Source organism: Actinopolyspora lacussalsi subsp. righensis (assembly GCF_900116555.1).
In the GTDB taxonomy this organism is placed as follows: Bacteria; Actinomycetota; Actinomycetes; order Mycobacteriales; family Pseudonocardiaceae; genus Actinopolyspora; species Actinopolyspora lacussalsi.
Genome location: NZ_FPAT01000012.1, coordinates 1 through 57671, shown reverse-complemented (window position 1 = coordinate 57671; position 57671 = coordinate 1). Strand labels below are relative to the sequence as shown.

Genomic DNA, 57671 nt, shown 5'->3' with positions numbered 1-57671 from the left:
GGCCCCGGAAGTCCGGCTTCGGTTGTCACGGCCCGCGGCCGAATTCCTCACCACCGGCTCCGTCGCCGGTTACCCGAACCGAGCGCCCGTCATTCCTTCCCGGACATGTGTGTTCGCCGACCCCTTCGGACCGGTGTTTCGGGAGTTCGTTGCTCGCCATCGCTGTGTGCCGTGAAGAGTCCTAACACGAATGGCCTAACGGTGCCATGCGACTCGTGCTTCGCGGCCCCGGTGTCCGCCGGTTCGACAGTGGTGACTCCTACGCCGGTCGACTCCTCGCCCTCAGCTGTTCGGCGGCCGCTTGTCCACAACAGACCCGCTTTTCCCCAGGAAGCGAGGTTCGGGATTGGCGCCGAGCCCGGATCGGAGCAGTGTGATCGGTGCGGACGACGACGCGGTGCGGGTGCTTTCCCGGCCGCCGGACGGAACTGAGGTGGGAACGATGCGGCTGTCCACCGAGCGAGGCTCCACCGCGGAGTCGCACACGCCCTGCTCCGAGCGGGTGGACGAGAATCTCGTGAACCGGGTACGGGCACGTCTGGTCTCCGAGGGGAGCGACCTCACCGCCCACGCCATAGCCGCCGCCGTACGTGAGGAGAGCGGAGCTCCGCTCGGTGACGGCGAGGTTCTCCGCACGATCCGCCGGCTGCACCGCGAGTTCCTGGGAGCCGGACCACTGGAGTCGTTACTGCGGCGTTCCGATGTCACCGACGTTCTGGTGAGCGGTCCCGACGATGTGTGGGTGGACCGGGGCGCCGGCTTGGAACGTGCCGGGGTGAGCTTCACGAGCGAGGAGGAGGTGCGCAGGCTCGCCCAGCGACTGGCCCTGGCCGCGGGCCGCAGACTGGACGACGCCCAACCCTGGGTCGACGGGTGGTTGCCCGAGAGCACGGCGGGCACCACGGTGCGGTTGCACGCGGTACTCGCCCCCGTGGCCGCGGACGGAACGTGCGTCTCGCTGCGGATTCTGCGGCCGGCGGTGCACGACCTGGCGAGTCTGTGGCGGCTCTCGGCGTTCGACTCCGACACCTGGTCGTTGCTGCGCTCGATAGTGGCCGCACGCCCGGCTTTTCTGGTCACGGGAAGTACCGGCTCCGGTAAGACGACACTGCTCGGCGCGCTGCTGGGGGAGGTGCCCGACACCGAGCGCATCGTGTGCGTGGAGGAGGCGCGGGAACTCAACCCGGTGCACCCTCACGTGGTCCGGCTGGTGGCGCGGCCTCCCAACATCGAGGGCAGCGGACAGATACGGATGAACGAACTCGTGCGGCAGGCGTTGCGCATGCGACCGGACCGGATAGTGGTCGGAGAAGCGCGCGGTGCCGAGATCCGGGAGCTGCTCGACTGTCTCAACACCGGTCACGAGGGCGGTGCCGGAACGGTGCACGCCAACTCGCCCGCGGAGGTCCCGGCACGGTTGGAGGCTCTCGGAGCGCAGGGCGGTATGGGGCGTCGCGCGCTGCACAGCCAACTCGCCGCCGCGATCCGGGTGGTGCTGCACATGCGCCGTACCGCCCGCAGGGGTAGGCACCTCGCGGGGGTAGGGGTGCTGCACCGGGTCGGTTCGGAAGCCCGGGTGCGGCCGGCGTGGGAAATCGAGTCCGGTTGGGGAGCGGGGCGTCGACAGCTGCTGGACATGCTCGCGGCGGGAGCGGAGCGGGCCGAATGCTGACGACGCCACATGCCCAGGGGACACCGGCGGTTCCGCTGTCCGTGGTGCTCGCGTCGGCGGCGCTGCTGCTCGGTTGGCCCGATCGAGTGGCCGCGAACAGACTGGCGCTGCTGCGTGGTCCGGCCGGTTCCGCTCCGCGTTCGTGGCCTCGGCCGGTCGTACCCGTTCTCGGCCTCGGCTGCGTTGTGCTGCTCGTGTCGTTCGCGGACGTCACGGTGACCCTCGTCGTCGTGCTGCTGGTCTCGATCGGCGAGCGACACCGCAGGTGGCGTGCGCGTTCCGCACGCAGACTGCGGGTGCTGGAAGCGCTGGTAGCGGGACTGCGGGTGCTGGTGGGTGAACTGGAGGTGGGAACGCATCCCGGTGCCGCCGCCGAGAGTGCCGCCGCCGACAGCACAACCGAGGTGAGCGGGTTCTTCGCCGACCTCGCGACCACGGTGCGCCTGGGAGGTCTCCCCGAGCGGGAGTTCGGAACCGGATCGCTGCCCACCGAGGTACATCGGGATGCCGCCCGGATAGCGCGTCGCTGGCGACTCGCCGAGCGATACGGCATCCCGCTGGCGCGGTTGCTCGAAACCGCGCGGACGGATCTGGAGCACCGGCTCCGGGCCGAGCGGGACGTCGGAGCCAAGCTGGCCGGGGCACGTGCCACCGCCGCGGTGTTGATCGCTCTACCCGTGCTCGGACTCGCGCTCGGGCAGGCCAGCGGGGCCGATGCCCTGGGCGTGCTCACGACGGACCCGCTCGGACACGTCCTGCTGCTGTCGGGAACCGGTTTGCTGTGCGTCGGTGTGCTGTGGGTGCAACGACTGACCGGTAGCGGAGTGCGTCAGTGACCACGGCCTCCTCGGTGCTCGACCCGCCGGTACTGCCGATGGTGACCGCGGCTCTGCTGCTGTTGGGCGACCGGGCCGCCGCTCGGAGGTTGCGTGGTGTGCTGCCCGCGCGCCGCGCGGGCAGCACACGCGACGTGTCCCACGCGTCGGGTGCCGGACGCGTGAAAGTCGTTCATGTGCTGCGTACCTCGGTGTCGCGGCAGATGTTCCTCCCGGCCGCACTCGGCTCGACCGTAGGGCTCGGCACGGTCGTCGTGCTGCTGGGGTCGCACGGTCCCTCCGCGGCCCTGACCTTGGCACTCGGCGCTGGTGCGGTATCGGCTCGGGGCTGCCACCTCGCACTGGTTCGTGGGAGGAGGCCGTCACCGACTCCGCCGACTCGAGTGGCAGCGGGCTGTGAACTGTTGGCCGCGGGACTGCGGGCGGGGCTGCCGCCGACAGCCCTGCTGCACGAGATGGCAACCGAGTTCGACACCTCAGCGGCCGACGGACTCCGCGAGGTTTCGCGAGCGCTCGCGCTCGGGGCCGATCCGGACACCGCCTGGGAATCCGCCGTGACGCGGCCGGAGACCGCCGAACTCGCGAGGGCGGCCCGTCGCAGCGCGGGCAGCGGCAGCGGCCTGGCGCGAGTAGCCGAGCAGATCGCCGTCCGGCAGCGAGCAGTCGCGCGGGAGAGGGCGATGGCCGATGCGGAGCGAGTGGCGGTCCGGGTGACGGCACCGCTGGGGCTGTGTTTTCTGCCGTCGTTCTTCTGCCTCGGTGTGCTGCCGATCGTGCTGGGGATGGTCCAACGGCTCCAGGGCCACTGGTGAGCGGGCGCGTCGCCCGGCGGCAGGACGAACCGGGAGCCCGGGGCGGAACCCGCTCGAACGCACCGCTCGGTTCAGGCGGACCGAGCACTCGGAGGACTCGCCCCCTGGTTACCGAAAACCACCGATGTTCGACGAACGGAGTGAGAACATGACACGAATTCGACGGACGTACCAGTATCTCCACGGGGGGTCACTCCGGAGGATTCCGGACGGACTCCTCCGGTGTCTCCGGCTCGTGCTGCGCGGGGAGTCCGGCATGAGCACGGCCGAGTACGCGATCGGCACGTTGACGGCGGCCGCTTTCGCCTCGGTGCTGTACATGCTGGTGACCAGTGATTTCGTTACCGAAGCGCTGACCTCGCTGCTGCGGCAGGCGCTGTCGGGGCAGTCGCGTTGACCGGCGGTGCTTCGGGCGGGGCGGTGCGTGCGGGAGGCGACACCGACCCCGAACCCGATCCCGATTCCGGAAGCGTGACCGTGGAGGCCGCGCTGGGAATCTGTTCGGTGGTGGCCGTTTTCCTGCTGGTGCTGGGTGCGATCACGGCCGTTTTCCTCCAGCTCCGCTGCACCGATGCCGCTGTCGAGGCGGCCAGGTTGCGTGCCCGCGGGGACGTTGTCCGCGCGGAACGAGCCGTGGAACGCGTGGCCCCGGACAACGCGTGGCACCACACCACCGTCACGAACGGATACGTGATGGTCACCGTCGGCGTCCGGCCGCTCGGGGAGATCCTGCCACTCCGGTTGCGCGCTCGTGCGCACGCGGCGCTCGAACCCGGCGTCGCGGGGGCGGACATCCCGGAAACCGGGCAGCGCGACGTCCCCGGCGGCACTCCGGGGGCTCCCGGATGAGTTCGGCGGGACGTGCTGGGACCGGCGGTGACTCGGCTGACCGGGGCAGCGCCACGGTCCCGGCCGCGGTGCTGACCCTGGCGGTACTCGCGGCGTGCTGGATCGGGGTCCAGTTCGGTGCGGCGCTCGTCGCGGGTCATCGGGTGCGTGGCGCGGCCGACCTGGCGGCCCTGGCAGCGGCGGCACACAGCCACGAAGGGCGGCACGATGCCTGTTCCCGCGCGGGGGAGGTCGCACGGCGGATGAACGTCACGCTGACCGAATGCCTGATGGACGGTGGGCGGGTACGGGTTCGCACCGAACTGGAGGCCCCGGTGGCACCACCGGGGACCGGGCGCGTGACCGGGCGGGCGATGGCCGGGCCGGTCGACGATCGGCGGGGCTGATCGAAGCCCCGTGCGTCCTCGTTCGCGGTACTGGCTCCGGCGGCTGGTTCCTGCTGCGAGCTCCGGCGTGAGTTCTCGCTCCGCGAGTACGTCGTCGAACCGGACGGAGAGCCGGCAGAACCGGCCGAGCCGAATACGAAGTCCACAGTGGAATTCAAACGTGTCGTTCGGATGTGGTTCGTCCGGCTTCGCCCGGAAAGTCCACTCCGTGGAAGACCGCTCGTCACGCGACGAGTGGTAGCGGTGGGACCACTCGTTACCGCTGTGAGTTCGGCCGCTCTGTTATCCGGATCACGCTCGTCGCCCTGCGGTGACCGGTCGTCGACGCGGGGGTGTACGAAACGCCTTCGCTTGCCGTTATTTGGAGGTACCAGCGCGGAACAAGGAGGCGTAAGAAATGGATTTGGCGGCGGAAGGTTGGCGCAATGCCTTCCGGATCGAGCTGCGGGTGCAGGTCCTCGAACTGGCTTCGCACGGCTGGCCGGTGTTTCCGGGGACCTACCCGTCGGCCGACGGATGGGTCGGCCGCGAGAGTTCGACCGATGAGACCGGGCAGGGGCCGCTTCCGGTGCGCCGCGACTGGCGGGAGCTGCTGAGCGCCGACGCCGACGACGTCGCCGGCTGGTGGACGACACATCCCTACAGCGTGCTGTTGGCCACAGGGGAGGGGATCGAGGCGATCGAGGTGAACGCGGACCTCGGACGTCGGGCCGCGATCGCGCTGCGCGCGCTGGCAACCCCCACGCCGATCGCGGCCACCCCTCACGGCCGGTGGTACTTCTTCACCGAGGCCGGTCAGCGGTTGTCCGAGGAGCTGGCAGCGGCGGACGGCGTGCGACTGCACGCGGCGGGTAGTTGGCTGCCGCTGCCGCCCTCGACCTTCCCGAACGGAGTACTGCACTGGCGGGTCAAGCCGCGGCTCTGCGGTTGGCGGCTCCCCGAACCGGCACACGTCCAGGACGCGCTGATCACCGGACTGCACCGGCTCCACGGTGATCGGGTGCTCACCGCCACGGGCTGACAGGGCCGCCACGGGCTGACAGGCCTCGTCGCCTCGGTTCACCGGGGTGCGGTGGCGGAAACTCCCTCGGTACCAGCCCCGGAACCCGGTAGTTTCACAACAGAATCCGGCGGTACCGGCGCTCAAGCCGGTGCGGCATCGGTCCGTTCGGCCAGCAGCACGTCCAGTACCGCCACTGCCCCCGCCTTGTCCAGCGGTTCGTTGCCGTTGCCGCACTTCGGTGACTGAACGCAGGACGGGCAGCCGGCCGAGCAGTCGCAGGCCACGATCGCCTCCCGCGTGGCGGCCAACCACGGGAACAGCGCTGCGAAACCGCGATCGGCGAACCCGGCACCCCCCGGGTGTCCGTCGTGGACGAACACCGTCGGCTCCCCGGTGTTCGGATGCAGCGCGGTGGACACCCCGCCGATGTCCCACCGGTCACAGGTCGCGAACAGCGGTAGCAGGCCGATCGCCGCGTGCTCGGCAGCATGCAGCGCGCCGGGGATGCGCGCCGGATCCAGCCCGGCGCCCCCCGGCGCGCTGCCCACCAGCAGTTCCTCGTCGAGGCTGTACCACACCGCTCGTGTGGCCAGCGTTCGTTCGGGGAGGTCGAGTGGCAGCTGATCCAGCACTTCTCCGCTGGGGAGCCTGCGCAGATACCCGGTCACCCTGGAGGTGACCTCCACCTCGCCGAGGTTGATCGACAGTCCGTTCGACGTCCGCAGCTGCCGCAGGGTGCGAAGCACCGCGATGTCGGTTTCCTCGCGCGGTGAGGTGTTCCACTCCGGATCCTCGGCGTGGACCAGTGCGATTCCCTCGTCGAGGTCCAGTTCGTCCACCACGAACGATTCGCCCTGGTGCAGGTAGACGGCTCCCGGGTGGACGAGGCCGTGGGTCGATTCCGGATCCACCGTTCCCAGCAGCCTGCCGGAGTCGCTCTCCACCACGGCTGTCTGTTGCCCACCGGAGCCGCGCAGTTCCACCGAGTGGTGCGGTGGTTGCCGTGCCGTCCAGTACCACCCGTTCCGGCGAGCGCGGAGTTCGCCGGCCTCGGTCAGTCGCGTCACGTTCTCCCGCGCCGTCTCGCCGCCGAACTCCTCCAGCGCCCGTTCGTCCAGCGGTAGTTCGGCCGCGGCGCAGGCGAGGTGCGGTCGCAGCAGGTGGGGATTGCCCGGATCCAGCACCGTGGCCTCCACCGGGCGATCGAAAACCGCCTCCGGGTTGTGGGCGAGGTAGGTGTCCAGCGGGTCGTCCCTGGCCACGAAAACGACCAGCGCTCCGTCACCCTCGCGACCGGCGCGGCCCGCCTGCTGCCACAGCGAGGCCAGGGTTCCCGGGTAGCCCGCGATGACCACCGCGTCCAGCCCGGAGATGTCTACCCCGAGCTCCAGGGCGTTGGTGGTCGCCAGCGCACGTAACTCGCCCGAGTGAAGTTCGTGCTCCAGTTCCCTGCGTTGTTCCGGCAGGTAGCCGCCGCGGTAGGCGGCCACCCTGCTCGCCAGCTCCGGTGCCACTTCCCGCAGGGAGCGCCGCGCCCCCAGCGCCGCGAGTTCGGCCCCCGCGCGGGAGCGTACGAACGCCAGGCAACGGGCCGACTCGATCACCAGGTCGCTCATGATCCGTGCGGTCTCCGCCCCGGCGGAGCGTCGGACCGGTGCCCCGTTCTCCCCGGTTACCTCCTCCAGCAGCGGTGGTTCCCACAGCACCACGGTGCGCCCGCCGCGCGGGGAGCCGTCCTCGGTGACCGCGTGACAGGTCCGGCCGGTCAGGGTGCCGCCCAGTTCGGCGGGTTCGGCGACGGTGGCGGAGGCGAGCACGAAGACGGGGGCGGCTCCGTAGTGCTCCGCGACACGGCGCAGCCTGCGCAGCAGCAGCGCGATGTGGGAGCCGAAAACGCCCCGATAGGTGTGGCATTCGTCGACCACGATGTAGCTCAGGTTCCGGAAGAACCGGGACCAGCGCGAGTGTCGGGGCAGTATTCCGTGGTGCAGCATGTCCGGATTGGTGAACACCCATCTGGCGTGTGCCCGTACCCAGTCCCGCTCCGTGTTGGGGGTGTCACCGTCGTAGGTGGCGGGCCGTCCCCCCGGCAGGTCGAGCCCCGCGACCGAACGCAGCTGGTCGGTTCCGAGTGCCTTGGTGGGCGAGATGTACAGGGCGGTGGCACGGCTGTCGAGCTCCAACCGGGTCAGCACCGGAAGCTGGTAGGCCAGCGACTTGCCCGAGGCCGTGCCCGTGGCGACCACGACGTTCTCCCCGCCGTGCGCGAGTTCCGCCGCTCGCAGTTGATGGAGCCAGGGTCGCTCCGTCCCTCGGGCACGCAGCGCGGCCACCAGCCGGTCCGGTGCCCAGTCCGGCCATTCGCCGTGCCGGGCGGGGCGTTCGGCGAGGTGTTCGACGTGGCGTACCGGGGACCGCTCGGGGGGTGTGCCCGCCAGCACCCTGTCGAGCAGCCGGTTCCCGCCGTCCGCCCCGTACGCACGGTCGCGTCCCGTTGAACTCACGTTCCGAGCCTCGCACAACCGACCGTCGGTGGTGCGCGCAGTGCTGACTCGCCCGTGCCGATCTCCATCGCTTCAGTCGCCGCACCGTCCCCCTGAACGGGTGATCATCCGGATGCCTTGATCGATCCATGGTGGAAGAATGCGCAGTCCGGAACGAGTGGAAGATCACAAAGTGAATCGAAGCACTTTGCATGGAAAGGGTCGCGGATACCGCGTACGGGGCGGAGCAGCACCGCTCGCCTCGGTGTGACACCGGTGTCCGAAGCCGGATCCGAAGCTCTCCGGCACGTGACCCGAGCACAACCGAGGAGGACGAATGTCCCTGCTCAACGTTGCCCGGTCCGGGTGGGCCGCGAGCACCGGACCGCGGTCCGCGCCACCGGGCGGTGAATTCGCGGGCACGTCGGCGGAACCGCGAGCCGTGCCGCACGGTGGGCACGTCCTGGCCCAGGAGCCGTCGTCCCTGCTGCGGCTCGACACCGCCGATTACACGATCGTCGGAATCGTACTGGTCATCGCACTGGCCGCTCTCGTGTTCGGCTACGTGCTCATCCGTGAGGTGCTGGCGGCGGCCGAGGGGCCCGAGCGGATGCGCGAGATCGCCCGAGCCGTCCAGGAAGGTGCCTCGGCCTATCTCAACCGCCAGTTCCGCACCCTGGCGTTCTTCGCGGTGATCGTGTTCCTGCTGCTGTTCGCGCTCCCGGCCGAGACACCGGCGCAGCGGATCGGCAGATCGGTGTTCTTCCTGTTCGGCGCGGCGTTCTCCGCCGCCATCGGTTATCTCGGCATGTGGTTGTCCACGCGGGCCAACCTGCGTGTCGCCGCTGCCGCCAACGACCCGACCGCGGGCAGAACCAAGGCGATGCGGATCGCTTTCCGCACCGGCGGGGTGGTCGGCATGACCACCATCGGACTGGGGTTGTTCGGCGCCGCGCTGGTGGTGCTGGTCTACGCGGGACAGGCGCCACGCGTTCTGGAGGGCTTCGGATTCGGTGCCGCGCTGCTGGCGATGTTCATGCGTGTGGGTGGTGGAATCTTCACCAAGGCGGCCGACGTCGGTGCCGACCTGGTCGGCAAGGTGGAACAGAACATCCCGGAGGACGACCCGCGCAACGCCGCCACGATCGCGGACAACGTGGGTGACAACGTCGGCGACTGTGCCGGAATGGCCGCCGATCTGTTCGAGTCCTACGCGGTCACCCTGGTGGCCTCACTGATCCTGGGAACCGCCGCGTTCGGCACCAAGGGACTGCTCTTCCCACTGATCGTGCCCGCCATCGGGGTGATCACCGCCGTGCTCGGTGTCTACATCACCAGGGCGCGAAGCGGCGAGGGCGCGCTGGTCGCCATCAACCGCTCCTTCTACATCTCGGCGGCGATATCCGCCGTGGCCTGCGCGATCGCCGCGCTGCTCTACCTGCCCGGTTCGTACGCCGAGCTGACCGGAGTTCCGCCCCGGATCCTCGACCTCGGCGGCAACCCCGCGGTGGTCGCGCTCGTCTCCGTGATCATCGGCATCGCGCTCGCCGTCGTCATCCTCAAACTGACCGGCTACTTCACCGCCACCGAGCGCAGGCCGGTACGCGACGTCGGCAGGTCCTCCACCACCGGTCCGGCCACGGTGATACTCACCGGTTTCTCGGTCGGTTTCGAGTCGGCCGTCTACACCGCGCTGGTCATCGCGGCGGCGGTGTTCGGGGCCTTCCTGCTGTCCGGCTCCATATCGGTGGCGCTGTTCGCGGTCGCGCTGGCGGGCTGCGGACTGCTGACCACCGTCGGCGTGATCGTCGCGATGGACACCTTCGGTCCCGTGGCCGACAACGCGCAGGGGATCGCGGAGATGTCCGGCGAGTTCGAGGGCGAGGGGGCGGCCGTGCTCACCGAGCTGGACGCGGTCGGCAACACCACCAAGGCCATCACGAAGGGCATCGCGATCGCCACCGCCGTACTGGCGGCCACCGCGCTGTTCGGCTCGTACCGCGACGCGATAGGCAGCGCACTGGCCGCCATCGGTGCTCAGCTCACTGTCGGCGAGTTCCTGGTGTACGCCCCGAACGTGCTCGTCGGGGTCATCATCGGTGCCGCCGTGGTGTTCCTGTTCGCCGGACTGGCCATCAACGCGGTCTCCCGGGCGGCGGGAGCGGTTGTGCACGAGGTGCGCAGGCAGTTCTCCGCCAAGCCTGGAATCATGGATGGCTCGGAGCGTCCCGAGTACGGCCGGGTGGTCGACATCTGCACCAGGGACTCGCTGCGGGAGTTGGCCACGCCGGGGCTGTTGGCTGTACTCGCTCCCATAGCGGTCGGCTTCGGACTCGGGGTCGGGCCGCTGGCCGGTTACCTGGCCGGTGCGATCGCGGTGGGAACCCTGATGGCGATCTTCCTGGCGAACTCGGGCGGTGCCTGGGACAACTCCAAGAAACTGGTCGAGGACGGCTACCACGGCGGCAAGGGCTCGCTCGCCCACGAGGCCACCGTCATCGGCGACACGGTCGGCGACCCGTTCAAGGACACCGCCGGTCCCGCCATCAACCCGCTGCTGAAGGTGATGAACCTGGTTTCGGTGCTGGTGGCGCCCGCCGTGGTAACCGTGACGGTCGGGGTCGACGCCTCGCTCGGGCTGCGGATCACCATCGCGGTGGCCTGCTTCCTCGTGATAGCCGCGGCGGTGATCTCCTCCAAGCGGAGGAGTACCGCCATCGCCGAGAGCTCCGGGGACGAGGTCGTCAACGGCGCCAAGTGATTTCGGAACCGTGACCACCTCGTCTTCCGTGGTTACTTCAGTGGCGGAACCTCGCGCACGGCTCTCGCCGCGGGGAGGCCCGACATCGGGTAGCGACCTACACAACGTCGGGCCTTCCTCGCGAGAGCCGCACGCGAGAACCCGCGGCGGTGCCGACCGCCGGGATGGTCGGAGTGCGGCTTGCGGGCGTGGTGGGAGTTCGCCCTGCGTTGTTCCGGCGCGGCGATTTCGCGAGAAATCGACGTTCTCCGGAGGGGAACCGCCCCACGTACACAGGGCTCCTCGACCAGCGGCGCGGCGATTTCGTGAGAAATCGCGGCGCCCGGAAGCCGTGTGGCTGTTCCTCGGCCCGGTTCCGGTGATCGTGTGCTCTGGCGCCCGGAGCGCGCGGGACTCTACGATCACCGGAGTGGGCCAGCTTTCGTTCTTCTCGGCCGAGGCACGGCCCGCTCGTATCGCCGATCTGGCCGGCCTGCTCTGCGGCCACGGCCAGGTGACCGGTTTCGGGCGCGGCACCGCAGCGTGCCTCTCCGTCGTGCTCGCCGAGTCCTGGCGGGCCCGCGCACTGCACGAGATGTTCCGGGCGCGGGGAGTACCCGTGGAAGTGTCCCGCACCGAGTGCGGTGAATCACTGTTGCGGACCTCGTTCCGGGCCGATCTGACCCAGCTGGCCGCGAGTTGGTTACACGGCGCGGTAAAGTCGGTGCCGAACGGATTCAACCCGGATGGTTCGGCGCTGCGCGTCTGGACGCTCATCGCGGGCGCCCCCACCACTGGGGGGTATCTACTCGGGCTGGATCCGAGCGTGCCGGAGACTCACGGGCCGCTTGTTTCGTCACTCGGTCGTGCGGGCCTACCAGCCAGGACGGTCGGTTCGCCGGGTGCGGAGCCCGCGTTGCGGATCGTGGGCCGGCGTCGCCTGACTCGGTTGGCCGAGCTCGTCGGACCCGCGCCGAACGGCGCTCCTGGGGGAGCATGGCCGCTGTCGCCGTGAGTCGTTCGACACACCTCCTCGTGGGCGTCATGGCGGAACACTGCCGAGGTAGGGGACGTTCGGCCTGGTGAAGCGCGCGGAACCGGGGCGGCGTGTGTCACGCTGTGCGTTCCCCGGGACGGCGAACAGGACCGGACACGGTGCACACTGACGGATCGGACACCTCCAGACGAGAGCAGGTAGGCGTGGCTGGCTCGACACGGACGAAGAAGGACGGCGCCAAGGGGCGCGCTTCTAAGGCATCCACCGGGAGCTCCGGCGGTCGGCGGTTGGTGATCGTCGAGTCCCCGGCCAAGGCGCGCAAGATCGCTTCCTTCCTCGGCTCGGACTACCAGGTCGAGTCGTCGCGCGGCCACATCCGGGACCTCCCGCGCGGTGCCGCCGACGTTCCGGCCGACTACAAGGGGCAGTCCTGGGCACGCTTCGGCGTGAACGTGGACAATGACTTCGAACCGCTGTACCTGGTGACCGACGACAAGCAGGACACGGTCGAGGAACTCCGCGAGGCGCTGTCCGACGCCGAGGAGCTCTATCTCGCCACCGATGGCGATCGGGAGGGCGAGGCGATCGCCTGGCACCTGCAGGAGACGTTGCAGCCCTCCGTCCCGGTGTACCGGATGGTGTTCCACGAGATCACCGAGTCCGCCATTCGGGCCGCCGCGGCCAATCCCCGCGAGCTCGACAACGACCTGGTGGACGCGCAGGAGACCCGCCGTATTCTGGACCGGCTCTACGGCTACGAGGTCAGCCCCGTGCTGTGGAAGAAGGTCATGCCGAAGCTCTCGGCGGGCCGGGTGCAGTCGGTGGCGACCCGCATCGTCGTGCAGCGGGAACGGGAGCGCATCCGGTTCGTGCCCGCCTCCTACTGGGACATCGCCGCCACGCTGCACACCGCCGACGACGAGCAGCCCGGCCGGCAGGGCGGTTTCGGTGCCCGGCTGGTCAACGTCGACGGCTCCAGGCTGGCTACCGGACGCGACTTCGGCCCGGACGGCGAGCTCACCGGCGACGCCCTGGTGCTGGACGAACCGCGTGCCCGTGCGCTCGCCGAGGGGTTGGCCGACACCGAGCTGACCGTCTCCGCCGTCGAGGAGAAGCCCTACACGCGCAAGCCCTACGCGCCGTTCATGACCTCCACGCTGCAACAGGAGGCGGGGCGCAAGCTCAGGTTCTCGGCCGACCGCACCATGCGGACCGCGCAGCGGCTCTACGAGAACGGCTACATCACCTACATGCGTACGGACTCCACGACGCTGTCGGACACCGCGATCGCGGCGGCGCGGCAGCAGGCCGGGGAGCTGTACGGCAACGACTACCTGTCCGCGCAGGCCAGGCAGTACACCCGCAAGGTCAAGAACGCGCAGGAGGCCCACGAGGCCATCCGTCCGGCCGGGGAGAACTTCCGCACCCCGCGCCAGGTCTCCTCGGAACTGGACACCGACGGCTCCAAGCTCTACGAGCTGATCTGGCAGCGCACCATCGCCTCCCAGATGGCCGACGCCAAGGGGACGACCATGTCGGTGCGGGTCACCGGCACCGCCACGAGCGGGGAGGAGTGCACCTTCGCCGCCTCCGGCCGCACGATCACCTTCGCCGGGTTCCTCAAGGCCTACGTCGAGTCGGTGGACTCCGAGGCCGGTGGAGTGGCCGACGACGCGGAGTCGAGACTGCCTCGCCTCGTCGAGGGGCAGCGGGTCTCGGCGGGCGAACTCGACCCGGACGGGCACACCACCAGCCCGCCCGCCCGCTACACCGAGGCCAGCCTGGTCAAGGCCCTGGAGGAGCTGGGGATCGGGCGCCCCTCCACCTACGCCTCCATCATCAGCACCATCCAGGAGCGCGGCTACGTCTGGCGCAAGGGCTCGGCGCTGGTTCCCTCCTGGATCGCGTTCGCCGTGGTGGGGCTGCTGGAGCAGCACTTCTCCAGGCTGGTGGACTACGACTTCACCGCCGCGCTGGAGGACGAGCTCGACCGGATAGCCGAGGGCGCCCAGCAGCGCACCAAGTGGCTCAACGGGTTCTACTTCGGCGGTGACATCGGTCCGCAGGACTCCATCGGCCGTGCGGGCGGGTTGAAGAAGCTCGTCGGCTCCGGTGTGGAGGAGATCGACGCCCGGCAGGTCAACTCCATCCCGATGTTCACCGACGACGAGGGGCGCACGGTCTACGTCCGGGTCGGCCGCTACGGACCCTACCTCGAACGCAGCGCTTCCACGTCGAGCGAGGGCAACGGCGAGTCGCAGCGCGCGAACCTGCCGGACGCGTTGCCGCCGGACGAGCTGACTCCCCAGGTGGCCGAGAAGCTGTTCGCCACCCCGATGGAGGGCAACACCCTCGGTACCGATCCGGAGACCGGCCACGAGGTCGTCGCCAAGGACGGGCGGTTCGGGCCCTACGTCACCGAGATCCTGCCGGAGGGCACCAAGACCAAGCCGCGCACGGCCAGCCTGTTCAAGTCGATGTCGCTGGACACGGTGACGTTGCAGGACGCGCTGCGGTTGCTCTCGTTGCCCCGGACGGTGGGGACCGACCCCGACACGGGGGAGGAGATCACCGCGCAGAACGGCCGTTACGGGCCTTACCTGAAGCGGGGCAGTGACTCGCGCTCGTTGGACAACGAGGAGCAGATCTTCGCGATCACGCTGGAGGAGGCCCGCGCCATCTACGCGCAACCGAAGCAGCGTGGTCGCAGGGCGGCGGCGCCTCCGCTGCGCGAGCTCGGCGAGGAACCGGACACCGGCCGGAACCTGGTGGTCAAGGACGGGCGGTTCGGCCCGTACGTCACCGACGGCGAGACGAACGCCTCGCTGCGCAAGGGCGACAGCGTCGAAGAGCTGACCAAGGAACGCGCCGTCGAGCTGGTCGCCGAACGACGCGCCAAGGCTCCCGCCAAGAAGGGCGGCAAGAAGTCCGGTGGCTCCGGCTCCAACGGCAGCAAGAGCGGTTCCAAGTCCGGTGGCGGCAACGGTTCCTCGGGATCCGGCACCTCGGGCAGCGGCACCAAGAGCGGGACCAGCGGCTCGGGCGGCAAGAGTACCGCCAAGAAGTCCGCGGGCGGCAAGTCGACTGGCTCCGGCGCCAAGAGCTCGGCGAGCAAGAGCTCCACGGGCACCAAGAGCTCGACGAGCAAGAGTTCGGGCACCAAGAGTTCGGGCACCAAGAGCAACGGTTCCAAGACCGGGACTTCCGCGTCCGCGAGTTCGAAGGGACAGCGAGCCGCGGACCGTTCCAACACGTGATCGGGTTTCGAGGTACCGGCGATGGCAAGCGAGACAACGGCCCCGGCAGCCGGGGCCGTCGCCGAGCGGGGGCCCGAGGGCATCTGGGCCGAGGTAGTCGGCCAGCCCGAAGCCGTGCGCACCCTGCGCGAGGCCGCTCGGGCGGCGCGTGACCGGTTGGCGGGGCGCGACACCGCCACGGGAGCCATGACCCACGCCTGGCTGTTCACCGGTCCACCGGGTTCGGGACATCCCGTCATGGCCCGCGCGTTCGCGGGAGCGTTGCAGTGCACCGACCCGGAAACGGCCGGCTGCGGCGAGTGCGTCGCCTGCGAGACGGCACTCGCGGGCACTCACGCCGATGTCACCACGGTGGTGCCGGAAGGTCTCTCGATCTCGGTCGCCGAGATGCGTTCGCTGGTGCAGGCCGCGGCCCGACGACCCAACACCGGTCTCTGGCGGGTCGTGCTCATCGAGGACGCCGACCGGCTCACGGAGGGCGCGGCGAACGCGCTGCTCAAAGCGGTCGAGGAACCCCCCGCGCGCACTGTTTTCCTGCTGTGCTCGCCCTCGGACCATCCCGCCGACGTGCCGGTGACCATCCGTTCCCGGTGCCGTGGCGTGCAGTTGCGCACCCCGCTCACGGAGGCGATCGCCGAGGTGCTGCACCACCGGGAGGGTGTCGAGCGGTCCATGGCCGACTGGGCGGCCTCGGTGTGCGGCGGGCACGTCGATCGTGCTCGTCGGCTGGCCACCGACCAGCAAGCCAGGGAACGCCGCGAGGCCGTGTTGCGCATCCCGCTCGGGCTGCGCGGGCTGTCCGAGGTCTTCAGCGAGGCGAGCGGGTTGGTCCGCGCCGCCGAGACCGAGGCCGGCGAGGCCAACCAGTCGCGCGACGAGGCCGAGAAGGAGGAGCTGCGTACCGCGATGGGTGCCGGGGGCACCGGCAAGGGGACCTCCTCGGCCACCAGGGGCGCCAACGCGGCGCTGAAGGAGCTGGAGAAGAAGCAGAAGGCCCGCGCCACCCGCTCACAGCGGGACGCGCTGGACCTGGCGCTGGTCGATCTCGCCGGGTTCTACCGGGACGTGCTGGCCCTCGGCTTCGGGGCCGAGGTGCCGCTGAACCACCCCGATTTCGCGAGCCAGGCACGTCGGGCGGCCGCGGAGTGGACCTCCGAGACCGCCCTGCGCCGGTTGGAAGCGGTGCTGCGCTGCCGAACCGCGCTGGACCGCAACGTCAAACCGATCATCGCCGTGGAGGCGTTGGCCGCCGAACTCCACCGGTGATCCCGGACTCACCCCCGGCGGCGTGGCAGTGCCGCCACCAGCACCGCGCCCAGCAGCAACAGGGCCGTTCCGGTCCAGAACAGCGGCACCGCGTGGTAGGCCCCCGAGGTCTTCGCCAGCGGCGGGGAGTCGCCCCCGGGCGCCGGTGGGGTGGTGGTCGGTGGCTGGGTCGAGGTCGAGCAGTCGACACCGCCCTTCGGCGCGTTCGCCCTGGCGAACTGCTCGCCGAACGAGATCTGGGCGAGTGCGCTGGAGAAGCCGAGCAGCTCGTTCGGCAGGATCTTCAGGTCCAGCAGCCGTGCCCCCGCGCGTACCGCGGTCCCGTCCCGCTGCTCGGTCAGTTCGCCGAGACTGAGCCGCAGCACGCCGATGTCCAGCACCCCGGACTCGTCCGAGTGCCCGACCAGCGGAACGTCGGAGTCGAGGCCCGAGGTGGGCAGCGGGATGCCGATCGGAAGTTCGAACTCGGGGTTGGCCGCGTCCAACGTGAACAGTTCCTCGCCCCCGCGGCTGACCCGCAGTACCGGCGCACTGTAGTCCACCGTGGAGGTCTTCGGATCGCCGGTGGCCGTGGCGGTGAGGGTCGGCTGGCTGACGATGTCGATGCGCAGTTCCTGCGAGGTCCCCGCGAACAGCCGGATGCTGGCGACGTCGAACCGCGAGGTGGAGCGGACCGCCTTGTTGTCCTGCCCCGCCACGTCCACCAGTCGCACGTTGGAGCGGGCGTGCATGATCTCGGGAACCCGCAGCACCGAACCGGACGCGTCGGAGCTTCCCGCACCTCCCAGCAGGCCCCCCAGCCGTTCGAGCGGTCCGGCCAGTTGGTTCAATCCGTCGCGCAGTGCCCCGGCCTCGTCGGCGGCGAGCTCACTCGTACCGCTGGAGACCTTCTCGGCGAGTTCGTCCTCCCGGCTCTGCAGCGAAGGCAGCACGTTCAGCGCCGAGATACTCGCCAACGTGGTCTCGGCGTCGGCGATCGGTTCCACGCAGGGACCGAGCTTCTCGTCCCAGCGGGCGTGCACGTTGCCTTTCAGCAGGCCGAGGTCGAGCAACTTGTCCAGTGGGGTGGACGGTGGTTCCAGACCTCTGGTCCTGGGCTCGGCGTGATCGGGTATCGCGGTCTGCGCCAGCGAGCCGGGTAGCGCGGGTGCGTTGCCTCCCACGGCGAATCCGAACGGTGCGGACTCGGCGATCGCGTGCTCCTGGGCGAGGTACGCCTTCGAGTTGGCCTTGGCCGTTGCCAGACCCATCCCGGTTTCCACCAGTGCTTGCCTGGGCAACTGCTCGTCGAACTCGGGAGCGTCCAGGATCGACTCGCCCGGAACCGCGTTCGGCAGCACCCGCAGCAGACCGATGCCGGTGCCCGCCTCGGCCACCACCGGCCCGGGAACCGGCTTCTCCGGCTCGCTCCTGCCGGGAGGTTGTCCCGGGATCTCGGGGGAGGGAGTGGGGGTTTCCGGGGGTGTGCTCTGCGCGGTCGCGGCGGGAAGGCTCAGACACGCGACGGCGAACGAGACGGCGGAACAGATCGCGATCCGGTGGACAGGGGGTATGCGCATCCAGCACCTTCCGGTATTCCCGTGATCGTCATCACTCCATTTCTCAACGAGCCGGGGGCCTGCGGGTGACGTTCACGTACCCGCTACACTTGTACTCGGTTTCGCCGCCTTAGCTCAGTAGGTCAGAGCGACGCACTCGTAATGCGTAGGTCAGGGGTTCGACTCCCCTAGGCGGCTCCACCGGTGACCGGCCGTTTTCCGCGATGCGGGAGACGGCCGGTTCTCGTTTCGGCTCGATTTGCTCCGCCGCTTCGCCTCCTCGCCCCCGCTCGGCGATTTCGCGAGAAATCGACACCCACCGCAGCGGCTGACCCGAACACCCCGTGCTCTCCCGAACACCCCGTGCTCTCCCGAACACCCCGTGATGTCCCGAACGCCCCGTGATGTCGGTGCCGACAGATAGCTTCGGCCCATGATCGAGCAACACGAGAGCCGTACCGTCGAGGTCCCGTTCGAGGTTCTGGAGTGGGACGAGTCCGTCTACGACGAACCGGCGGAGGGACCCAGACTGTCCAGGGTCTCGATCCGGAAGCGGTACCAGGGCGTGCTCGACGGCACGGGTACCGGCGTGGTGCTCACCGCCGGAGGGGCCTCCGGCGGTGGCTACGTGATCTCCGAACGCTTCGAGGGCTCGCTCGACGGTCGGCACGGCACCTTCGTGCTGCAGCACGGCGGGCTCGCGGACGGGATGGAGCAGCGCACCTACGGCACCATCGTCCCCACATCCGGTACCGGAGAACTCACCGGCATAGCGAGTCGCTCCGTCGAGTTCGAGCACGGACTGCTCCGGTTGGAGTACACGCTCTGAAACGAGCACTCGCCGCCGACGTGCCCGACAGGACCTCCCGTCGTCGAGCCGATCGAAGAGCGGCAGCGGGCGCACCGGCCCGAGTGCGGACCCACCGGGGTGTCGGCACCGACATCCCGACACCTCGGCGAATAGGGTTCGCCCATGGCGGACGAGTTCGGGACGACCGTTTCGAGGATGGCGGCCGGTGCGCTGTTCGTCGCTCCCGGCGGAGAGGTGCTGCTCGTCCGCAAGACCTACGGCAACCGGTGGGACATCCCCGGTGGATACGTGGAGCCGGGTGAGTCACCGGCGCGAGCATGTGTCAGGGAACTGGACGAGGAACTGGGGATTCGGCGGTATCCGAGTCGGATACTGGTCGTGGACTGGGCACCCACCGACAGCGAGCCCGACAAGCTGCTCTGGGTCTTCGACTGCGGGGAGCTGGCCGAGGACGAACAGCGCATCCGGCTCGACTTCGACGAGCTGGACCACTGGGAGTGGGTGCCGGTGGTTGAGTTCGACGAGTACCTGATCCCGAGGCTGGCCCGCAGGCTGCGTGGGGCCCTCACGGCACGTGAGCTGGGTGGGACCGTCTACCTCGAACACGGCGAGCCGGTGTTCGGATGATCGCCGCACACCTGTGTACGCCCGCCGCCGTACGCGTCTCCGCCGCGTGATTCGGCCGTGTCTCCACCGGAACCGCGGCATTGACTTCGGGTGTGCTCGAAGATCTAGGTTCGCAGCGTTACCGGATCGATCGAGCGGGTGGAACCCGAACGGTTCGGAGTCATGGGTAGGTACCCTCACGGGGAGGAAGCGATGCGGATCTCGACGGTCGAACATCACGTGAGTGACCTCGCTTCGGCGGTGGAGTTCTACCGCGATCTCCTGGGGCTGTACGGGTGTGGGTGCCGGACGGGATGCGGCACAGCGGACCGCTGCCGCTCGCGGTGTGGTTGGCGGATGTCGGGGTCCCCGGGAAGTTTCGACCGAGTGACACCTGCACGGTGGTCATTGGCTGATCGGCTGCGGTTCCGAGAGGCTTTCGTGAGCGGGAGTGCCGCGGGTGCGCCACCGCCGGTGTCTCGGTTCCCGCTCGGTTGGCGGGGCGGATCACCCGGAAAACATGAGGTTTTTCCGCGCTACGCCGCACGGGTGGATGTGAAAAATATTCTGACCGGGATGTCGGAAGGGACGATGCTCCGCTCTCGATGCGCTAGGTGCTTCTCCGGTCGAATTCGGGCGCTGGGAAATCTTCGTTTTTCGTTGCCGGTTCGTTCGGGTGCGTGCCGCCGGTTTCCGGGGGTGCGCGGTTGCGTTTTCGCTGTACAGGTAATATGACACCTTTCGGTTTGACGGTTTCGATCGAAACGTCTTCCTGGTGGCTCGAACGGGGGTGGAATTGTCGCGATCCTGTGCGGGTGTGACTCGTGCTTTCTGCTGGCTCGTATTCATTCCGGGTGGCGAATACGTCATCTGTTCGTGTGGTAAAGCGACTGAGTGATGCCTTTTTCGGGAAACTCCGTTGCTCTCGCTTCGGGTGGGTAATGTGCGACGGTCCGCTCACGTGGGGTGGCCCGGCGGGGTGTGGGGGAGATGTCGCCGGGGTGGAGGCGTGCCGTCATCATCGTGGCGATCCGGGCGTGGACTGTAAGTCCATTGTGGACCTATTGTATGTTTTCCCCGTGTCCGTGCGAACTTCGCCATCCGGGGGTGCTCCGTGTCCGTGACGCGCCTGACCGCGCGGCTGGCGTCTCGTGGATGATGTGACGGGTCGGTGACTGCCGGTGAACGGTGTCGATGCCGCCCTGCGGGGGACTGAATGCGTAGCGTTATTCGGCCACTCTGGGCGTCACTCCGTCAGCCGATTGCAGTAACGCTGTTGAGCTATTTCGATCACAGTGACGCCGTGAAGGGATCGTGTGATGAGCAGTACCGAGGTCAGCACGGGGATTGTCGGGGGAGGTGTGCTCTCCGCCGAATCAGATCCCGATGACGTCGCCCGACGCATCGCGGACCTCTCCGAACAGGTGCACCGGGCGCTGCTGTTACGACGCCTGTTGGCGGTGTGGGCACTTCCCGCCAACGTGGCGCTGGTTGCGTTGATCGTGAGCTGGTTCGCGTCGGACTGGGGTCCGGGATGGAAGTTGTCGCCACTCGTTTCGGTGATTCCGGTGATCTCCGTGGTGGGGTCGGCCTTCCTGCTCTACCGGCAGTACTTCAAAGTACGCGATATGGCGATCGAACTGCGCGAACTGAACCAGGCTCGACGTGAGCAGTCGCTCGACGACGTCGGCTCCGGCGGTGACCTGCTCGCGGCGCACAAGCGTTATCGGGCCTACCTGCCCGACGCGATTCGTGCTTATCGCAGGCAGGCCCGGCGTTTTCGTCGTGTGCACAACACCTTGCAAGTCGTGATCATTTCCGGCGCGATCGTGACTTCGGTGATCGCGGCGATCTCGGTCACGATGGCCGACGTCCGTTGGGCCGTGGTGGGGGCGAGCCTGCTGGTCGCGTTGACCGCCGCACTGTCCGGGTTTGCCAAGTACCGCGAACGAGGGGTCAACCTGCAGCGGACCGCGGACGCGCTGGAACGTGAATACCATTCGGTAGAGCTCCGGGTGGGCAAGTATCGCCGGTTCGACAGCGAGCAGGCGGCTTACGCGGAATTCGCCCACGAGGCGGAGATGTTGCTGGACGAGCACGCCAAACGCCAGCAGCAGGTCGGCCCCGCGATGCTGCCGGACGCGCTCGTGTAGGTGCCGGGTCGCGGACCGAAGCACGATCCGTGACCCGGCGTCATGCTCGATGCGGTGTTGGTTCCGGCCCGAGAACTCGGGATGTTCTCATGCGGTGCGCGATAAAAATGTATAGCTCGATCGTGTTAGTGGTGGGGTATTTTCGAGCTTGTGTAGCAATTTTCGTTACTCGCTGTATAAGAAAATCGCTACTAGGGTTCGCTGAATCGTGTTGAGGGTGATTTCCGTAGTCTTTGCCCGGCGTGGGGGACAGTTACCTGTGCAGAGAGGAACCAAGGCGATGAAACGCACTCTTACCACGGTGACCGCCCTGGTGGCGGGAAGCGTCGGCGCCATCGGCTTCGCGGGTACCGCCGCCGCGGACGGCCCGGAGCTGCCCGCCGAGCTGCCGGTGGACAACAACGTGGCCAAGACCACCTACCACACCGCCGCGACGCTGCATTCCGCGCAGCAGGCCATCGGCGATGTCGTGCCCTCCCAGGGCACCACGGCCGGCCGCGATGCCGCCGGGGCCGCCGACGGTGACCCGCTCAAGGAAGCCGTGCAGAACGGTCACATCTCCGGTGAGCTGCTCAACGGGGAGCAGCTGAACGGCGCTCCGGGCGAGATGCTGCAGAACCCGTCACAGCAGGCCCAGCAGGCCCAGCAGCAGCCCTCGACTCGTCCCGCTCCGACTTCCGGCAGCAACCTCGCCGGGCTGCCCGTCGGTGACGTGGTCAGCGGTATCGCTCGCTGAACGGTCCCCCGCCGCGACGACGGCACGACAGGGACTCACGACAGGGACTACGGCACACAGGAAGGTCCCCGCCGAGCGATGGCGGGGACCTTCCTGCTGTCTCATCGGCTCGGAGCGTTCCTTCGGTGCTTCCCGCACCGGCCGCCCGGCCGCGTGGTCCGGCCACCCGTGGCTGCTGCCACAGCGGTACTCCCGGGGAGTTCCCCGGAGTGGTGCGGGTGCCCGCTCGATATCGGGTCAACCGCTCACGACCGGGTGATGAGTCCGAAGACTCAGTGGCCCTCTTCCTTGGCCCGCTCGTACGACTTCTTGATCTCCGCCTCGGCTTCGTCCCGGCCTACCCAGGTGGCGCCCTCGACGCTCTTGGCGGGTTCCAGGTCCTTGTAGACCTCGAAGAAGTGCTGGATCTCCAGCCGGTGGAACTCCGGCACGTGATGGATGTCGCGCATGTGCTCCTGCCGCGGATCGTCGGCGGGCACACAGATGATCTTGTCGTCGCCGCCCTTCTCGTCGCGCATCCGGAACATTCCGATGGCGCGAGCGCTGATCAGGCAACCGGGGAAGGTCGGCTCCTGGATGAGCACGAGCGCGTCCAGCGGATCCCCGTCCTCGCCGAGGGTCTCCTCGATGAACCCGTAGTCGGCCGGATACTGGGTGGCGGTGAACAGCGTCCGGTCGAGACGGATACGACCCGTCTTGTGGTCCACTTCGTACTTGTTGCGCTCCCCTTTGGGGATCTCGATCGTGACGTCGAAGTCCACGCGTTCCTCATTCGTCCTAGTGATGTTTCGGACGGCGATGGTGCCGTTCCCGGCCGTTGCTCGGGGAGTCCCCGATCGCCCGCCCTGGGGCGGACCATCCGGCGTGGAATCGGATCGGAGCGGATCGTGTCCGAACCGTTACCACCACCGGTGGAGTGATGACTACAGCCTAGGAACCGGCTTTGAAAACCGCTCGCGGGGTCGGATAACCCCAGCTCGCAGCGGGTGCCCGCTCCGGCCGGAGTGCCCGACGCCGTGATCGCCGCCCGGCCGTTCCGGCCTGGCCGGCGCGCACGGCGACAGCCCTCGGCGGTTCTCGGTCAGCGGTCCGCACCGTTTCCGGTGTGGCCTCATCCACCACTCCCACGGACGCAACTAGTGTGGGACAAGTCAGCCGTTCCAGCCGCACACAGTGTGCGAGATCGCATTCGCGAGCCGGTGAGAGTCGCTAGGAGGAGCACTTGCCCGAACCCCAGGAATCACGGGCTGGGACGGGCGGTCGTGACGACGCGGCATCGTCCGCCGAATCCACCGGCGACTTCCCCGCGGACTCCTCCGACGGCTTTCCGGAGGCCGAGACGTCCGACACCGTCCCGGATCCGGACGACTCGTTCGAATGGCCCGCGGAGGATCCCGAGCAGCACTCCACCCAGTCGCAGAGTGCCCGGCCCTCGGATGCGCAGCCACCGGAAGCCCAGCCACCGGAAGCCCAGTCGGAGGATCCCCAACAGCAGGATTCCCGGCCCGCGAGCACCGAGCGGACATCGGAGACCTCCGACTCGGAACCGGAGTGGCCGGAGCAGGACCCCGCCGCGGTCGAACGCACCCAGCGTTTCAGCGCGATCCGTCCCACTGAGCAGGAGCCGGACCAGCCCGGGCAGGATTCCGACCAACAGGGGCGGCATCCCGAGCGGCGCGGGCAGGAATCGGACCAGCGTGACCGGGAGGCCGGAGGGGACCCGAAGCAGGTCCCGAACCCCGGCCCCGCTCCCGCCGCCGATCCCCCGACCATCCGGATGCCGCGGATTCCCGCCGCGGACCCCGGGTGGCCGCGCGCCGAACCGGATCCGGCGGAACACCGCGAGCGGTTGGAGCAGCGAACCGAGCGATTCACCGCACAGCAGAGACATCACCGGTCGGGGAACGCCGCTGGTGAACAGCCGGGGGCTCCCACCGGTAGTCGGCCTCCCGGTCCGGCTCGTCCTGCCGCTCCCGCCGATTTCGATATGCCGATCGGCTCGGAAACGGCTTCCGCATGGCCTCCTCGGCAGGATTCCGACCGTGCCCGGGGGCAAGCGACCCCGGGTGCCCCAGGCGCGTCTCCGCAATCCGCGCAGGGTGGGGAGTTTCCCCGGGACGGGGAGTACGACGAGTCCGGAACCGTCGAGCAAGAGCTGCTGCCCCGGCGGGACGAGCAGGCCGACCAGCAGGTCGGTCCGCGCCGGGGAGGGACCGCTCCTCCCGGCGATGCCTCCCGATCTGCCGAGACTTCCCAGCCTGCCGAGCCCCCACCGCGTACCGAGGCAGCTCACCCCGCTGACACCGCCGAACCGGCCGCCCGGGGTTCCGAGGAGAACCCCACCACCGGCACCGCGGCACTCCTCGACCACGACGATCACGACAGCGACCACTACGACGGTGACCACTACGACGGTGACCACTACGACGGTGATCACGGCGACGGCGATCACGGTGATTACGGCGACCCCGACGGCGACAGCTCCGAATCCGGCGAGGCCGTTCCCGCGGCTTCCGGTGAACAGCCGTCCCGCGGGCGCCGCAGGACGCTCGTGCTCTCGGCGGTGGCCCTGCTCGGCGTGATCGCGCTCGCCGCCGTGCTGGTGTTCCGCGGTTCCGGTTGGTTCGGCGACGTGTTGAACCCCCGTGCCGATCCACCCGCCCCGGTCTCGCTGCGCCCCGATGTCAAGGGGTTGAGCGGCTCGGCCCCCCTACCGACCGAACAGGGCGTCGAAGCCAAGCTGGAAGAGATCGCCTCGAACCCGGTGCTCGGGGACTTCGGAGCCGTGGTCCGTGACGCCAGGTCCGGCAGGACCCTCTGGGAGCGGAACCCGGACCGGGGGCTGGTTCCCGCTTCCACCGACAAGCTGCTCACCGCGTCGGCGGCCTTGCTGGCTGTCGATCACGATTTCCGGTTCCGCACGAAGGTCGTGCGCGGCAGCGAACCCGGCAGCATAGTGCTGGTCGGGGGCGGTGATCCGACACTGTCCGCGCTGCCCGAGGGGGAGAGTTCGGTCTATCCCGGTGCGGCCGGGCTGGACGAACTGGTGGAGCGAATCCGGTCGAGCACTTCCGGCGACATCGAGTCGGTCAAGGTCGACGTCAGCCGCTACAGCGGACCGGGCTTGGCCGACAGTTGGGATCCGGCGGATGTGGACAGGGGATACGTCGCCCCGATCCAGCCGGTGATGCTCGACGGTGGGCGTCAGGACCCCAAGAGCAAGGTCAGTTCACGCAGCGATGAACCGGCGCTGGACGCGGCCCGTGAGCTCGCCTCCAGACTGGGAGCTCCCACCGGCTCTGTCAGCAGTACCACCGTCGACTCGGGGGCCTCCACCCTCGCGCGGGTCGAGTCGCCGCCGCTGCGGGATCTGGTGCGCAAAACACTGCGGGATTCGGACAACGTGCTCGCCGAGGCCCTCGCGCGGCAGGTCGCGATCACCACCGGCAACGAACCGTCGTTCTCCGGATCCGTCCGGGCGGTCCGCACCGTGCTGAGCGAGAACGGTTTCGATCTGGCCGGTGTCGACATCGTCGACGGCAGCGGGCTTTCCGCCTCCGACGAGCTGCCCGCCCGGATCCTGGGCGCGATAATGCGCACCGCGAGCGCTCCCGTCGAGAGCCCCTCGGGTCGTTCCGCCAGACTGCGGCCGTTGCTGACTTCCGTTCCCGTGGCCGGCGGAACCGGCGGTCTGGCCGAGCGCTACGACGGCGACGCCTCCGAGGGAAGCGGGTGGGTCCGTGCCAAGACCGGAACACTCACGGGGACCAACGCCCTGGCGGGGACCGTCGTCACTCGGGACGGCAGGCTGTTGGCGTTCGCGTTCCTGTCCAACGGGCGGAATCCCGTCTCCGTACGCCCGGTGATCGACGAATTGGCGGCCGCGTTGCGTAGCTGCGGCTGTCGTTGAGCGGGCCGCCCGGAGCCCGCTGTCCCGTCACGCCTTGCCGGTGCCCGGTTCCGCTTCCGGCGCTCGCTCGTCACGGCTGGAAGTCGTGACTGCTGGAAGTGGTGACTGCTGGAAGTGGTGGGGGCGCGAACCGGAGATTCGCCGTGTGATGTTCGCACGGGTACTGTCGGAAACGTGACTGTTCGTGCGTCCGCGCTGTCAGCGCCGCTACGTCGGGATTCGGCCAGGCACGCCCGACCGAGTCAGCACCGCCGGGACGGGTACGTCTCCGGCCACGGCAGCGGCGACGCCGTCGACTGGAACACCGCTGTCGCAACCGCGAGCAGGCTGCTCGGCCCCGGTCCGGAGATCTCGCGTTCCGAGGCCGACGGCGTCGTCGCCGCGCTCCGCGAGTTCAGCGTCAGCGCGGAGACGCACGTCCGGGAACTGACCGGTCTGGGCGCCGATCTTCCGGTGGCCCCGGGCGACGTGGTGGACCGACCGGGTTGGTTGCGGGGTGCCACTCGTGGGCTGGCCGAATTGACCCACACCGCGCTGGCGGGAGCCGGGGACGAGGACCGGGACGAGGTCAATCCGGTGCTGGCCGCCGTCAACAGCCGTGGTGCCGGGATGCAGGCCGGTCTCGTGCTCGCCTACCTGGGCACCAAGGTTCTCGGCCAGTACGATCCGTTCGCTCCCGTGGAGTCGGGGTCGGGCGATCCGGGCAGGCTGCTGCTGGTCGCCCCCAACATCGTCGCCGCGCAGCGCGCACTCGGTGTTCCCGAGGACGACTTCCGGATGTGGGTCTGTCTGCACGAGTCCACCCACCGGCTCCAGTTCAACGCCGTTCCCTGGTTGCGCGAGCACTTCTCCCGCAGTATCGGCGAACTGTTCACCGAGACGGAGGGTTCCACCGGTGAGCTGTTCGGCAGGTTGCCCGCGGCGGCTCGTGAGCTCCGGGCGGCGCGGACGGGTGGGAGTGACACCAGTCCCGGAATGCTCGGCGTGGTCGAGCTGCTGCAGAGTCCGCGGCAGCGTGCGGCGCTGGACCGGATTCTGGCCATCTCCACTCTGCTGGAGGGGCACGCGGATCACGTCATGGACGCGGTGGGGCCTCGGGTGGTTCCCAGTGTGCACACGATCCGGGAGCGGTTCACCCAGCGCCGGGCCGGTGGAGGTCTGTTCGACCGGGTGCTGCGCAGCCTGCTCGGGGTGGACGCGAAGATCAAGCAGTACGCCAAGGGGGCCGAGTTCACCCGCAGGGTGGTGGACGCCGTCGGCATGACGGGATTCAACGCGGTATGGCAGGAACCCGACAACCTGCCCACCCGCGCCGAGCTCTCGGACCCGCCCGCCTGGCTGCGGCGGGTGCACGGCTGATCGGGCTTCCCGTCCGCGAGTGCCCGGACATCCGAGCGGATTTCGCCGGTGATCCGAGGAGTCGACGGGCCCGCACTACCACCGGTGAGCGCTCCGGCTGTCCGGTGGCGCGATAATCGGTCCGTGCCGCCAGCTCCCAGCGTCAGTGCCGTCCGGCTCGCCGTGCGACGACTGCTCGACTCCGAACCGGCCGCCCGCTACCGCGGTGTCCCGCTGGTGGTGGCCTGTTCCGGTGGCCCGGATTCGTTGGCCCTGGCCGCGGCCACCACCCATTTCGCGCGGCATCGGAACGTGCCGGTCCACGGGGTCGTCGTGGACCACGGGCTGCAGCCCGGTTCGGATCGGGTCGCCTCCGACGCCGCGGCACAGCTCACCGGGCTCGGCTGCGTCGAGGTGGACGTCGCGCGCGTCGAACCGGACGGGACGGGTGGTACGGAGGCGGCGGCTCGACGAGCCCGCTACGAGGCGCTGCGACTCCGACGTCCCGAAGGATCCCCGGTGCTGCTCGGGCACACCCTCGACGACCAGGCCGAGACGGTGCTGCTGGGGCTCGGGCGTGGTTCCGGCGCGCGCTCGTTGGCCGGTATGCGCCCGCTGGACGGGCCGTGGGCGCGCCCCTTCCTGGGAGTGACTCGTCGGACCACCGAACAGGCCTGCGAGGAGCTGGGGCTGCGGCCCTGGCACGACCCGCACAACACGGATCCCGCCTTCACCCGGGTCCGGCTCCGCTCCGAGGTGCTGCCGTTGCTGGAGGAGGTCCTGCAGGGCGGGGTCGCCGAGGCCCTCTCCCGCACCGCCGTCCAGCTCCGGGAGGACGCCGACGCGTTGGACGCGGTCGCAGCGGGGATCCGCGAGCGGGTGGCCGACTCGAGGGAGCTCGACGCGCGTAGTCTTGCCGAGCATCCTCCCGCGCTCCGCAGACGAGTGCTGCGGGACTGGCTCTCCGCACGGGGCGTCCCTGAACTCAGCGACGCCCATCTGCGCGCCGCGGATGCCCTGGTAGGTGACTGGCGCGGGCAGGGTGGTCACGCTCTGCCAGGAAACTTTGCGCTGGTTCGTCGGCGTGGGACCCTTCTGGTGGAATGCGGGGGTCGCGGAACCGAGCAACGGTCGAGCGACGGGTGAACAACGACCCAATCGAGAGGGGAAGCCGGGCCGTGTACGACGGCGACATTGCCTCCGTGCTCATCACCGAGCAGCAGATCAACGACAAGGTCGGTGAGCTGGCCAAGCAGATCGACGAGGACTACGGGGACCTTTCGGGGGGCGATTTGGTGCTTGTCGGTGTCCTCAAGGGCGCCGTCATGGTGATGACCGATCTCGCCCGCGCACTGCCCCGGCCCGCGCAGCTGGAGTTCATGGCGGTCAGTTCCTACGGCTCGTCCACCTCGTCCTCGGGCGTGGTGCGCATCCTGAAGGATCTCGACCGGGACATCGCGGGCAAGCACGTGCTCGTGGTCGAGGACATCATCGACTCCGGACTGACGCTGTCCTGGCTGTTGCGCAACCTCGCCGCACGGGAACCGGCCTCGGTCGAGGTCTGCACGTTGCTGCGCAAACCCGATGCCGTACAGGTCGAGGTGCCGGTGCGCTACATCGGATTCGACATTCCCAACGAGTTCGTCGTCGGCTACGGGCTGGACTTCGCCGAACGCTACCGTGATCTTCCGTACATCGGCAGTCTCGATCCGAAGGTCTACACCTCCGGAACGTGATCCGGTTTTCCGCGAGTGCCGTACCACGGGTACAACCGTGAGGGGGCCGTGCGCCGTTCCCCGGTGTCCGGAAGTGACGGTGATCCGGGATCACGGTGATCGCTGGAAGTGAGGACGCTCACGGCGTACGGTCGACCATCGTCCGTGCGTTGTGTCACCGAGCAAGGGGACTGTTGGAACTAATCCGGTGCATGGGCCGTTGGAACGCCAGGGGCGGGTACCCTGGGTTGCCGGTGAAACGACTCGCGCAGTTCGACACTGCCGCGAGCGGTACGCTGGGCTGAACCGGGGGTGGACGTTAAATGGACGCCCGCCACCACCCGACGTGACAGTCAGGGAGGGTCGAGGCCGCTCGGCGGCCGCAAGTGAATGGACCGAAAGCGCCTGCTCCGCAACCCGCTGCTGTGGCTGTTGGCGGGGTTGCTGCTGATTTATGCCTTCAGTGTGCTCTTCGACGACACGCGTGGCTACACGGACGTGTCGACCTCGAAGGCGCTGCAGCAGATCTCGCAGGGCAACGTAGCCGAAGCCACGATCGAGGACAAAGAACAGCGGGTCAGGCTGACCCTGAACGACGGCGTCCAGGTTCAGGGCAGCAACCGGATCCTCACCAAGTATCCGACCGGTTCCCAAGAGGACATCGTCAATCGGATCGAGCAGTCCGGCATCTCCAACTGGGACACCGAGGTGTCCCAGAGCTCCATCTGGAGCCAGTTGCTCATCTATCTCATCCCGCTGGGCCTGCTGGTCCTGCTCGTGATGTGGATGATGAACAACGCCCAGGGCGGCGGCAGCAAGGTGCTGAACTTCGGCAAGTCCAAGGCCAAGCAGTTCACCAAGGACATGCCCAAGACCCTGTTCGGTGACGTCGCCGGAGCCAACGAGGCCGTCGAGGAACTGCACGAGATCAAGGACTTCCTGCAGCACCCGACCCGTTACCAGGCTCTCGGGGCGAAGATCCCGAAGGGCGTGCTGCTCTACGGGCCGCCCGGTACCGGTAAGACGCTGCTGGCCCGCGCGGTCGCGGGTGAGGCAGGGGTGCCGTTCTACTCGATCTCCGGTTCCGACTTCGTCGAGATGTTCGTCGGTGTCGGTGCCTCCCGTGTTCGTGATCTCTTCGAACAGGCCAAGCAGAACGCGCCCTGCATCGTCTTCGTCGACGAGATCGACGCGGTCGGCAGGCAGCGCGGTGCCGGACTCGGCGGTGGTCACGACGAGCGGGAGCAGACGCTGAACCAGCTGCTCGTCGAGATGGACGGTTTCGACTCCAGGGGCGGGATCATCCTGATCGCCGCCACCAACCGTTCGGACATCCTGGACCCGGCGCTGCTGCGTCCCGGCCGGTTCGACCGGCAGATCCCCATCGCTCCACCCGACCTGCGCGGTAGGCGCGCGATCCTGAACGTGCACACCCAGGGCAAGCCACTGGCCCAGGACGCCGATCTCGACGGGCTGGCCAAGCGCACCGTCGGGTTCTCGGGTGCCGATCTGGAGAACGTGGTCAACGAGGCCGCGCTGCTCACCGCCCGTGAGAACGCGCAGCTGATCACCGGTGCCGCGCTCGAGGAATCGGTGGACAGGGTGATCGGCGGTCCGCGCCGGAAGAGCAAGATCATTTCCGAGCGGGACAAGAAGATCACCGCGTATCACGAGGGCGGTCACGCGCTGGCCGCCTGGGCGATGCCGGACCTGGAACCGGTTTACAAGCTCACGATCCTACCCAGGGGCAAGACCGGAGGGCACGCGCTTGTCGTCCCCGAGGACGACAAGGACATGATGACCCGTTCGGAGATGATCGGTCGTCTTGTGTTCGCCCTCGGCGGGCGTTCCTCCGAGGAACTGGTCTTCCACGAGCCGACCACCGGTGCCTCCAGTGACATCGAACAGGCCACCAAGATCGCTCGTGCCATGGTCACCGAGTACGGCATGACGGCCCGGTTGGGCGCCGTCAAGTACGGCAAGGAGGAAGGCGATCCCTTCCTCGGGCGTTCGGCGGGCCAGCAGCCGAACTACTCGCTGGAGGTCGCTCACGAGATCGACGAGGAAGTGCGCAAGCTGATCGAGGCGGCGCACACCGAGGCGTGGGAGATCCTCAACACCTACCGGGACGTGCTCGACAACCTCGTGCTCGAAGTGATCGAGAAGGAGACGCTGAACCGCACCGATCTGGAGCGCATCTTCGCCGATGTGGAGAAGCGCCCCCGGATCACCGCGTTCAACGACTTCGGCGGACGCACTCCCTCGGACAAGCCGCCGATCAAGACGCCCGGCGAGTTGGCGATGGAACGCGGCGAACCCTGGCCGCCGCCGATCAACGAACAGCCCAGCCCCGCCCCGGTCGGAGCCGTCTCCGGATCCAACGGTTACGGACCGCAGCAGCCCGCCGGGCAGTACGGTCCCGACAACCAGCAGGGGCAGCCCTACGGCTATCCGCCGCAGCCCGCACCGGGCCAGCAGCCCGGTACCCAGCAGCCCTATCCGCCGCAGGGTGGGCAGCCGCCGCAGGGCGGGCAGCCGCCACAGGGTGGGCAGCCACAGCAGGGGCATGTCCCGCAGGGACAGGCTCCGCAGGGTGGTCAGGTTCCCCAGGGAGTGCCGCCCAACTACGGGGCCCCTCCCGGCTGGACCCCCGCCACCTCACCCGGTGGGCAGTCCGGCTATCAGCCCCAGCAGGGCCAGCCGCAGCAGGGCCAGCCGCAGTACAACGGTTCTCCCGCATGGGAGCAGGGCGTTGCGCCGCAGGGACAGCGTCCGGAAGAACAGCCCGGCGCCGCTGAGCAGCGGACCGAGCAGTTCCAGCAGAACCAGGATCAGAACGGTCACCAGCACCGCTCGGGTTCCGCCGACACGGAGCAGCCGGACGCCGGTAACCAGCAGAACTCCGAGCGGAATTCCGAGGGTGACCAGGATTCCGGCAACGAGAACGGGACCGGCCCCAACAGCGGCCGGTAACCGCGGACTGCAGTGGAACGAGGCACCCGGCTCGGCGAGCCGGGTGCCTCACCGCTGTGGAGGGGAAGACACGTGACAGGTCAGGGCGTGCCCATCGGGCCGGACGCGGAGTTCGGATCCGATCCCGCCGAATTGGTCGACGAGTATTTCGACAGGCCCCGCGCCGAAGCCGCCATCCGGGAGCTGCTGCTGGCGGCGGGTGAGGACCCCGAGCGCGACGGGCTGCGGGAAACCCCAGCACGGGTGGCCCGCGCCTACGAGGAGTTGTTCACCGGGCTCTACACCGATCCGGACGAAGTGCTGGACCGGACGTTCGACGAGGCCCACGAGGAGCTCGTGCTGGTCCGGGACATTCCGATGTACTCGCAGTGCGAGCACCATCTGCTTCCGTTCCACGGAATGGCCCACATCGGTTACATCCCCAACGAACAGGGCAGGGTGACGGGACTGTCCAAACTCGCGCGGCTGGTCGATCTGTATGCCAAGCGCCCGCAGGTCCAGGAGCGGCTGACCTCGCAGATCGCCGACGCACTCACCCGCAAGCTGGAACCGCGGGGGGTGATCGTCGTGGTCGACGCGGAGCATCTCTGCATGGGGATGCGCGGTATCCGCAAGGCCGGTTCGACCACTACCACCTCCGCCGTACGTGGCATATTCCGCTCCTCCTCGTCCTCCAGGGCCGAGGCGCTGTCGTTGATCCGGGGGAAGTGATGGCCGTTCAGCTGCCGAAGCCGTCGCGCTGCCGCGTGATGGGAATCCTGAACGTAACCCCCGATTCGTTCTCCGACGGCGGTCGGTACCTGGATCACTCGGCCGCCGTGGCGCACGGCCTGCGGCTGTGGGAACGGGGAGCCGACATCGTCGATGTGGGTGGCGAGTCCACCAGGCCGGGGGCGGAGCGGGTCGACGCCGCCACCGAGACCGAGCGTGTGCTTCCCGTGGTGCGGGAACTCGTCGAGGCCGGGGTTCCCGTCAGTGTGGACACCACGCGTGCCGAGGTGGCCGCCGCCACCGCGCGAGCGGGCGCGGCGATGATCAACGACGTCTCCGGAGGTCTGGCCGATCCGGAGATGGCCGGTGCGGTCGCCGATTCGGGGCTGCCCTGGGTACTCATGCACTGGCGAGGACACAGCAGGGACATGAACTCGCTCGCCGTCTACGAGGACGTGGTCGGGGAGGTACGGGCGGAACTGTCCGAACGCGTGGCGGCGGCGCTGGCCGCCGGTGTCCCGGAGGAATCCATCGTGCTCGACCCGGGGCTGGGCTTCGCGAAGAAGGCCGAGCACGACTGGTCGCTGTTGCGACGGCTGGACACCTTCCTCGGAATGGGATTCCCGTTGCTGGTCGGCGCTTCCCGCAAGCGTTTCCTCGGCAGCTTGCTGTCCGATTCGGACGGAAACCCGCGTCCCGCGGCGGGGCGCGACGCGGCCACCGCGGCGATCTCCACCCTGGCCGCCGACCGCGGTGCCTGGGGAGTACGGGTGCACGATGTCAGCGGTTCCACCGACGCGGTGAAGGTGGCCGCTGCCTGGCGGAACGGAGGTGAGATCCGTGGCTGATCGGGTGGGACTGACCGGACTGCGGGTTTTCGGTTACCACGGCGTCTTCGACCGGGAGAAACGGGAAGGTCAGGAGTTCGTCGTCGACATCACGGTGTGGGTCGACCTCGGCGAGGCAGCCGCCTCCGACGACGTCGAGCGCACACTGCACTACGGGGTGCTCGCCGAACGCGCCGCGGCCGTGGTCGCCGGTCCCGCGCGGGACCTGATCGAGACCGTGGCCACCGAGATCGCCGACGACATCATGAGCGACGGTAGGCCGCACGCCGCCGAGGTCACGATCCACAAGCCCGACGCGCCCGTCCCGGTGACCTTCGACGACGTGTCGGTAACCATCCGCCGATCCAGTCGCGGCGGCAGAGGAGCGAAGGCCGCTTCGACATGAGCAGGGCGGTGTTGTCCCTCGGCTCCAACCTCGGGGACAGACTGGAACACCTCCGGCTCGCCGTTCGGGGACTGCGCGAGGTACTGCTCACGGCCTCCTCGGTCTACGAAACCGCTCCGTGGGGGGTCACGGACCAGCCCGACTTCCTCAACGCCGTCCTGCTGGTCGAGTCCGCCGCGGACGACGAGTGGGACTGGCTGCGCCGGGCACAGCACCTGGAACGGGAGGCCGAACGTCGCAGGGAGCGACGCTGGGGACCCCGTACCCTGGATGTCGACGTGGTCACCGTGGACGAGGTGCACAGCCGGGATCCCGAACTGCTGCTGCCTCATCCCGGCACTCCCGAGCGAGCGACGGTACTGATTCCGTGGCTGGAGATCGAGCCGGAAGCCGCACTCCCCGGCCACGGAGCGGTGTCCGAGCTGTTGGCCGCACTGCCGGAGACGGAAACCGCGGGTGTGCGGCTACGCCCCGATCTGGCGTTGCGCTAGGCCACGTCTTCGGTTTCTCGCGCTCGGAGTGCGGGTGGTCGTCGGGCCGGGAGGAACGTCCCGCCCGAAGTGGAACGCACGGCGTGGCGCCGTATGTTGACGTGCCTGCCTCGCGATACGGACGGAGGACGGATGAGCTACACCAGACCCCGCGAGCTCCTTGGTGCGGCGCTGCTCGCCGCGGTGCTGCTCTACGGTGTCGTGCAGCTGTCGTACGGATCGCTGCCGCCGTTGCCGGTGGCGGCCGGGGGCGTGCTGCTGGTGGTGGCCATCGTGGACGCCGTGCTGGCGATCGTGCTGCGTCCCAGGGCCAAACACCGGAGCGGCTCCGAACCACTCGATCCGATGATGGCGACTCGGATCGTGGCACTGGCGAAAGCATCCTCGTTGGTGGGCGCGCTCATGGGTGGTGCGTGGGCGTCGATGCTGTTGTACCTGCTGACCGAGGTGCGGCTGTTCGGTTCGGACACCATCGCTTCGATTGTCGGGCTCGTCAGTGCTGCAGCGCTGGTCGGCGGTGGGCTGTGGCTGGAGTGGGCCATGCGCAATCCCGATGAGCCGCAGGAGGACGACGACGATGAGGCTGAACGGTAACCTCGGTAGTTTTGCCGGGGTGGCCCTGTGGCGGAACCTCCGGCACGGCTCTCGCTGCGGGTGCCCCGACATCGGGTAGCGACCTACACAACGTCGGGGCCGTCCTCGTGAGAGCCGCACCGGAGAACCCGCGGCGGCGCCGACTGCGTGAGTGGTGGGAGTTCGGCTGTGCCGTCCTCCGCCCGGCGATTTCGTGGGAAATTGACGCCGACAGGGACCGCGCCGCCGCACTGGGGCCGCGATTTCGCGAGAAATTGACGCTGTCCTGGGGTGGTGAGTGGTGTTTCTCGGTGGTTGGACACGTTCGGTGCTTGGTTTATCGCACGACTCGGTGGGGCTGTTTTTCTTGAGCACTGCCCGTCGTTTCACTGTGTGATCGATTCGTTTCCGAGGAGTCCCACCGGATTTCGAAGCGATAAACTCCGGGTACGGTTGGCCGCATGGCTGACCCGAGCGATTCCGAGTCTCGATCGCGAGGAGATCGAGCGGTGCTGCTGTGGCTCGGTACATCGGGTCTGGCCGTGGCGGCGACGGTCACGCTGATTCTCGGCGACGACGTCCGGATGCTGCGGCTGGGAATCCTCGCCGCGCTGTGGGCGGCACTGTTGTCGAGCCTGTGGGCTGGTCGGATGCGCAACCGGTCGATGGAGCAGGACGAGCTGTTGGCCGAGCGGCAGCGCTGCTACGAACTGGAACTCGAACGCGAGATCGACGCCCGCGAGGAGTACGAGACCGAAGCCGACAACGAGGCGTTGCGCCGGGTCCGGGAGGAGACCGAGAACGAGGTCGCCGAGCTGCGTTCGGAGCTGTACGAGCTGCGTCGGCTGCTGAATCGTTCGCCCCCCGCCGGGGCCACCTCGTCGGCCGCTGTGTCCGCTTCGGACTCCGTTCGCGGGGACGAGCCCGGTTCCGTCGAGCACGCGCCCGGATATCCCGAATCCCGACCGCGAACTCCCGCCCAGCCGAACTCCGAAGCCACCGGAGCGCCTCGGCCGGTTTCTCCCGCGCCTGCCGCCCCCGGTTCACCTCCTTCCGGGGGGACCGCACGGGTTGATGTTCCCGGCGGGGGAGGTGCTTCCGGAGCCGCGGCTTCTCCGGTTCCCCCCGACGCGGCGGATTCCGGTGCCGCGGCGGGGGCCGGTGCTTCATCGGATGCCGGGGAGCCCGCGGCGGGCGGTGCTTCCGCGAGTGGCAGCGTTCCGCCCCGGCGCCAGCCCGGGCGCCCCGGCGGGCGCCCGCGAAGCGATGGTCCCCCCGCTTCGGGACCGAAACCTGCTGCCGCTCCCGATCCCAACCGCTCCGCCGCACCTGGTCGACAACAGGCTCCTCCCGTCACGCGGGAGCCCGGTGCTCCCGGTGCCGAGGTCGGCGCTGCTCCGCTGGCGTTGCCGGGCGAGGGCGAAGCGGCACAGCGCGAAGCCGCGCCCCGGATGTCCACCTCCCCGGCGGCCACTCCTACCACCGCTGCCCCTCCGGCAGCGTCTCCTCCGGTGCCCACGCCACCCGCGGCCACGCCCCCTGGCAGCGCGCCGGGTGGAGCCGCTTCGCACCCGGCACCGGGTGCTCCGGTCGGACGTCCCGCTGCTCAAGGCGTGCCGGGTTCGGAACCGACACCCGATCAGCTCGGTGCGCAACCGCCGCGGGCGGCACCACCTCCCCCCGCCGCCGGTGCGCAACCACCCCCACCGGTCCCGGCCAACCAGGACGCACCGGCCCGTACGCCGGGACGAAGAACCGGTCCAGCCCGGCCGCCGGGAAGTCCTCGGGCACGTGGCTCCGGTGGCACCGCGGCCGGTGACGAGGTATCCGGTACGCGCCCGCCCGGTGGCACGGCGGGAGGCGCGCCGGGTGGACACGGTCCCCCCGGCAGACCGCCGAACGACGCCGGACCGGTCGAACGCCCGCAACAGGCCCCGCCAGCCGCCGCGCCGACCGGAGCGGCGGCACGAGCGCCCCGGGAGGGCGCTGCCGGCGGTACGAATCGATCCGACGACGGATCCGCACGATCGGGTGAGACATCAGGTCCGCCCACTGGAGTGACACCTCCCACGGTGGAGCCGAATCCCCCTGCCGACGCGACAACCTCCTCGGCGCAGCAGTCCTCTCCCGTGGGGACTTCCGGGGCTCATACGCAGGGAACATCCGTCAACGATCTGCTGGCCGCCTACGGCAACTCCGGTGAGACGCGCAGACGTCGCCGCCGCGACGAGTGAGAATCGCGAGCTGATTTCGGTATCGGCTGGTGCTGTCGGCCGGTGGCACGCGGGCTTTATCGTTTCTGGCGTGTCCAATCCTGATCTGTCGGGCGCCCGCAGGAACCAGACCTACAAGCACAGCGTCGTCGGCTGGCCCATCGCGGGTCTGATCCTGCTCGGTATGTGTGGCTTGGCGATGCTCGGCATCGCGACCGCGCGTGTGGGCTACGTCGCGGCCGTGGTGGGTGCGCTGGTCGCCCTGCTGCCGGTCGGCGTGGTGTTCGCCGCGATCGTGTGGATCGACCGCTGGGAGCCCGAGCCGCCGATGCTGCTGCTCGGCGCGTTCCTGTGGGGCGCCGGTGGTGCCACGGCCTGTGCCTTCCTGCTCAACGACGCCATGACCGGTTTCGGCGAGATCCTGTTCAGCGGCACCCTGCAGCAGCATTTCGCCCTGGTGGTCACCGCGCCGTTGGTGGAGGAGGCCGCGAAGTCGCTTTTCGTGGTCGCGCTGTGGTTCCGACGCCGCTCCGAGTTCAACGGCATGGTCGACGGCATCGTCTACGCGTCGTTGACCGCGGCCGGTTTCGCCTTCATCGAGAACATCTTCTACTTCGGCAAGGCGTTCGCGCAGGCAGGACTGGGAGACATGACCGGAGGCGTCGTGGCCGTGTTCGTGCTGCGCGGTGTGCTGGCGCCGTTCTCCCATCCACTGTTCACCGCGATGGTCGGGATCGGAATAGGTCTCGCGACGCGTGCCGGCGGTCCGAGAACTCGGGGACTGTGGCCGGTACTGGGGTTCCTGGCCGCGGTGTTGCTGCACGCCTTCTGGAACGCCTCCACCACCTTGGGCGGGGTGCGCTTCATCGACATCTACTTCGTGATCATGGTTCCCATCTTCCTGGGAACCGGTTGGCTTGTGGTCTGGCACCGCAAACGCGAACAGCGCATCGTCGCCGCGCAGCTGCCCGCGTTGCAACGGGCGGGACTGATCGTGTCCAGCGAACTCGAAAAACTGGCCAGTCTCTCCGCGCGACGTGACTGGAAGCGCAGGGTGCGGCGCAACTCCGGGAAGGAAGCCGCCAGGTCCGTCCGCGACTACCAGATCGCGGTCACCGAACTGGCGTTTCTGCAGCATCGGGCGAGCGTCGGAAACACCACGAGCGTCGTGCGCAGGCAACGCCGCGAAAAGCTGATCGAGGACCTGAAGACGGCGCGTCGTTCCGCCAGCGGCTCCCAGGAGGCGATCTACACCGAGCGGATCAGGATGGACGAACTGACCAGCATGAACGTCAAGCGTCCGAAGAAGCGCTGACGCGGTTCTCCGTTACCCCGGCACCGATCGGACCGGACGCACGGGTCCGCCGATCCCGGTGCCGCGAGGTTGTGGCACTCGCCACTCTCGGACGAGTCTCCAGGGCCGTGGGTGCGTGGCTCTCGCCACCATGGGATCCCACCGGAAGTGTTTTCCGGTTACTCTCACGACGCTGTCCGGTACCCGGTACGGGACTGGAACGGTAGGAGGATTGGTCGACGTGTCCACTGACAGGCACGATGTCCGCGGTCCGGGAGCGGACCCGGATTCCCCGCGCTCGGCCGCTGAAACGCGTCCGCGTCCCCGCCTTCGGGTCGGTGTGATCTCCGCGGGACGCGTCGGAAGTGTGCTGGGAGCCGCGCTGCACCGGGCGGGCCACGAGGTCGGGGCGGTGGCCGCCGTTTCCGACGCGGCGCTGAACCGCGTATCGCTACTGCTGCCCGACACCCCGGTTCGCCCGCCCGACGAGGTCGCACGACAGGCGGATCTGGTGCTGCTGGCCGTGCCCGACGACGCGCTCGGTGGGCTGGTGCGCGGACTGGTGAACGCGGAGGCGCTGCGTTCCGGCCAGATCGTGGTGCACACCTCCGGGGCGCACGGTGTGGCGGTACTCGAATCCGCGGTGAACGCCGGTGCGCTGCCGGTGGCGCTGCATCCGGCGATGACGTTCACCGGAAGGCCGGAGGATCTGGAACGGTTGGCCGCGGCCACCGTGGCCGTGACGGCCCGGCAGGACGACGAGGCCGGCTTCAGCGTCGGGGCGGCGTTGGCCGTGGAACTCGGAGCCGAGCCGGTGCGGATCGCCGAGGAGTCCCGGAAGCTTTACCACGCGGCGCTGACCCACGGCTCCAACCACTTGATCACCCTCGTCAACGAGAGCGCGCAGCTGCTGCGCGCGGCCGGTGTCGAGTCCCCGGACCGGGTGCTCGCCCCGATCCTGTCGGCCGCGTTGGACAACTCGCTGCGCTACGGGGACCGGGCCATCACCGGGCCGGTCTCGCGTGGCGACGCGGGAACCGTGCGGGACCACCTCGACGTGTTGGGCGAATCCGCGCCGGACGTGCTGTCCGGCTATGTACAGCTGGCGAAACGCACCGCGGACCGGGCGGTGAGCTCGGGAATGCTGCGTGCCGACGACGCCGTTGGCGTCAACGAAGTACTCGACGGGGGGCGCTGATGAGCGTTACGGACGAGCGGGGCGGTTCGGAGAGCGTCGGTGCCGGACCGGGTTTCACCCCCGACGAGGTCACCGTGCACCACCTTCCCGCGGAACTGGGCAAGGTGACGCGCGCGCTGCGCCGCACCGGTCGCAAGATCGTGCTGGTCCCCACCATGGGGGCGCTGCACGAGGGGCATCTGGAGCTGATTCGCGCCGCTCGTCGTGTCCCGAACAGCGTTACCGTGGTCTCGATCTTCGTGAACCCGCTCCAGTTCGGTCCCGGCGAGGACTTCGAGAGCTATCCGCGCACCCTCGACGAGGATCTGCGGGTCTGTGGGCGGGAGGGCGCCGAGCTCGTGTTCGCCCCGAGCAGCCGGGAACTCTACGGTGACGATCCGCGGACGACGATCGACGCCGGAGAGCTCGGCCGCGAACTCGAGGGCGCCAGCAGGCCGGGTCACTTCAGCGGTGTGCTCACCGTCGTCGCCAAGCTGTTCAACATCGTGGCGCCGGATCTGGCCCTGTTCGGTGAGAAGGACTACCAGCAGCTGGTGCTGCTGCGCCGGATGGCCCGCGAGCTGAACTTCCCGACCGATGTGCAGGGTATCCCGATCGTGCGCGAGCACGACGGGCTGGCGCTGTCCTCCCGCAATCGCTATCTGGGCGAGCGCGAGCGCGCCGCCGCCTTGGTGTTGTCGGCGGCGCTGGCGGCAGGGGTCCACGCCGGTTCGCGCGGCCCGGACGCCGTGCTGTCGGCCGCGCGCGAGGTGCTCGACACCGAACCGATGGTCGAACTCGACTACCTGCGGTTGTGCGACCCCGAGCTGGGGCCCGCGCCGGACGCGGGAGAGGCACGACTGCTGGTCGCCGCGAAAGTGGGCGGCACCCGACTGTTGGACAACGCGCTGGTGGAACTCGGACCGTCCGATCCGGCCTCTGAAGCGGTAGTTCCCACCCGGTAGCTCGAAGCCTAAGGAGCAGGCATGTTCCGGACCATGCTCAAATCCAAGATCCACCGTGCCACGGTTACCCAGGCCGATCTGCACTACGTGGGATCGGTGACCATAGACGCCGCCCTGATGGAGGCGGCCGATCTGCTGGACGGTGAGCAGGTCACGATCGTGGACGTGACCAACGGAGCCCGGCTGGAGACCTACGCCATCACCGGTGAGCGCGGTTCCGGGGTGCTCGGTATCAACGGTGCCGCTGCCCACCTGGTCCACCCGGGCGACGTGGTGATCCTGATCGCCTACGGCGTCATGGACGAGGCCGAGGCCAGGTCGTTCCGCCCGAGCGTGCTCTTCGTCGACGGGGAGAACCGCGTGGTCGAACGGGGCGGCGATCCCGGTCACGCCCCCGAGGGATCGGGACTCGCCACCACCGCTGTGGGAACCACGAGTGGTTCGCCCCGCTGAGTGAGGCGAACCCGGTGGTGAGCGGTGTTCCCGCGCGATCGTGAGATCGATGCCCACCGGCCGTCCGGAGTGCTGGTGGGCTTCCGGTGAGCCCGCGGGGCCGTGCGGTGGCGTGCCGTTCCCGGCGACCTCGTTCGGGTGACGTGTCGCTCGCGGAAAGCGCCCGCCGTTGTGTCAGCGTTTCGACAGGAAGGGAAATCCACGGTGCTGCTCGCTATCGACGTCGGCAACACCAACATCGTGTTGGGACTCTACGAGGACGAGCCCGATGGTCCAGAGCAGCGATCCGGTTCCGGCCGGAAGCCGAAGGCCCAGGCTCGGCTGGTGCGGGACTGGCGGATGCGGACCGAACCCAGGATGACCGCCGACGAGCTCGCGTTCACCATGCGCGGTCTGCTGGGCGACTACGTCGACAAGATCACCGGAATATCGGCCCTGTCCACCGTTCCCACGCTGTTGCGGGAGCTGCGGGTCATGCTCGGCCGCAACTGGAGCGATGTTCCCAGGGTCGTCGTGGAGCCGGGTGTCCGAACGGGTGTCCCCCTGTTGGTCGATAATCCCAAGGAGGTCGGCGCGGACCGGGTGATCAACACGCTGGCAGCGCACCACCTGCATTCCACGAACTGCGTCGTGGTCGATTTCGGTACCTCGACGAACATCGACGCCATCTCGGCCAAGGGCGAGTTCCTGGGGGGAGCGTTCGCTCCCGGGGTGGAGATCTCGCTCGACGCGCTGGCCTCGCGGGCCGCCCAGCTGCGCAAAGTCGAGCTGGTCAGGCCGCGTTCGGTGATCGGAAAGAACACGGTCGAGTGTCTGCAGTCCGGACTGCTCTACGGTTTCGCGGGACAGGTGGACGGGCTGGTGCACAGCATCGTGTCCGAGTTGGAGGAGACCCACGGCGGTCCCACTACGGTACTGGCGACCGGTGGCCTGGCCCCACTGGTGATCAGCGAGTCCCGGACGATCTCGCACCACGTCCCCGAGCTCACCCTGCTCGGGCTGCGGCTGGTCTTCGACCGGAACCTGGAGTGACCGGACCGGGCGAGCGGTGATCCGTGCCACCGCCCCCGCGAGGGGAGATCACCGCCCCGTCGGGGGAACGGCCACTGTCCCCTCGTTCGTTCGGTGCACCGGTTCGAACGAGCTCGCGGCGCATCCGCGCCCCTCGCACCGGGGGCGCCGCCGGAGGACGGGCTGCCCCATCCTGCCGGAATGTCGCCCCCGGCGGGTCCGTACCCTTGTAAACCGTGAATGACCAGGATCAATCGAGTCGTGTCGACGGAGCCGAGGACCTGCCGGAGCAGCTGCGGGTGCGTCGGGAGAAACGGGAACGCCTGTTTGCCGAGGGCCAGGATCCCTACCCGGTCTCGCTGCCCGTGACCCACGAGCTGTCCGAGGTGCGGGCGGCGCATTCGGATCTGCCCGTGGACGCTTCCAGCGGACAACGGGTCGGTGTGGCGGGCCGGGTTATGTTCATGCGCAACACCGGCAAACTGTGCTTCGCCACGTTGCGGGGCGGGGACGGCGGCGAGCTGCAGGCCATGCTCAGCCGGAACGAGGTCGGCGAACAGGCCCTGTCCGAGTGGAAGTCCGACGTGGATCTGGGGGACCACGTTTTCGTCGCGGGCGAGGTCATCACCTCTCGACGCGGTGAACTCTCGGTGCTGGCGGACGAGTGGCGGATGGCGGCCAAGTCGTTGCGGCCGTTGCCCGTGGCCCACAAGGAACTCAGCGAGGAAAACCGCGTTCGGCAGCGCTACGTGGATTTGCTGGTCCGTAGCCAGGCGGCCGAAACGGTTCGCACCCGTGCCGCGACATTGCGTTCGCTGCGGGATTCGTTCGAACGGCGCGGATATCTCGAAGTGGAGACGCCCATGCTGCAGACTTTGCAGGGTGGGGCCGCGGCCAGGCCGTTCGTGACTTACTCGAACGCCTTGGACATGGATCTCTACTTGCGCATCGCCCCGGAGCTGTTCCTCAAGCGGTGCGTCGTGGGTGGTATCGAGAAGGTCTTCGAGATCAATCGGAACTTTCGCAATGAGGGGAGTGACTCTTCCCACTCTCCCGAGTTCGCCATGCTCGAGTTCTATGAAGCTTACTCGGATTACAACGCGATGGCCGAACTCACCCGCGCGCTGATCCAGGAAGCGGCCCAGTCGCTGTTCGGCACTCAGACCGTCACTTGGGCGGACGGTTCCGAGTACGATCTTTCCGGGCAATGGGCGAACATTACGATGTACGGATCGCTTTCCGAGGCGCTCGGTTCGGAAGTAACCCCCGAAACCTCTGTCGAAACGCTCCGTAAGCATGCCGAGAGCGCCGGTTTGTCCGAGCTCGATCCGTCGTTCGGGCACGGTAAGTTGGTCGAGGAACTCTGGGAGCACATGGTGGGCAACCATCTCCACGCTCCCACATTCGTACGGGACTTTCCGCTGGATACCGCTCCGTTGACCCGGCAACACCGACAGCATTCGGGGATGGCGGAGAAATGGGATCTCTACGTGAAGGGTTTTGAACTCGCGACCGGTTACTCCGAGCTCGTCGATCCCGTCGTCGAACGTGCGCGGCTGGAAGAGCAGGCGCGGTTGGCTTCCGAGGGCGACGAGGAAGCCATGCCCGTCGACGAGGACTTTCTGCGGGCGCTGGAGTACGGAATGCCCCCCACGGGCGGCGTGGGAATGGGGATCGACCGGTTGTTGATGGCGTTGACGGGGCTGGGCATCAGGGAGACCATCCTGTTCCCGCTCGTGCGTCCGGAATGACGTGATCGCACTCCCCTGATCGATGGTGGAGCGAAAATTTCTTCGGTGGGGTGAGTGCGAATCCGGCACTGCTGCGCTAACCTTGCTGGCGAGAATGAAACGGTGACGATGTATTAGTGGCTCGATGCGTGATCGGTCGCGATACGGCTTCGAGGATGATGTGGTTCGAGAGAACACCGACGATACTCGTTCGGGCTCGGATCGTCACCGTCTCGCTGTAAGGAATACCGGGGAGGACCGCGGAAGATGGCGCAGAAGGTAACTGTCCAGTTGGTGGACGACCTGGACGGTGGGGAGGCCGATGAAACGGTCGAGTTCGCCTTGGACGGCGTCTCGTACACCATCGACCTTTCCAATGACAATGCGACCGAGCTCCGGGAGGCACTGAGCGGCTTTCTGGCGAGTGCACGTCGGGCCGGGGGGCGTAAGAAGCCGGGACCGAAGGCGGGCTCCGCGCGTTCGTCGTCGGCTTCGTCCGGTGGTTCCACGAGCGCGGATCGTGAGCAGAACCAAGCGATTCGGGAATGGGCCCGCAAGCGGGGGATGAAGGTTTCGGACCGTGGTCGCATCCCCGCCGATATCGTCGCCGAGTACCACAAGGCGCACTGAAGTTCGCGACGGTCGACGTCGGCTCGGTTCGTCCCGCCGGACACCCGTCGAACCGGAACGCGGCTCGTGCCGTGCTCCCTCGATATCCGCCCGGCCGATATTGGAGACCGATTCGGAATGCGGCGGGGGAATGTCTCGATACTCCGGCCGTTGTTTCGGTAGTACCGGCCGCTGTTTCGGTAGCAGTGGTCAGTAGTGCTTTGTTGGGTCCGGATGTGCCCGTCGGTCGTGGCGTCCGATGGTGTTCCGGCGCGTCGGCGCCGAAACGACCGGTCACGTCACTCGTGTCGCCGCGGGACTCGTACGGACGAGGACGGACGTGATGTAGGTGCCCACACGGACACCACCGGGCCGGAGTGGGGCCGGGTGCGCCCCGGGCGGACAATGTCGCATTGGACAATGTCGGAGCGCACCCCGCACACTTGGCCTGTTATCGCGCCGCGTCGACACCGAACGCGTTCGCGAGGTCGTCGAGAATCGCGTGTGCACCGTGGATTCCCACCGAAGTCATCCAGGTGATGTCGTCGACCAGGTGTTGCTTCCCGGTGAGTTTGTTCCAAAGCGGGTTTGATTCGAAGGTTTTTCTGGTCTTCGCCGCGTCGCCCGCTTCATCGGGGTAGACGGTCACGAAGATGTGGTCAGCGTCCAGTTCCGGGATCCGCTCCTGGCTGAGATTGACCGCGATTCCGTCCTCTTCGGGTTGCCCTTCGGGGCGAGCCAGCCCGGTGTCGCGTTGCACGGTCCCGGGGAACGAATCGGCGCTGTAGAGCCGGACGGTCGGTTCGCCCGCGAAGCGCACGATCGACATCGTCGGGTTGTGCCCCACCTTCGAACGGATGCTGTCCCCGATCGTTCTCGCACGTCGTTCGTATTCGTCCAGCTTGTTCTGGGCCGATTTCTCCTTGCCCAGCGCCCGACCGGTCAGCAGCAGGTTCTCCTTCCAGGTCGCCCCGGTCGTGCGGCTGAACACGGTGGGCGCGATCTCGGAGAGCTGGCCGTACATGTCCTCGTGCCGGACTTTCGCGGACAGGATCAGCTCGGGGTCGCGCTGGACGATCCGCTCCGCATCCGGACTGGTCAGGCTGCCCACGCGCTGTGCCTGCTCGCCGTATCGGGTGCGGTCCCGGCCGAGGTATTCGGGCAACTTCTCGCGGCCGCCGAAGGTGGTGTAACCGACGACGTTCGTCCCCAGCGCCATCGCGGCGCTGGTGAAGGTGGCGTCCAGCGCGACCACCCGTTTCGGCGTTCCGGTGATCTCGGTTTCACCCATCGCGTGCTCGACGGTGCGGGCGTTCGTTCCCCCGCCCTGCTCCGTCGAGTCCGACTCGCCACCGCACGCCGCCAACCCGAGTACGGGCAGCGCGCCTGCGGCGGTCAACGCGGTTCGCAGCAACTCACGTCTGGTGCGTGTGACTTCCGACATCGGTTCGCCTTCCTGTTTCGGTTACTCTTAGGTGGGCCTAACCTAAGTGTGGGCAACCTAAGCGAATCGGAGCGGACAGCCAAGGGAGTGGGATTTGAGTCGCAGTTCGGCCACGGGCGACCCGTCCGGTTCGGGTCCCGCTTCCTCGGCCTCTCCCGCGCCCCACGACGAGTCCTCCGCAGGGGGCCGGCGGCCGGAAACCCTCCCCGCACCGACCGAACGCGACAGCGCGCCGCCCCCCGAGCGGGCAACGCGGTCCGACCGGCTGAACTCGCGACGACGCGGCAGGCTGCTGGGCCTCGGAGTACTGTGCTGTCTGCTGCTGCTCAGCTGTGCGCTGAGCATCCTCATCGGAGCCAAGCTCATACCGCCCGGCGCGGTGGTGGACGCGCTCTTCGCGAGCTCGCGGACCGAGAACAACGTGATCATCTACGAGCTGCGCGTCCCGCGCACCATCGCGGGAGTGCTCGCCGGTTCCGCGTTGGGACTGGCCGGAGCGCTCATGCAGGGCTACACCCGCAACCCCATAGCGGCCCCCAGTGTGCTCGGAATCACCCAGGGCGCGGGGCTCGCGGTGGTGCTGGCCGTGTTCACGATGGGGATCACCGGCATGCTCGGCTTCATCTGGTTCAGCTTCGCGGGAGCGCTGATCAGCGCTCTGGCGGTGTTCCTGATCGGTTCGATCGGCAAGGGAGGCGCGACACCGGTCGCGCTGGCACTGGCGGGGGCGGCGATCAGCGCACTGCTGCAGGCACTCACCTCGGCCCTGGTGCTGCTTGACCGGCAGAGCCTGGACACCTACCGGTTCTGGAAGGTCGGCTCCATCGCCGTCTCGGACATGGGGCTCATTCAACGGGTGCTGCCGTTCCTGCTGCTGGGGCTGGTGCTGGGGCTCGCCAGCGCTCCCGGGCTCAACGCGCTCTCCCTCGGTGACGACATGGCCGCGGCGCTGGGCCACAACGTCGCCAGGTCCAGGGCGATCGGGATCACCGCCATCGCGGTGCTCGTCGGCAGCGCGGTGGCCATGTGCGGACCGATCAGCTTCGTCGGTCTGATCGTTCCCCACATAGCCAGATACTTCGCGGGCCCCGACCACCGCTGGTTGCTGCCGTTCGCGGCGCTGGGGGGCTCCTGTCTGGTGCTGCTGGCCGATCTGGTCGGCCGGATCATGGCGCGTCCCTCGGAGATCCAGGTCGGCGTGATGCTGGCGATGATCGGCGCCCCCTTCTTCATCGCTCTCGTACGACGCAGGAGGCTGATGCGGCTGTGACGGAATCGGTGCGAACCCCCGTCGGCGCCCCGGCCGCTCGGGTACGTGGCCGCGTCCCGCTGCGCGTCGGCCCCGTGTCCACGGTGCTGCGCCTCCGGCCGCTGGTGGCGCTGTTGGGCGGCCTCGCGGGGCTTCTTCTGGTGTTCGCCTGCGATCTGGCGCTCGGCGACTACCCGATCTCCCCGCTGGGGGTGCTGCGCACACTGTTCGGCGGTGGCGACGCCGGGGAACGGCTCGTGGTGCTGCAGCTGCGGTTGCCGCGTGCGTTGACCGGACTGCTGGTCGGGGCAGCTCTCGGGTTGTCCGGCGCGATCACGCAGGCGGTGGTGCGCAATCCGCTGGCCAGCCCGGATCTGCTGGGCGTGACCACAGGTGCCGGTGCGGCGGCCACCGCCGTCATCGTCACCTCCGGCACGCTCGGCGGAATCAGCGGCGTCGTCGCGAGCCTCGGCCTGCCCCTGGTCGCGCTGGGGGGCGGCATCGTCACCGCGGTGCTGGTCGGGTTGCTGGCCTACCGGGGCGGGGTGGACTCGTTCCGGTTGGTGCTGGTCGGCATCGGCATGAACGCGCTGACGGTCAACGCGACCCTGTGGCTGCTGACCATCGGTGAGACCCAGGACGCCGGACGCGCGATGGTGTGGCTGACCGGCAGCCTCAACGCGCGCGACTGGGACAACGTGGTGCCGGTCGGGCTGGCCCTGCTGGTGCTCGTACCGTTGACCCTGCTCGGCTCGCACGCCTTGGGAGCGTTGCAGTTCGACGACGACACGGTTCGCGAACTCGGGGTGCCCGTCAACATCGCCCGGGGTGCGCTGCTGCTCGGGGCCGCCGTGCTCGCCTCGCTGGCCACCGCGGCGGCCGGGCCGATCGCCTTCGTCGCGCTCGCCACCCCGCAGATCGCCCTCCGCACGGCAGGCACCCCGCGACCGCCACTGGTGGTGTCGATGGTGTTCGGAGCGCTTCTCGTCGTCGGTGCCGATCTCGTCTCGCGCACGCTGTTCGGTTCGCTGCAACTACCGGTCGGAATCGTCACCGCCGCGCTCGGTGCCCCGTACCTGATCTATCTGCTCGTCCACCGGTATCGGGAGGTTCAGACATGACCGCCTCGCACATCGCGCACGACACGGTCGACAGCACGGCCGCGGCCACCGACTCCTTACCGGGGAGCGGTTCCTCGGAGGGGGCGAGGAACCGGTTGTGCGCCCGCGATCTGTCGTTGGGCTACGGCGAGCGCGTGGTTGTCGACGGGCTGGATCTGGACGTCGTCGACGGCACCATCACAGGCGTGATCGGTCCCAACGGTTGTGGCAAGTCCACGCTGCTGCGGGCCCTGGGCAGATTGTTGCGGCCCAGGCGCGGCAGCGTGCTGCTGGACGGCGAACCCATCCACCGGATGTCCACCAAGGAAGTCGCGCGTACGCTGGGGTTGTTGCCGCAGTCGCCGGTCGCTCCGGAAGGGCTCCGCGTCGCCGACCTGGTCGCCAGAGGCAGGCATCCGCACCAGTCCTGGTATCGCCAGTGGTCCGGGGACGACGAGTCGGCCGTGGCCGAGGCGTTGTCGCTCACCGGTATCGGTGACCTCGCCGATCGGTCCGTGGACGAGCTGTCCGGTGGGCAGCGGCAGCGTGCCTGGTTGTCCATGGCGCTGGCGCAGGGAACCGATCTGCTCCTGCTGGACGAACCGACCACCTACCTGGACCTGTCGCACCAGGTGGATGTGCTGGAGCTGATCGGCAGGCTGCACACCGAGAGCGGGCGCACCGTGGTGATGGTGCTGCACGACCTCAACCTGGCCGCCCGCTACGCGGACCGGCTGGTGGCGATGTCCGAAGGGCGGATCGCCGCGCAGGGCCCTCCGGGAGAGGTGCTCACGGAGCGGTTGCTGCACGAGGTTTTCGATCTCCGGGCGCGGGTGATTCCGGACCCGGTCACGGGTACACCCCTGGTGGTTCCGGTGGGCGGCAGGCAGTCCCGGGCTTCGGAATCGGAGGATGCCGGTCCCGGAACCCGCGGTTCCTGACCCGCGAGCACCGTGGCTCGGCACCACACTGGGCCGGACAGTCGCCACACTGGGCCGGATGAGTGAGATTCGGTCCGCCGAAGGCGGTGTTCGCGCTCGGCGGACACCGCGGGCGACCTGGTTTTCGAATGGAATTTCGCAGCTCAACGCCCTGTTGGGCTGACTGAACGCAACGTTGTCGAGAAGTGGGCTGCGAGCCGGAACAGCCCTGAGTGCGCCGTGGCTACTAGAGTGGAGTTCAGAGTGCTGAACCCATCGCGGGCATCGGCGTGAGCAGGAGCGGTGCCCGGTACGAGACCGCCGGCGCAGCAGTCAGGGAGTGCGAATGTTCGAGAGGTTCACCGACCGCGCGAGGCGGGTGGTTGTCCTGGCCCAGGAAGAGGCCAGGATGCTCAACCACAACTACATCGGCACCGAGCACATTCTCCTGGGTCTGATCCACGAGGGTGAGGGTGTCGCCGCCAAGGCGCTGGAATCGCTGGGGATCGCCCTTGAGGGCGTGCGCCAGCAGGTCGAGGAGATCATCGGCCAGGGCCAGCAGGCGCCCAGTGGCCACATCCCCTTCACCCCGAGGGCCAAGAAGGTTCTGGAGCTGTCGCTGCGGGAGGCACTCCAACTCGGGCACAACTACATCGGCACCGAGCACATCCTGCTCGGGCTGATTCGCGAGGGCGAGGGCGTGGCCGCGCAGGTGCTGGTCAAGCTCGGCGCCGATCTCAACCGGGTTCGCCAGCAGGTGTTGCAGCTGCTGTCCGGCTACCAGGGCAAGGAACCGGCCGAGGCCGGTGGCCGCAGCGAGGGCACCCCGTCCTCCTCACTGGTGCTGGACCAGTTCGGCCGCAACCTCACCCAGAGCGCCCGTGAGACCAAGCTCGACCCGGTGATCGGCCGTGACACCGAGATCGAGCGCATCATGCAGGTGCTGTCCCGCCGCACCAAGAACAACCCCGTCCTCATCGGCGAGGCCGGTGTCGGCAAGACCGCCGTGGTGGAGGGGCTGGCTCAGAAGATCGTCAAGGGCGAGGTCCCGGAGACGCTGAAGGAGAAGCAGCTCTACACGCTCGACCTCGGTTCGCTGGTCGCCGGTTCCCGCTACCGTGGTGACTTCGAGGAGCGCCTGAAGAAGGTCCTCAAGGAGATCAAGACCCGCGGCGACATCATCCTGTTCATCGACGAGATCCACACGCTGGTCGGTGCGGGTGCCGCCGAGGGGGCCATCGACGCGGCGAGCATCCTCAAGCCGATGCTGGCGCGCGGTGAGCTGCAGACCATCGGTGCCACCACGCTGGAGGAGTACCGCAAGAACGTCGAGAAGGACGCGGCCCTGGAACGTCGTTTCCAGCCGATCCAGGTGGGCGAGCCCTCGCTGGATCACGCCGTGGAGATCCTCAAGGGACTGCGGGACCGCTACGAGGCGCACCACCGCGTTTCCATCACCGACTCCGCCCTCTCGGCAGCGGCCAGCCTGGCGGATCGCTACATCAACGACCGGTACCTGCCGGACAAGGCGATCGACCTGCTGGACGAGGCCGGTGCGCGGATGCGCATCCGCCGGATGACCGCACCGCCGGACCTGCGCGAGTTCGACGAGAAGATCGCCGAGGTCCGCAGGGACAAGGAGTCCTCCATCGACGGACAGGACTTCGAGCGCGCCGCCAGGCTGCGTGACGAGGAGAAGCAGCTCATCACGCAGAAGGAGGAGCGCGAGACCCAGTGGAAGGCCGGTGATCTCGACGTCGTGGCCGAGGTCGACGACGAGCAGATCGCCGAGGTGCTGGCCAACTGGACCGGTATTCCGGTGTTCCGCCTCACCGAGGAGGAGACCTCCAGGCTGCTGCGCATGGAGGACGAGCTGCACAAGCGGATCATCGGCCAGGAGGACGCGGTCAAGGCCGTCTCCCAGGCGATCCGCCGCACCCGTGCCGGCCTGAAGGACCCGCAGCGTCCCTCCGGTTCCTTCATCTTCGCCGGTCCCTCCGGTGTCGGTAAGACCGAGCTGTCCAAGTCGTTGGCGGAGTTCCTGTTCGGCGACGACGACGCCCTGGTCCAGATCGACATGGGTGAGTACCACGACCGCTACACGGCCTCCCGGCTGTTCGGCGCCCCTCCGGGCTACGTCGGCTACGAGGAGGGCGGCCAGCTCACCGAGAAGGTCCGCCGCAAGCCGTTCTCCGTGGTGCTGTTCGACGAGATCGAGAAGGCCCACCACGAGATCTACAACACGCTGTTGCAGGTCCTGGAGGACGGCAGGCTCACGGACGGTCAGGGCCGTGTGGTCGACTTCAAGAACACGGTGCTGATCTTCACCTCCAACCTGGGCACGGCCGACATCTCCAAGGCGGTCGGTCTGGGCTTCACCGCTGGTAACGAGCAGGAGACCAACTACGAGCGGATGAAGTCCAAGGTCAACGAGGAGATGAAGAAGCACTTCCGTCCGGAGTTCCTCAACCGGATCGACGACGTGATCGTCTTCCACCAGCTCACCGAGGAAGAGATCATCCGGATGGTCGACCTGCTCATCGGCAGGGTGGAAACCGCCCTCAAGAGCAAGGACATGTCCATCGAGTTGACCTCGAAGGCCAAGAAGCTGGTGGCCAAGCGGGGCTTCGACCCGGTGCTGGGTGCCCGGCCGCTGCGCCGCACGATCCAGCACGAGATCGAGGACAAGCTTTCCGAGAAGATCCTGTTCGGCGAGGTCGAGGCGGGTCAGATCGTCATCGTCGACGTCGACGGTTGGGACGAGGAAGGCACCGAGGACCAGGCCCAGTTCACCTTCCGGGGTGAGCTCAAGCCTTCCACCGTTCCGGACACCCCGCCGGTGGACCTGGCCGGTTCCTCCGGTGGCTCGTCCTCGGAGAGCTCCGGCTCCAACCAGGACGACCAGTCCGAGGGCTCCGGCTCCTCCGAGTGATCCACCGAGTCGAAACGATCGATCCCGTCCCTCCGGGGGCGGGATCGTTTCGTCGGTCGCCCGGCACCACGACCGCCGTGGACCTCCGGAACGACCGGTAAGGTCCGATTCGCGTGGATTCCCGGCGGAGCGGCGAGGACCGGATCCGGAGCGCGCTGCACGTTCCGGTGCTCACCGCCGCTGCCGCCTCGGTTCCCGCGGTGTTCCTCACCCGGCTCGACGGGCCGGTGTCGCTGTTCGGCAGCGTGCTCAACTGGTCGTCGATGCTGGTGCTCACCGCCGAGTCGGTGCTGCTGTTCTGGTTCAGCCGGGATCGGCCTCGCTGGCTGCGGGAACACTGGTGGATGGCACTGGTCACCGTGCTGACCATCCCGGCGGTGGTGTTCGCGTTCGCCCCCGCCCAGGTGCTGCGGCTGGTCCGGGTGGTCGCCGCGGTCCAGCTCGTGCGGGTGTTCCGCCTCGTCAAGGTCGCCCGAGTGCTGCACCGGCGCTCCCGAGTGCTGGGCAGGCCGAGGTACGCCCTGCTCGGAGCGGTCCTGCTGGCCGCCGTGGTGCTGCTCGGTGTGGTGCTGGCCGACGAGGACAGCCCCACCCGACGTACGCTGGACGCGGTATCGAGTCGCTGGGGATGGCCCGTGCTGCTCGGAGTCGTCGTGCTGTTCGCGGCCGCGATCGGTGGACTCGTCACGTGGTTGCGACGGCGTCGTGACGAGCGGTCGGAGCGTGGCCGGTGATGCGCTGTCACATCGGGCGGCTTCGGTGCGTCGTGGCTCGCGAGGACGCGACAGGAACTGGTGAGGTGCCGCGTGCTGCTGGTGATGCTCGGCCCGTTCCGGGTGCACGACGACGGGGGAGAACCGGTCGAGCTGGGTGGTAACCGAGTGCGCACCCTGCTGGCTCGGTTGGCGCTGGACCTCAACCACAGCGTTCCGGTGCGGACGCTGATCGACGACCTCTGGACCGACGCGGTTCCCGGCGATGCCACGAACGCGCTGCACACGCTGGTCGCCCGTACCAGGCGGGCACTGCGTGCCACGACCGGTCTGCGGCTGAGCTCCGAAGGGCTCGGCTACGCGCTGCGGGCGGATCCGGACCGGGTCGATCTGCACCGCTTCGAACGGTTGGTCGCCAGTGGCCGTGGGGCGCTCCGCCGGAACCTTCCGGCGGAGGCGGCCGAGGACCTGCGGGCCGCGCTGGAACTGTGGCGCGGCGATCCCCTGATCGATTTCCGCGATCTCCCGTTCGCCGAAGCCACCGTCCCCCGACTGGAACGGCTCGGGCGTGCCGCACTCACCGAGCGGATCGAGGCCGAGCTACGACTCGGCGACCACGCCGGGCTCATCGAGGAGCTCGCGCTGCTGACCGCCAGGCATCCGCTCGACGAGAGCCTCGCCGAGCTGCGCTTCCGCGCGCTGCGCGCCGCCGGAAGGCGGGCCGAGGCCGTGAGCGCCTACGAACAGCTGCGTGACCGGCTGGTCGAACGTCTCGGGACCGAACCCGGTGACCGGCTACGTGAGATGCGTCTCGCCCTGCCGCGGGAGGGAAGTGACGACGCGGCCACCGCCTCCGGGACAGCGCCTGTCACCTCCGCAAAAGCGCCTGCCACCTCCGGAACAGCGGGCGTCGTCGAGCGAGACCCCCCGGACGACGATCCCGGCGCCGGTGGCGGGACCGCTCCGAACGGCGCGGCGCTGCCGAGGCGGTTGAGCGGTTTCGTGGGGCGGGAGCCGGAACTGGAGCGGCTGGACCACGCGTTGCGTGACGCGCGCCTGGTGACGTTGTTCGGCCCCGGCGGCTCCGGCAAGACCAGACTCTCGATCGAGAGTGCCTCCCGGATCACCGCGCTTCGGGTGCTGTTCGTGGAACTCGCGCCGGTGCGCGACGATCAGGAGCTCGCCGCGGCGGTGCTGACGGGCCTGGGAGTCCGAGAAGCACCCCGACTGAATCACGGTCGTCCGGGCGATCCGCTCTCCGGACTGGTGGAGACGCTCGGTTCCGAACCGACCCTGTTGATCCTGGACAACTGCGAGCACCTCGTCACGAGAGCCGCCGAGCTGACCGAGCGGCTGCTCACCCTCGTCGCCGAACTGCGGATACTGGCCACCAGCAGGGAACCGCTGGCACTGCCGGGCGAGAAACTGTTCCCCGTGGGGCCGCTGGAAGTTCCCGACAACGTCGAAGCAGCCGCTGCCAGCCCCGCCGTCCGACTGTTCGTGCAGCGTGCCGCCGCCGCACGGCACGACTTCGAACTCACCGCGGCCAACACGGCCGACGTCATGGAGATCTGCCGTGAGCTCGACGGCATGCCGCTGGCCATCGAGTTGGCCGCCGCCCGGGTCCGCTCCATGAGCCCCCGCATGCTCGCGGAACGGCTGGACGACCGGTTCCGGCTGCTCACCAGGGGAAACCGGGCCGCCATGTCGCGCCACCGCACGCTGCGAGCGGTGGTGGAGTGGAGCTGGGAGCTGCTGACCGAATCCGAGCGGACACTGGCGCGCAGGATGTCGGTGTTCGCGGGATCCGCGCGTGCCGAATCGGTGGCCGAAGTGTGCTCCGGTGCCGGACCGGTCGCCGCGGACGTGGACGAGCTGCTCTCCGACCTGGTGGACAAGTCCCTCGTGGAGGCCGTGGACCAGGGCACGGTGATGCGCTACCGGATGCTGGAGACCGTGCGGGCCTTCTGCTCCGAGCAGCTGGCGGCCGCCGACGAGGTCGAAGCCCTGGGACGTCGTCACGCCGAGCACTTTCTGGCCTTCGCGGAGACAGCGGCCCCACGCATCCACTCCCGGGAACAACTGACGTGGCTGGCACGGCTGGACGTCGAGCACGACAACACCATGCGGGCGTCGCACTGGGCGTTGGAGAACTCCGACGCCGATATCGGTATCAGGCTCGCCGCCGCGCTCAACTGGTACTGGTCGATGACCATGCGCCACACCGAACTCGCCGAGCGGATGCGTGACGTGGCTGCGCTGTCCGGACCGGCACCCGCGGCGAGCCGCGCGGTGGTGGAGCTGGTCAGCAGGCTCTACGAGGACTCCTACGGTTGGTCGGAACGGCTGGGCGCGGCGGTGGAGAAGCTGCGCGACACGGGCGCGATGTCGCGGTACGTCTACCTGGGGCTGCTGGAACCCATGATCTGGTTGCTGACGGAGCGGCTGGACGAGATGGCGGACTCGTTGCGGCGCGCGGCCGAACACCCCGATCCGTGGCCCAGGGCCGCCGCGCACTACGGGTGGGCGATACTGGTCGAGCGCCGGGGCGAGACAGGTGAGGGGGAGAAGCACGCCGAGTGGGCCGTGGCCGCTTTCGAGGCGATCGGTGATCGCTGGGGGAAGGCCCAGGCCATCGGCAGCACGGCCGATTTTCACTCGCTGCGGGGCGATCACGAAAGCGCTGTCGAGCGACTCACGGAATCCGTACGTGTGCTGCGCGAGCTGCGTTCCACCACCGAACTGGTACCACAGCTGGCCCGCATCGGAATGCATCGAGTTCGGATGGGAGACCTCTCCGGCGCACGGTCCGAGTTGGACGAGGCTTCCCGGCTGGCGGGCACCACTCCCTCCAGTCATCGCGTCGTCGTCACCTACGGGTGGATGGAACTGACCAGGGCCGAGGGCGACACCGAATCGGCTCACCGGCTGGTGCGAGACGCCGAGGCGGATCTCGTGGAACTCGGATCACCACCACATCCGATGATGCGCGATCTGCTGCTCTCGTTCCGGATCCGGTTGTCGTTGGACGAGGACGACGCCGCCGGTGCTCGTGAACTGTTCGGGAAAGCCCTGGACTCCGAAAATCCCGTGGCGGACAGACCGGTGAGCGCGGTGTTGTGCGAGCAGCTGGCTCGACTGGTACTCGTCGAGGGAGCTCCGCGAGAAGCCGCGCGATTGCTCGGCGTGGCAGCGGCACTGCAGGGGGTGCTGGACCGGGGGGATCCCGACGTGCGCGAGATGTGCGCTCGGTTGCGTTCGGAGCTGGGAGCCGAGGAATTCGACGAGCTCTACGCGAGTCGTTTCGACTCGTCGAGCACCGCTGCCAGAGCGGAACTTCGGCGCGTACTGGGCCGGTGAACGGCACCGTCACGAGCCGGTCACGATCCGGACACCGGCACTCCAAGGTTTCGAAATTCGGGTGCCCGCCGAGTGGTCGCGCCGGTATTGTCCGCGCCGTTTTGTCATTCGGCGAGATTGGAAGTGGACGAGTGAACTGTGCCGTGTGTGGTGGGCACGTTCCTGCTGACCAGGAGTACTGCGCGGTGTGCGGTGGCAGGGCACTGCCTGCCGAGCAGTTGAGCGATCTCGGGGCCGTACCGCCTGCAGAACCCGGTATCGCCGGGGCGGCCCCACCGATCGACACCCGGCGAGTCCTGCGGCCCACACGCGGTCTGGGGATCGCCACCATCGTGCTGCTGTTGTGCTTCGCCGTATTCCAGGCGTTGTACTTTCTCGTGCAGCTCCGACTGTTCGTGGTGTACAGCGAGGCGATGGAGCAGTCGCGCTCCTACTGGAACATGGAGTTCCTGCCGATGGAGGGGCTGGAACTGGTGGTCGGGGTGCTCAGCGCACTCGTGTTGCTGCCAGCGATGGTGCTCTTCCTGGTCTGGTTGTTCCGGGTGCGCGGCAACGCGGAAGTGCTGGACCCCGGGATACATCGGAGGCGGAAGCCCTGGTTGATACTCGGTTGGATCGTCCCGGTCGTCAATTTCTGGTTTCCGAAGCAGATCCTCACCGACATCTGGCGAGCGAGTCGTCCCGGCCACGAGCGGGGCGGTATGGAGTCGAGTGTCGATTACAAGGGCGGGCTGCTCTGGGCCTGGTGGCTGTTCTATCTCGCGATGTTCTGCACGGACCGTCACGCGCGTGTGATCACTTATGCACATACCGGGTCGAGTGGAAATCCGCTCGACCTCACCGGCCGGGAAGCGCTCGCGTTCTATCAGGATCTGGCGTTGGCCGGTTTTCTCGTCGCCCCCTTACAAGTGTCAGCGGCGATACTGGCCGTACTGGTCGTGCGCCGAATCACCAACTGGCAGCACGAACTGCGTGAAGGTCGTCGTGGACTGTCCGATTCGGCGGGTGCGCTCGCGCCCCGTTAGGGAGGCCCATACGGGCGGCCCCGGTGAACTGTGAGCGTACGGCGGTTATCCGAATGGTTTTCGGGGTATTTATCGGGGCTGTCCTGGGATTTCGTGAATTAGTGGGGGGTGGGTGTGTGGGGTGGTGTGGTGGGGGTTTAGAGTGGTTGTTGTCAGCACGGCGGGGCCGGGTTGGAAATCACGAGGGTGGATGAGCTGGGACGTGGTTCTGGTTTGTTCGGTGGTTTCTGGGTTTCGGTTCGTGGTGGTGGCTGGTTGTTTGAAGAACTGCATGTGGTGCCTGGTGCTTGCTGGCTCGGGGCTCGATCGTGGTTGGTTGGGTTTCGGTGTTGGTGGGTGACCCCCCGGTGAGTGGGGGTTGGTTGGGGTGCTACGGTGAATGCGGTT

44 protein-coding genes and 1 tRNA gene are annotated in these 57671 nt (G+C 68.4%); 41 read left to right on the top strand and 4 right to left on the bottom strand.

Annotated elements, in window-relative coordinates; genetic code table 11:
- Window positions 1-442 precede the first annotated feature (442 nt).
- The 7 genes from BM394_RS18645 (at window position 443) to BM394_RS18615 (ending at window position 5576) form a co-directional block, all read left to right on the top strand.
- On the top strand, window positions 443-1672 hold the full coding sequence (locus tag BM394_RS18645) for a TadA family conjugal transfer-associated ATPase (RefSeq protein WP_092980447.1): 1230 nt from the start codon (window positions 443-445) through the stop codon (window positions 1670-1672).
- Window positions 1666-2508, top strand: a complete 843-nt coding sequence (locus BM394_RS18640; protein ID WP_092980293.1) for a type II secretion system F family protein — start codon at window positions 1666-1668, stop codon at window positions 2506-2508. The genes BM394_RS18645 and BM394_RS18640 overlap by 7 nt, the downstream gene beginning before the upstream one ends.
- Complete coding sequence (locus tag BM394_RS18635) at window positions 2505-3320, top strand: type II secretion system F family protein (protein WP_245780289.1); 816 nt, start codon at window positions 2505-2507, stop codon at window positions 3318-3320. The genes BM394_RS18640 and BM394_RS18635 overlap by 4 nt, the downstream gene beginning before the upstream one ends.
- Window positions 3321-3444: 124 nt before the next feature.
- Window positions 3445-3717: a DUF4244 domain-containing protein gene (locus BM394_RS23955; protein WP_425427672.1), complete on the top strand. Its 273-nt coding sequence runs from the start codon at window positions 3445-3447 to the stop codon at window positions 3715-3717.
- Window positions 3714-4169 (top strand): TadE family type IV pilus minor pilin, encoded by a 456-nt coding sequence (locus BM394_RS18625; protein ID WP_217643589.1) that lies wholly within the window; start codon window positions 3714-3716, stop codon window positions 4167-4169. Before BM394_RS23955 ends, BM394_RS18625 begins: the two co-directional genes overlap by 4 nt.
- On the top strand, window positions 4166-4555 hold the full coding sequence (locus BM394_RS18620) for an Rv3654c family TadE-like protein (protein ID WP_092980290.1): 390 nt from the start codon (window positions 4166-4168) through the stop codon (window positions 4553-4555). The genes BM394_RS18625 and BM394_RS18620 overlap by 4 nt, the downstream gene beginning before the upstream one ends.
- A gap of 397 nt (window positions 4556-4952) precedes the next feature.
- Window positions 4953-5576: a bifunctional DNA primase/polymerase gene (locus BM394_RS18615; protein ID WP_092980288.1), complete on the top strand. Its 624-nt coding sequence runs from the start codon at window positions 4953-4955 to the stop codon at window positions 5574-5576.
- Window positions 5577-5698: 122 nt separating this feature from the next.
- Here the strand turns inward: BM394_RS18615 and BM394_RS18610 are convergent, their stop codons facing one another.
- Window positions 5699-8062: a DEAD/DEAH box helicase gene (locus BM394_RS18610; RefSeq protein WP_092980285.1), complete on the bottom strand. Its 2364-nt coding sequence runs from the start codon at window positions 8060-8062 to the stop codon at window positions 5699-5701.
- A gap of 316 nt (window positions 8063-8378) precedes the next feature.
- Here BM394_RS18610 and BM394_RS18605 point away from each other — a divergent pair, with 316 nt between their 5' ends.
- The 4 genes from BM394_RS18605 (at window position 8379) to BM394_RS18590 (ending at window position 16301) form a co-directional block, all read left to right on the top strand.
- Window positions 8379-10802 carry a sodium-translocating pyrophosphatase gene (locus BM394_RS18605; protein ID WP_092980282.1) on the top strand — a complete coding sequence of 808 codons (2424 nt, stop codon included), beginning with the start codon at window positions 8379-8381 and terminating at the stop codon, window positions 10800-10802.
- Window positions 10803-11211: 409 nt separating this feature from the next.
- Window positions 11212-11796 carry a hypothetical protein gene (locus tag BM394_RS18600; protein ID WP_092980439.1) on the top strand — a complete coding sequence of 195 codons (585 nt, stop codon included), beginning with the start codon at window positions 11212-11214 and terminating at the stop codon, window positions 11794-11796.
- Between the two features lie 185 nt (window positions 11797-11981).
- Window positions 11982-15035 (top strand): type I DNA topoisomerase, encoded by a 3054-nt coding sequence (topA, locus tag BM394_RS18595; protein ID WP_175530168.1) that lies wholly within the window; start codon window positions 11982-11984, stop codon window positions 15033-15035.
- 21 nt (window positions 15036-15056) lie between these two features.
- Window positions 15057-16301: a DNA polymerase III subunit delta' gene (locus BM394_RS18590; RefSeq protein ID WP_092980276.1), complete on the top strand. Its 1245-nt coding sequence runs from the start codon at window positions 15057-15059 to the stop codon at window positions 16299-16301.
- 8 nt (window positions 16302-16309) lie between these two features.
- Here BM394_RS18590 and BM394_RS18585 read toward each other — a convergent pair whose 3' ends face one another.
- A complete protein-coding gene (locus BM394_RS18585; RefSeq protein ID WP_092980274.1) occupies window positions 16310-17860 on the bottom strand; it encodes a hypothetical protein in 1551 nt (516 codons plus the stop codon).
- 103 nt (window positions 17861-17963) lie between these two features.
- On the opposite strand from BM394_RS18585, the gene BM394_RS18580 reads away from it, so the two are divergent.
- From BM394_RS18580 to BM394_RS18560, 5 genes are all read left to right on the top strand, one after another.
- Window positions 17964-18040, top strand: a tRNA-Thr gene (locus tag BM394_RS18580).
- A 232-nt stretch (window positions 18041-18272) separates the two neighbouring features.
- Window positions 18273-18668 carry a DUF3224 domain-containing protein gene (locus BM394_RS18575; RefSeq protein WP_092980272.1) on the top strand — a complete coding sequence of 132 codons (396 nt, stop codon included), beginning with the start codon at window positions 18273-18275 and terminating at the stop codon, window positions 18666-18668.
- Window positions 18669-18812: 144 nt separating this feature from the next.
- Entirely contained in the window at window positions 18813-19277 is a 465-nt protein-coding gene (locus BM394_RS18570; protein ID WP_092980270.1) for an NUDIX domain-containing protein, read from the top strand.
- Between the two features lie 1298 nt (window positions 19278-20575).
- Window positions 20576-21409, top strand: coding sequence for a DUF4231 domain-containing protein (locus tag BM394_RS18565; RefSeq protein ID WP_245780288.1), 834 nt, complete (start codon window positions 20576-20578; stop codon window positions 21407-21409).
- Window positions 21410-21689: 280 nt separating this feature from the next.
- A complete protein-coding gene (locus tag BM394_RS18560) occupies window positions 21690-22145 on the top strand; it encodes a hypothetical protein (protein WP_139235262.1) in 456 nt (151 codons plus the stop codon).
- Window positions 22146-22417: 272 nt separating this feature from the next.
- On the opposite strand, the gene BM394_RS18555 is transcribed toward BM394_RS18560, so the two are convergent.
- Window positions 22418-22906, bottom strand: coding sequence for an inorganic diphosphatase (locus tag BM394_RS18555; RefSeq protein WP_092628268.1), 489 nt, complete (start codon window positions 22904-22906; stop codon window positions 22418-22420).
- Window positions 22907-23367: 461 nt separating this feature from the next.
- Here BM394_RS18555 and dacB point away from each other — a divergent pair, with 461 nt between their 5' ends.
- From dacB to BM394_RS18465, 18 genes are all read left to right on the top strand, one after another.
- Entirely contained in the window at window positions 23368-26055 is a 2688-nt protein-coding gene (gene dacB / locus BM394_RS18550) for a D-alanyl-D-alanine carboxypeptidase/D-alanyl-D-alanine endopeptidase (protein ID WP_245780287.1), read from the top strand.
- A gap of 174 nt (window positions 26056-26229) precedes the next feature.
- Window positions 26230-27414: a zinc-dependent metalloprotease gene (locus tag BM394_RS18545; protein WP_092980267.1), complete on the top strand. Its 1185-nt coding sequence runs from the start codon at window positions 26230-26232 to the stop codon at window positions 27412-27414.
- Window positions 27415-27537: 123 nt separating this feature from the next.
- Window positions 27538-28539 (top strand): tRNA lysidine(34) synthetase TilS, encoded by a 1002-nt coding sequence (tilS, locus tag BM394_RS18540; protein ID WP_092980265.1) that lies wholly within the window; start codon window positions 27538-27540, stop codon window positions 28537-28539.
- 32 nt (window positions 28540-28571) lie between these two features.
- Complete coding sequence (gene hpt, locus BM394_RS18535; protein ID WP_092925747.1) at window positions 28572-29129, top strand: hypoxanthine phosphoribosyltransferase; 558 nt, start codon at window positions 28572-28574, stop codon at window positions 29127-29129.
- Window positions 29130-29498: 369 nt separating this feature from the next.
- Complete coding sequence (gene ftsH / locus BM394_RS18530; protein WP_092980263.1) at window positions 29499-32081, top strand: ATP-dependent zinc metalloprotease FtsH; 2583 nt, start codon at window positions 29499-29501, stop codon at window positions 32079-32081.
- A gap of 87 nt (window positions 32082-32168) precedes the next feature.
- Window positions 32169-32792 carry a GTP cyclohydrolase I FolE gene (folE, locus tag BM394_RS18525; RefSeq protein ID WP_342752555.1) on the top strand — a complete coding sequence of 208 codons (624 nt, stop codon included), beginning with the start codon at window positions 32169-32171 and terminating at the stop codon, window positions 32790-32792.
- Between the two features lie 38 nt (window positions 32793-32830).
- Entirely contained in the window at window positions 32831-33640 is an 810-nt protein-coding gene (gene folP / locus BM394_RS18520) for a dihydropteroate synthase (protein WP_092980432.1), read from the top strand.
- Window positions 33633-34025 (top strand): dihydroneopterin aldolase, encoded by a 393-nt coding sequence (gene folB / locus BM394_RS18515; RefSeq protein ID WP_092925574.1) that lies wholly within the window; start codon window positions 33633-33635, stop codon window positions 34023-34025. The genes folP and folB overlap by 8 nt, the downstream gene beginning before the upstream one ends.
- Window positions 34022-34516 (top strand): 2-amino-4-hydroxy-6-hydroxymethyldihydropteridine diphosphokinase, encoded by a 495-nt coding sequence (folK, locus tag BM394_RS18510; RefSeq protein WP_092980262.1) that lies wholly within the window; start codon window positions 34022-34024, stop codon window positions 34514-34516. Before folB ends, folK begins: the two co-directional genes overlap by 4 nt.
- A 132-nt stretch (window positions 34517-34648) precedes the next feature.
- Complete coding sequence (locus BM394_RS18505; protein ID WP_092980261.1) at window positions 34649-35110, top strand: DUF3180 domain-containing protein; 462 nt, start codon at window positions 34649-34651, stop codon at window positions 35108-35110.
- A gap of 440 nt (window positions 35111-35550) precedes the next feature.
- Complete coding sequence (locus BM394_RS18500; protein ID WP_139235261.1) at window positions 35551-37323, top strand: DUF6779 domain-containing protein; 1773 nt, start codon at window positions 35551-35553, stop codon at window positions 37321-37323.
- A gap of 70 nt (window positions 37324-37393) precedes the next feature.
- A complete protein-coding gene (locus tag BM394_RS18495; protein WP_092980254.1) occupies window positions 37394-38617 on the top strand; it encodes a PrsW family intramembrane metalloprotease in 1224 nt (407 codons plus the stop codon).
- Between the two features lie 220 nt (window positions 38618-38837).
- On the top strand, window positions 38838-39794 hold the full coding sequence (locus BM394_RS18490; RefSeq protein ID WP_245780286.1) for a Rossmann-like and DUF2520 domain-containing protein: 957 nt from the start codon (window positions 38838-38840) through the stop codon (window positions 39792-39794).
- Window positions 39794-40738: a pantoate--beta-alanine ligase gene (panC, locus tag BM394_RS18485; protein ID WP_092980247.1), complete on the top strand. Its 945-nt coding sequence runs from the start codon at window positions 39794-39796 to the stop codon at window positions 40736-40738. Before BM394_RS18490 ends, panC begins: the two co-directional genes overlap by 1 nt.
- A 21-nt stretch (window positions 40739-40759) precedes the next feature.
- On the top strand, window positions 40760-41191 hold the full coding sequence (gene panD / locus BM394_RS18480) for an aspartate 1-decarboxylase (protein ID WP_092980244.1): 432 nt from the start codon (window positions 40760-40762) through the stop codon (window positions 41189-41191).
- Window positions 41192-41395: 204 nt separating this feature from the next.
- Window positions 41396-42223 carry a type III pantothenate kinase gene (locus BM394_RS18475; RefSeq protein WP_092980242.1) on the top strand — a complete coding sequence of 276 codons (828 nt, stop codon included), beginning with the start codon at window positions 41396-41398 and terminating at the stop codon, window positions 42221-42223.
- A 215-nt stretch (window positions 42224-42438) separates the two neighbouring features.
- Window positions 42439-43953 (top strand): lysine--tRNA ligase, encoded by a 1515-nt coding sequence (gene lysS / locus BM394_RS18470; RefSeq protein ID WP_092980238.1) that lies wholly within the window; start codon window positions 42439-42441, stop codon window positions 43951-43953.
- Window positions 43954-44199: 246 nt separating this feature from the next.
- Entirely contained in the window at window positions 44200-44562 is a 363-nt protein-coding gene (locus tag BM394_RS18465; protein ID WP_092628285.1) for a histone-like nucleoid-structuring protein Lsr2, read from the top strand.
- 430 nt (window positions 44563-44992) lie between these two features.
- On the opposite strand, the gene BM394_RS18460 is transcribed toward BM394_RS18465, so the two are convergent.
- Window positions 44993-45985, bottom strand: coding sequence for an ABC transporter substrate-binding protein (locus tag BM394_RS18460; protein WP_092980233.1), 993 nt, complete (start codon window positions 45983-45985; stop codon window positions 44993-44995).
- 94 nt (window positions 45986-46079) lie between these two features.
- On the opposite strand from BM394_RS18460, the gene BM394_RS18455 reads away from it, so the two are divergent.
- The 7 genes from BM394_RS18455 (at window position 46080) to BM394_RS18425 (ending at window position 57284) form a co-directional block, all read left to right on the top strand.
- Entirely contained in the window at window positions 46080-47255 is a 1176-nt protein-coding gene (locus BM394_RS18455; protein WP_245780285.1) for a FecCD family ABC transporter permease, read from the top strand.
- Window positions 47252-48355 (top strand): FecCD family ABC transporter permease, encoded by a 1104-nt coding sequence (locus tag BM394_RS18450; protein WP_092980231.1) that lies wholly within the window; start codon window positions 47252-47254, stop codon window positions 48353-48355. The genes BM394_RS18455 and BM394_RS18450 overlap by 4 nt, the downstream gene beginning before the upstream one ends.
- Entirely contained in the window at window positions 48352-49275 is a 924-nt protein-coding gene (locus BM394_RS18445) for an ABC transporter ATP-binding protein (protein WP_092980229.1), read from the top strand. Before BM394_RS18450 ends, BM394_RS18445 begins: the two co-directional genes overlap by 4 nt.
- A gap of 325 nt (window positions 49276-49600) precedes the next feature.
- Entirely contained in the window at window positions 49601-52186 is a 2586-nt protein-coding gene (locus BM394_RS18440; RefSeq protein ID WP_092980225.1) for an ATP-dependent Clp protease ATP-binding subunit, read from the top strand.
- Window positions 52187-52299: 113 nt separating this feature from the next.
- Window positions 52300-52920, top strand: a complete 621-nt coding sequence (locus BM394_RS18435) for a hypothetical protein (protein ID WP_245780284.1) — start codon at window positions 52300-52302, stop codon at window positions 52918-52920.
- Window positions 52921-52992: 72 nt separating this feature from the next.
- Window positions 52993-56259: an AfsR/SARP family transcriptional regulator gene (locus BM394_RS18430; protein ID WP_092980217.1), complete on the top strand. Its 3267-nt coding sequence runs from the start codon at window positions 52993-52995 to the stop codon at window positions 56257-56259.
- Window positions 56260-56390: 131 nt separating this feature from the next.
- Window positions 56391-57284, top strand: coding sequence for a DUF4328 domain-containing protein (locus BM394_RS18425; RefSeq protein WP_130468874.1), 894 nt, complete (start codon window positions 56391-56393; stop codon window positions 57282-57284).
- The last annotated feature ends 387 nt before the right edge of the window (window positions 57285-57671 follow it).

Coding starts and splice junctions, on each gene's coding strand:
- BM394_RS18645 (WP_092980447.1), top strand. CDS start 443: ATGCGGCTGTCCACCGAGCGAGGCTCCACCGCGGAGTCGCACACGCCC.
- BM394_RS18640 (WP_092980293.1), top strand. CDS start 1,666: ATGCTGACGACGCCACATGCCCAGGGGACACCGGCGGTTCCGCTGTCC.
- BM394_RS23955 (WP_425427672.1), top strand. CDS start 3,445: ATGTTCGACGAACGGAGTGAGAACATGACACGAATTCGACGGACGTAC.
- BM394_RS18620 (WP_092980290.1), top strand. CDS start 4,166: ATGAGTTCGGCGGGACGTGCTGGGACCGGCGGTGACTCGGCTGACCGG.
- BM394_RS18615 (WP_092980288.1), top strand. CDS start 4,953: ATGGATTTGGCGGCGGAAGGTTGGCGCAATGCCTTCCGGATCGAGCTG.
- BM394_RS18605 (WP_092980282.1), top strand. CDS start 8,379: ATGTCCCTGCTCAACGTTGCCCGGTCCGGGTGGGCCGCGAGCACCGGA.
- BM394_RS18590 (WP_092980276.1), top strand. CDS start 15,057: ATGGCAAGCGAGACAACGGCCCCGGCAGCCGGGGCCGTCGCCGAGCGG.
- BM394_RS18585 (WP_092980274.1), bottom strand. CDS start 17,860: ATGCGCATACCCCCTGTCCACCGGATCGCGATCTGTTCCGCCGTCTCG.
- BM394_RS18575 (WP_092980272.1), top strand. CDS start 18,273: ATGATCGAGCAACACGAGAGCCGTACCGTCGAGGTCCCGTTCGAGGTT.
- BM394_RS18570 (WP_092980270.1), top strand. CDS start 18,813: ATGGCGGACGAGTTCGGGACGACCGTTTCGAGGATGGCGGCCGGTGCG.
- BM394_RS18565 (WP_245780288.1), top strand. CDS start 20,576: ATGAGCAGTACCGAGGTCAGCACGGGGATTGTCGGGGGAGGTGTGCTC.
- BM394_RS18560 (WP_139235262.1), top strand. CDS start 21,690: ATGAAACGCACTCTTACCACGGTGACCGCCCTGGTGGCGGGAAGCGTC.
- ftsH (WP_092980263.1), top strand. CDS start 29,499: ATGGACCGAAAGCGCCTGCTCCGCAACCCGCTGCTGTGGCTGTTGGCG.
- folP (WP_092980432.1), top strand. CDS start 32,831: ATGGGAATCCTGAACGTAACCCCCGATTCGTTCTCCGACGGCGGTCGG.
- folK (WP_092980262.1), top strand. CDS start 34,022: ATGAGCAGGGCGGTGTTGTCCCTCGGCTCCAACCTCGGGGACAGACTG.
- BM394_RS18505 (WP_092980261.1), top strand. CDS start 34,649: ATGAGCTACACCAGACCCCGCGAGCTCCTTGGTGCGGCGCTGCTCGCC.
- BM394_RS18500 (WP_139235261.1), top strand. CDS start 35,551: ATGGCTGACCCGAGCGATTCCGAGTCTCGATCGCGAGGAGATCGAGCG.
- panC (WP_092980247.1), top strand. CDS start 39,794: ATGAGCGTTACGGACGAGCGGGGCGGTTCGGAGAGCGTCGGTGCCGGA.
- panD (WP_092980244.1), top strand. CDS start 40,760: ATGTTCCGGACCATGCTCAAATCCAAGATCCACCGTGCCACGGTTACC.
- BM394_RS18465 (WP_092628285.1), top strand. CDS start 44,200: ATGGCGCAGAAGGTAACTGTCCAGTTGGTGGACGACCTGGACGGTGGG.
- BM394_RS18460 (WP_092980233.1), bottom strand. CDS start 45,985: ATGTCGGAAGTCACACGCACCAGACGTGAGTTGCTGCGAACCGCGTTG.
- BM394_RS18445 (WP_092980229.1), top strand. CDS start 48,352: ATGACCGCCTCGCACATCGCGCACGACACGGTCGACAGCACGGCCGCG.
- BM394_RS18440 (WP_092980225.1), top strand. CDS start 49,601: ATGTTCGAGAGGTTCACCGACCGCGCGAGGCGGGTGGTTGTCCTGGCC.